The sequence below is a fragment of the Streptomyces sp. NPDC059785 genome, from assembly GCF_042732375.1.
GTDB lineage: Bacteria > Actinomycetota > Actinomycetes > Streptomycetales > Streptomycetaceae > Streptomyces.
The window spans coordinates 1-57,671 of record NZ_JBHWHV010000008.1; the positions used below are offsets into that span (position 1 = coordinate 1).

The 57,671-nt window shown below is 71.2% G+C and carries 43 protein-coding genes and 1 pseudogene (1 of these 44 running past the window's edge); 32 read left to right on the plus strand and 12 right to left on the minus strand.

The annotated features are described in order from the left end of the window. Positions 1-48: 48 nt before the first annotated feature. Positions 49-1,101 carry a septation protein SepH gene (gene sepH, locus ACFV6E_RS08315; RefSeq protein WP_385460035.1) on the minus strand — a complete coding sequence of 351 codons (1,053 nt, stop codon included), beginning with the start codon at positions 1,099-1,101 and terminating at the stop codon, positions 49-51. A gap of 472 nt (positions 1,102-1,573) precedes the next feature. On the opposite strand from sepH, the gene ACFV6E_RS08320 reads away from it, so the two are divergent. Then, complete coding sequence (locus tag ACFV6E_RS08320) at positions 1,574-2,353, plus strand: hypothetical protein (protein ID WP_385460037.1); 780 nt, start codon at positions 1,574-1,576, stop codon at positions 2,351-2,353. Here the strand turns inward: ACFV6E_RS08320 and ACFV6E_RS08325 are convergent. Together ACFV6E_RS08325 and ACFV6E_RS08330 are read right to left on the minus strand one after the other, a co-directional pair. Continuing rightward, the gene (locus tag ACFV6E_RS08325; RefSeq protein ID WP_385159743.1) at positions 2,277-3,596 is read right to left on the minus strand and encodes a D-arabinono-1,4-lactone oxidase; all 1,320 of its coding nucleotides are present in this window, start codon (positions 3,594-3,596) and stop codon (positions 2,277-2,279) included. The two genes, ACFV6E_RS08320 and ACFV6E_RS08325, sit on opposite strands and share 77 nt — an antisense overlap. After that, entirely contained in the window at positions 3,556-4,881 is a 1,326-nt protein-coding gene (locus tag ACFV6E_RS08330; protein WP_385159812.1) for an MFS transporter, read from the minus strand. Before ACFV6E_RS08330 ends, ACFV6E_RS08325 begins: the two co-directional genes overlap by 41 nt. An 80-nt stretch (positions 4,882-4,961) precedes the next feature. On the opposite strand from ACFV6E_RS08330, the gene ACFV6E_RS08335 reads away from it, so the two are divergent. Together ACFV6E_RS08335 and ACFV6E_RS08340 are read left to right on the plus strand one after the other, a co-directional pair. Continuing rightward, on the plus strand, positions 4,962-6,089 hold the full coding sequence (locus ACFV6E_RS08335) for a ferrochelatase (RefSeq protein WP_385460039.1): 1,128 nt from the start codon (positions 4,962-4,964) through the stop codon (positions 6,087-6,089). A gap of 10 nt (positions 6,090-6,099) precedes the next feature. After that, positions 6,100-6,924, plus strand: a complete 825-nt coding sequence (locus tag ACFV6E_RS08340) for an inositol monophosphatase family protein (RefSeq protein WP_385159747.1) — start codon at positions 6,100-6,102, stop codon at positions 6,922-6,924. Between the two features lie 177 nt (positions 6,925-7,101). Here ACFV6E_RS08340 and ACFV6E_RS08345 read toward each other — a convergent pair whose 3' ends face one another. Beyond that, the gene (locus ACFV6E_RS08345) at positions 7,102-7,275 is read right to left on the minus strand and encodes a hypothetical protein (RefSeq protein WP_385159749.1); all 174 of its coding nucleotides are present in this window, start codon (positions 7,273-7,275) and stop codon (positions 7,102-7,104) included. A gap of 442 nt (positions 7,276-7,717) precedes the next feature. Between ACFV6E_RS08345 and ACFV6E_RS08350 the strand changes: the two genes are divergently transcribed. The 4 genes from ACFV6E_RS08350 to ACFV6E_RS08365 all read left to right on the plus strand — a co-directional run bounded on the left by ACFV6E_RS08350 (position 7,718) and on the right by ACFV6E_RS08365 (position 11,446). After that, positions 7,718-8,371, plus strand: coding sequence for a response regulator transcription factor (locus tag ACFV6E_RS08350; protein WP_385159751.1), 654 nt, complete (start codon positions 7,718-7,720; stop codon positions 8,369-8,371). A 5-nt stretch (positions 8,372-8,376) separates the two neighbouring features. Next, complete coding sequence (locus tag ACFV6E_RS08355) at positions 8,377-9,627, plus strand: sensor histidine kinase (RefSeq protein WP_385159753.1); 1,251 nt, start codon at positions 8,377-8,379, stop codon at positions 9,625-9,627. Positions 9,628-10,020: 393 nt separating this feature from the next. Beyond that, the gene (locus ACFV6E_RS08360; protein ID WP_005481602.1) at positions 10,021-10,317 is read left to right on the plus strand and encodes a DUF4193 domain-containing protein; all 297 of its coding nucleotides are present in this window, start codon (positions 10,021-10,023) and stop codon (positions 10,315-10,317) included. 13 nt (positions 10,318-10,330) lie between these two features. Next, on the plus strand, positions 10,331-11,446 hold the full coding sequence (locus ACFV6E_RS08365) for a hypothetical protein (RefSeq protein ID WP_385460041.1): 1,116 nt from the start codon (positions 10,331-10,333) through the stop codon (positions 11,444-11,446). A 125-nt stretch (positions 11,447-11,571) separates the two neighbouring features. Here ACFV6E_RS08365 and ACFV6E_RS08370 read toward each other — a convergent pair whose 3' ends face one another. After that, positions 11,572-12,039 carry a DUF3093 domain-containing protein gene (locus tag ACFV6E_RS08370; protein ID WP_385460043.1) on the minus strand — a complete coding sequence of 156 codons (468 nt, stop codon included), beginning with the start codon at positions 12,037-12,039 and terminating at the stop codon, positions 11,572-11,574. Positions 12,040-12,208: 169 nt separating this feature from the next. Between ACFV6E_RS08370 and ACFV6E_RS08375 the strand changes: the two genes are divergently transcribed. The 8 genes from ACFV6E_RS08375 (at position 12,209) to ACFV6E_RS08410 (ending at position 19,929) form a co-directional block, all read left to right on the plus strand. Then, positions 12,209-12,793 (plus strand): PaaI family thioesterase, encoded by a 585-nt coding sequence (locus ACFV6E_RS08375; protein ID WP_385460045.1) that lies wholly within the window; start codon positions 12,209-12,211, stop codon positions 12,791-12,793. Between the two features lie 143 nt (positions 12,794-12,936). After that, complete coding sequence (gene dut, locus ACFV6E_RS08380; RefSeq protein ID WP_385159763.1) at positions 12,937-13,431, plus strand: dUTP diphosphatase; 495 nt, start codon at positions 12,937-12,939, stop codon at positions 13,429-13,431. Between the two features lies 1 nt (position 13,432). Further along, entirely contained in the window at positions 13,433-14,221 is a 789-nt protein-coding gene (locus ACFV6E_RS08385; protein ID WP_385159765.1) for a DUF3710 domain-containing protein, read from the plus strand. 328 nt (positions 14,222-14,549) lie between these two features. Continuing rightward, a complete protein-coding gene (locus ACFV6E_RS08390) occupies positions 14,550-15,245 on the plus strand; it encodes an ABC transporter ATP-binding protein (protein ID WP_385159767.1) in 696 nt (231 codons plus the stop codon). A 124-nt stretch (positions 15,246-15,369) separates the two neighbouring features. Next, positions 15,370-17,922 carry a DUF4118 domain-containing protein gene (locus tag ACFV6E_RS08395; protein WP_385460047.1) on the plus strand — a complete coding sequence of 851 codons (2,553 nt, stop codon included), beginning with the start codon at positions 15,370-15,372 and terminating at the stop codon, positions 17,920-17,922. Beyond that, a complete protein-coding gene (locus ACFV6E_RS08400) occupies positions 17,910-18,626 on the plus strand; it encodes a response regulator (protein ID WP_385159771.1) in 717 nt (238 codons plus the stop codon). The genes ACFV6E_RS08395 and ACFV6E_RS08400 overlap by 13 nt, the downstream gene beginning before the upstream one ends. Positions 18,627-18,753: 127 nt before the next feature. Further along, positions 18,754-19,152, plus strand: coding sequence for an OB-fold nucleic acid binding domain-containing protein (locus ACFV6E_RS08405; RefSeq protein WP_385159773.1), 399 nt, complete (start codon positions 18,754-18,756; stop codon positions 19,150-19,152). Between the two features lie 3 nt (positions 19,153-19,155). Next, the gene (locus tag ACFV6E_RS08410) at positions 19,156-19,929 is read left to right on the plus strand and encodes a DUF3159 domain-containing protein (RefSeq protein ID WP_385460049.1); all 774 of its coding nucleotides are present in this window, start codon (positions 19,156-19,158) and stop codon (positions 19,927-19,929) included. A gap of 140 nt (positions 19,930-20,069) precedes the next feature. Here the strand turns inward: ACFV6E_RS08410 and ACFV6E_RS08415 are convergent, their stop codons facing one another. Beyond that, positions 20,070-20,747 carry a potassium channel family protein gene (locus ACFV6E_RS08415; protein ID WP_385159777.1) on the minus strand — a complete coding sequence of 226 codons (678 nt, stop codon included), beginning with the start codon at positions 20,745-20,747 and terminating at the stop codon, positions 20,070-20,072. Then, on the minus strand, positions 20,747-21,418 hold the full coding sequence (locus ACFV6E_RS08420) for a potassium channel family protein (protein WP_385159814.1): 672 nt from the start codon (positions 21,416-21,418) through the stop codon (positions 20,747-20,749). The genes ACFV6E_RS08415 and ACFV6E_RS08420 overlap by 1 nt, the downstream gene beginning before the upstream one ends. Positions 21,419-21,826: 408 nt before the next feature. Between ACFV6E_RS08420 and ACFV6E_RS08425 the strand changes: the two genes are divergently transcribed. Then, positions 21,827-23,893, plus strand: a complete 2,067-nt coding sequence (locus tag ACFV6E_RS08425; RefSeq protein WP_385159779.1) for an APC family permease — start codon at positions 21,827-21,829, stop codon at positions 23,891-23,893. Between the two features lie 141 nt (positions 23,894-24,034). Then, complete coding sequence (locus tag ACFV6E_RS08430; protein WP_385159781.1) at positions 24,035-25,387, plus strand: class I SAM-dependent RNA methyltransferase; 1,353 nt, start codon at positions 24,035-24,037, stop codon at positions 25,385-25,387. Positions 25,388-25,723: 336 nt separating this feature from the next. Here ACFV6E_RS08430 and ACFV6E_RS08435 read toward each other — a convergent pair whose 3' ends face one another. Beyond that, positions 25,724-28,906, minus strand: a complete 3,183-nt coding sequence (locus ACFV6E_RS08435) for a type ISP restriction/modification enzyme (RefSeq protein WP_385460051.1) — start codon at positions 28,904-28,906, stop codon at positions 25,724-25,726. A 663-nt stretch (positions 28,907-29,569) separates the two neighbouring features. Between ACFV6E_RS08435 and ACFV6E_RS08440 the strand changes: the two genes are divergently transcribed. The 4 genes from ACFV6E_RS08440 (at position 29,570) to ACFV6E_RS08455 (ending at position 33,332) form a co-directional block, all read left to right on the plus strand. Next, positions 29,570-30,118 (plus strand): Uma2 family endonuclease, encoded by a 549-nt coding sequence (locus tag ACFV6E_RS08440; RefSeq protein ID WP_385159816.1) that lies wholly within the window; start codon positions 29,570-29,572, stop codon positions 30,116-30,118. A 681-nt stretch (positions 30,119-30,799) separates the two neighbouring features. Then, entirely contained in the window at positions 30,800-32,632 is a 1,833-nt protein-coding gene (locus tag ACFV6E_RS08445; protein ID WP_385460053.1) for a DUF262 domain-containing protein, read from the plus strand. A 29-nt stretch (positions 32,633-32,661) separates the two neighbouring features. Then, positions 32,662-32,916, plus strand: coding sequence for a hypothetical protein (locus ACFV6E_RS08450; protein ID WP_385159787.1), 255 nt, complete (start codon positions 32,662-32,664; stop codon positions 32,914-32,916). Further along, the gene (locus tag ACFV6E_RS08455) at positions 32,853-33,332 is read left to right on the plus strand and encodes a protein kinase (RefSeq protein ID WP_385159789.1); all 480 of its coding nucleotides are present in this window, start codon (positions 32,853-32,855) and stop codon (positions 33,330-33,332) included. The genes ACFV6E_RS08450 and ACFV6E_RS08455 overlap by 64 nt, the downstream gene beginning before the upstream one ends. 566 nt (positions 33,333-33,898) lie before the next feature. On the opposite strand, the gene ACFV6E_RS08460 is transcribed toward ACFV6E_RS08455, so the two are convergent. Both ACFV6E_RS08460 and ACFV6E_RS08465 read right to left on the minus strand, forming a co-directional pair. Continuing rightward, entirely contained in the window at positions 33,899-34,102 is a 204-nt protein-coding gene (locus ACFV6E_RS08460) for a DUF397 domain-containing protein (protein ID WP_385159791.1), read from the minus strand. Beyond that, complete coding sequence (locus ACFV6E_RS08465; RefSeq protein WP_385460055.1) at positions 34,099-34,959, minus strand: helix-turn-helix domain-containing protein; 861 nt, start codon at positions 34,957-34,959, stop codon at positions 34,099-34,101. Before ACFV6E_RS08465 ends, ACFV6E_RS08460 begins: the two co-directional genes overlap by 4 nt. 159 nt (positions 34,960-35,118) lie before the next feature. On the opposite strand from ACFV6E_RS08465, the gene ACFV6E_RS08470 reads away from it, so the two are divergent. The 7 genes and pseudogenes from ACFV6E_RS08470 to ACFV6E_RS08500 all read left to right on the plus strand — a co-directional run bounded on the left by ACFV6E_RS08470 (position 35,119) and on the right by ACFV6E_RS08500 (position 45,002). Next, positions 35,119-35,601 carry an ATP-binding protein gene (locus tag ACFV6E_RS08470; protein WP_385460056.1) on the plus strand — a complete coding sequence of 161 codons (483 nt, stop codon included), beginning with the start codon at positions 35,119-35,121 and terminating at the stop codon, positions 35,599-35,601. Positions 35,602-36,026: 425 nt separating this feature from the next. Then, positions 36,027-36,143: pseudogene (locus tag ACFV6E_RS08475) on the plus strand (DUF3696 domain-containing protein); the annotation flags it as partial. A gap of 102 nt (positions 36,144-36,245) precedes the next feature. Next, complete coding sequence (locus tag ACFV6E_RS08480; RefSeq protein WP_385159822.1) at positions 36,246-36,410, plus strand: hypothetical protein; 165 nt, start codon at positions 36,246-36,248, stop codon at positions 36,408-36,410. A gap of 130 nt (positions 36,411-36,540) precedes the next feature. After that, positions 36,541-38,181, plus strand: coding sequence for a TIGR02677 family protein (locus ACFV6E_RS08485; protein ID WP_385460058.1), 1,641 nt, complete (start codon positions 36,541-36,543; stop codon positions 38,179-38,181). Next, positions 38,178-39,437, plus strand: a complete 1,260-nt coding sequence (locus ACFV6E_RS08490; protein WP_385460060.1) for a TIGR02678 family protein — start codon at positions 38,178-38,180, stop codon at positions 39,435-39,437. The genes ACFV6E_RS08485 and ACFV6E_RS08490 overlap by 4 nt, the downstream gene beginning before the upstream one ends. 10 nt (positions 39,438-39,447) lie before the next feature. Further along, the gene (locus ACFV6E_RS08495) at positions 39,448-43,722 is read left to right on the plus strand and encodes a TIGR02680 family protein (protein ID WP_385460061.1); all 4,275 of its coding nucleotides are present in this window, start codon (positions 39,448-39,450) and stop codon (positions 43,720-43,722) included. Then, positions 43,719-45,002 carry a TIGR02679 family protein gene (locus tag ACFV6E_RS08500; RefSeq protein ID WP_385460063.1) on the plus strand — a complete coding sequence of 428 codons (1,284 nt, stop codon included), beginning with the start codon at positions 43,719-43,721 and terminating at the stop codon, positions 45,000-45,002. The genes ACFV6E_RS08495 and ACFV6E_RS08500 overlap by 4 nt, the downstream gene beginning before the upstream one ends. A 328-nt stretch (positions 45,003-45,330) precedes the next feature. Here ACFV6E_RS08500 and ACFV6E_RS08505 read toward each other — a convergent pair whose 3' ends face one another. After that, complete coding sequence (locus tag ACFV6E_RS08505; RefSeq protein WP_385460065.1) at positions 45,331-46,452, minus strand: mannose-binding protein; 1,122 nt, start codon at positions 46,450-46,452, stop codon at positions 45,331-45,333. Positions 46,453-46,723: 271 nt separating this feature from the next. Between ACFV6E_RS08505 and ACFV6E_RS08510 the strand changes: the two genes are divergently transcribed. From ACFV6E_RS08510 to ACFV6E_RS08525, 4 genes are all read left to right on the plus strand, one after another. Continuing rightward, the gene (locus ACFV6E_RS08510) at positions 46,724-47,422 is read left to right on the plus strand and encodes a type VII secretion system-associated protein (protein ID WP_385159818.1); all 699 of its coding nucleotides are present in this window, start codon (positions 46,724-46,726) and stop codon (positions 47,420-47,422) included. Then, the gene (locus tag ACFV6E_RS08515) at positions 47,419-48,645 is read left to right on the plus strand and encodes a ricin-type beta-trefoil lectin domain protein (protein ID WP_385460067.1); all 1,227 of its coding nucleotides are present in this window, start codon (positions 47,419-47,421) and stop codon (positions 48,643-48,645) included. The genes ACFV6E_RS08510 and ACFV6E_RS08515 overlap by 4 nt, the downstream gene beginning before the upstream one ends. A 280-nt stretch (positions 48,646-48,925) precedes the next feature. Further along, complete coding sequence (locus tag ACFV6E_RS08520; RefSeq protein WP_385460069.1) at positions 48,926-52,243, plus strand: right-handed parallel beta-helix repeat-containing protein; 3,318 nt, start codon at positions 48,926-48,928, stop codon at positions 52,241-52,243. A 161-nt stretch (positions 52,244-52,404) separates the two neighbouring features. Further along, on the plus strand, positions 52,405-53,697 hold the full coding sequence (locus ACFV6E_RS08525; RefSeq protein WP_385460171.1) for a S8 family serine peptidase: 1,293 nt from the start codon (positions 52,405-52,407) through the stop codon (positions 53,695-53,697). 213 nt (positions 53,698-53,910) lie between these two features. Here the strand turns inward: ACFV6E_RS08525 and eccCa are convergent, their stop codons facing one another. After that, positions 53,911-57,671, minus strand: the 3' portion of a protein-coding gene (gene eccCa / locus ACFV6E_RS08530; RefSeq protein ID WP_385460071.1) for a type VII secretion protein EccCa. It continues 229 nt past the right edge of the window; only the last 3,761 of its 3,990 coding nucleotides appear in the window; its start codon lies off the right edge, out of view; its stop codon occupies positions 53,911-53,913.

Here is a 57,671-nt window from a genome sequence, read left to right on the forward strand (position 1 = left end):
CACCCGGCCGGGTGCGGACCCCTTTTCCGGAGCCGGTGGGCCGCCGGACTACTCCTGCTTCTTCCTGCGGGTGCCGAAGACGATCTCGTCCCAGCTCGGGACGGCCGCACGGCGGCCGGGGCGCACGCCGTCGGCCTCGGCCTGACGGTCGGTGGCGCCGACGAGCCGGTCCCGGTGCGCGGTGACCGAGCGGGGCATCAGCACGTCCGCGTAGGCGGAGCCGGCCGAGGCGGCGGGGGCCGGGGGCTCCTCCGCCTCGGGCTCGGGTGCGGGCGGCTCCTCCACTGCGGGACGCTCGGTGGCCGAGGGGCGCTCGGGCACGACCATGTCGCCGCGGAAGCTCGGCACCGCTTCCAGCAGGCTGGTGAGCGAGTCGCGCTCGGCCGGGTTCTCCTCGGCCGGGTCCGGAGCGGCGGCCGGCAGGCTCGGCCGCTCGGACTGCCGGTCCAGGGCGCGGTCCAGCGGGCGGTCGCGGGGCAGCCGGGCGATCCGCGGCACGAACGGGAAGCTGGGCTCGGGCGCCGCGAGGTCGTCGGACTCGCCGATCAGCGAGCGCGCCTCGTCGTCCACGGCCTGGACCAGCCGCCGGGGCGGGTCGTAGGTCCAGCTCGCCGAGTGGGGCTCGCCCGCGACCCGGTAGACCAGCAGCACTTCCCAGGTGCCGTCGTCGCGGCGCCAGGAGTCCCACTGGACGGTGTCCTTCTCGGCGCCGCGGATCAGCAGCCGCTCCTGCACGGCCTCGCCGAGCTGCGGTCCGGCGTTCTCGCCGGGCCGGCGGACGGGGGTCTTACGGGCCCGCTCGGCCATGAAGGCGCGCTCCGCGAGCACGGGGCCCTCGAAGCGGCGGACGCGGTCGACGGGGATGCCGGCGAGCTGGGCGACCTCCTCCGCGGAGGCGCCGGCACGTATACGTGCCTGGATGTCTCGGGGGCGGAGATGGCTCTCCACCTCGATCTCGATCTGGCCGAGGCGGGGACGGTCGCCGCGCACGGCGGCGCGGAGCCGTTCGTCGATCGGAAGGGTGTACTCCGTGCTGTCCGCAGCCTTCAGCACCAGCCGTGTGCCGTCATTGGAGACGGCCACGACACGCAGTTCGGGCATGGGGACCTCCCGGGTGGTGCCTGCCGACGTCACGTGCGTCGCTGCTTCCGCTAGTCGAGTGTGGCCTGCCCGGGTGCAGCCTGCCACAACCTTGCCGAGTTGCCCGGCGTGTCGGGCGCGGGCCCAAGATCGCCGTTATGGCACGGTTACCTGTTCGCAACGCTAAGTGACGAAACTCATCACCCTGTGCAACGATCCCCCTCCCGGCGGTCCTGTGCAGGCCCCGGACACCCTGGCGGGAGTCCGGACCCAGGGCTCGCCACAGTACTCCATTCGGGCCACCTACGTGGATCGGCGCGCCGCTCAACTTCTTGCGCCGGGTGGGAGTTGGGCCCTCTCTTGCCGGTCTTCGTGAAGTAAAACGTGGCGCACTTCACGTAATCCCCAGAAACGGAACTAATCGTTTCGCCCGTACGTCCCCTTCTCGTGCAGTAGGTCGAGCAAGTACGGGAAAGGCAGGCAAGGTTCGGGAATGGGCGAGAAGTCGGAAGCCGCGCAGGAGCCGAGGAGGAAACGGGTGGACCTGAGCCTCCCGCAGGTCGCCGGCAGCGCCGTGGCCGCCGTGGTGGCGGCCAAACTGGCCTCCTACTTCGGGGTGTACGGGACGATCCTGGGTGCCGGGGTGGTGAGTGTGATCGCCACCTGCGGGGGCACGGTCTTCCAGCACTTCTTCAAGCGCACCGGTGAGCAGATCCGTGATGCGACGGCCCAGGGCAGGCCGGTCAGGCCCGGCCCGGCGCGGGAGCCGGGCGCCGTCACACCGGCGTACGAGTTCGGCGAAGGCACCGTCTATCGCGCGCGTGCCCGCGGCCGGCGGCGCCCGCTGATCGCCGCGGCCCTGGTCTTCGGCGTCACCATGGCGGGCATCACGACGTACGAGCTGGTGTCCGGCGACAGCTTCAGCGGCGGGGGCGGTACCACGGTCCGTGACGCGCTGACCGGCAACAACACGTCGTCCTCGGCGGACAGTACGCCGTCCCCCGACCCCTCGTCCTCGCCGTCCGCGTCGCAGGAGAGCGGCACCCCGACCGGTGGTGACGACTCGGCTCCGGGCGACGGGAGCACCCAGGAGCAGAGCCCGGCGCAGACCCCCGACGCCACTCCGAGCCAGGACGGCGACGGGGACTCCGGCGAGGACGCGACGAGTCCGGCGCCCACCCCGAGCGGCTCCGCGGCTACGACCCCAGAACCCGGCGCAAGTAGTCGTTCTGGAAGCGACGCTCCGGATCAAGCCGATCCCTCAGAGCGGTGAACTCGCCGAAGCGGGGATAGACCCCGGAGAAGTACTCGGCGTCCCGGGTGTGCACCTTGCCCCAGTGCGGCCGCCCCTCGTGGGCGGTGAAGATCCGCTCGGCGGCTGTGAAGTACGCCTGATAGGGCGTCCCCTTGAACATGTGGACGGCGATGTACGCGCTCTCCCGGCCGGACGCCGTGGAGAGCGCGATGTCGTCCGCGGGCGCCGTGCGGATCTCGACCGGGAAACTGACCCGCAGGCCCGAGCGGTCGACCGTCCGCCTCAGCTCGCGCAGCGCCTCGACGAGCGCCTCGCGCGGCACGGCGTACTCCATCTCCACGAAGCGCACCCGGCGCGGAGAAGTGAAGACCTTGTAGGGAATGTCGGTGTACGTCCGGGCGGACAGGGCGCGGCTGGAGACCGCGGCGATCGAGGGGATGGCCGCGGGGACGGCGCGGCCGAGCAGATTGGCCGCCCGGAAGACGCCGTTGGAGAGGAACTCGTCGTCGATCCAGCCGCTGAACCGGCCGACCGGCCGTTCGGGACCCACGCTGCGGTTGTTGCGCTTGGTGTTGCAGTTGCCGGTGTGCGGGAACCAGTAGAACTCGAAGTGCTCGTTCTCGGTGAAGAGTTCGTCGAACTCCGCGGTGACCCTGTCGAAGGTCATCGGTTCCTCGCGGGCGGTGAGCAGGAAGACGGGCTCCACGGAGAAGGTGATCGCGGTGACGATCCCCAGGGCGCCGAGTCCGACCCGGGCCGCCGCGAAGACGTCGGGGTTCTCCCGCTCGGAGCAGCTGAGCACCGAGCCGTCGGCTGTGACCAGCTCCAGTCCTTTGATCTGCGCGGCGATCGAGGCCGAGTCGCGTCCGGTGCCGTGCGTGCCCGTACTGGTCGCCCCCGAGACCGTCTGCTCCATGATGTCGCCCATGTTCGTCAGCGACAGTCCCTCGCGCGCGAGAGCCAGGTTGAGGCGCTTGAGCGAGGTGCCCGCGCCGACGGTGACGGTGCCGGCCGCCCGGTCGATCTCCCGTATCCCGCTGAGCAGCTGAGGGCGGACCAGCACCCCGTCGGTCGCGGCGGCGGCCGTGAAGGAGTGCCCGGTGCCGACGGCCTTCACCCGCAGACCGTCCTCGGCGGCCGTGCGCACGGCCGCGGCGAGCTCGTCCACGGAGGCGGGCGCGACCTCCCGCGCCGGACGGGCGGTGACAGTGCCCGCCCAGTTACGCCACGTTCCGCTCCGCCCGGTCGCTGTGCTGCTCATGGGTCCCCTCCTGCCGCGGAACCGGCCTGGTCAGCCGGCGGTGGCCGAGCAGACCCACCACGACCGCGACGGCCCCGGAGACCGCCGGAACCCCGTACCCGGCCTTCGCGCCGGCGGTGTCGATCACCCAGCCGGACACGGAGGAGCCGAGCGCGACCCCGACCGCGAGCCCGGTGCTCACCCAGGTCATCCCCTCGGTCAGTTTCGCGCGTGGGACGTGCTGCTCTATGAGGGACATCGTCGTGATCATCGTCGGCGCGATGGACAGCCCCGCAACGAACAGCGCCACGGCCAGCAACGGCAGGTTCCCGACCAGTAGGAGGGGGATCATACTCACGGCCATCGCGCAGATGCCCAGCAGCCACCTGCGTTCCGGCGCCCCCGCGAAGCGCAGCAGCCCGAATACGGCACCCGCGGCACAGGAACCCGCCGCGTACACCGCGAGGACGACGCTCGCGGCGCCCTTGTGCCCGCGCTCCTCGGCGAAGGCCACGGTCACCACGTCGACCGCGCCGAAGATCGCCCCGGTCGCCACGAAGGTCGCCACCAGCACCTGGAGCCCCGCCGAGCGCAGCGCCGAGCCGCCGGTGTGGTGCTCGCGCGGATGCGGCACCGGCTCGGTCGCCTGCTGGGAGGTCAGCCAGAAGACACCGGCCGCGAGGAAGCATGCGGCCAGCAGCGGACCCGCCTCCGGGAACCAGACCGTGGACAGACCGATGGAAATGATCGGCCCGAAGATGAAGCAGACCTCGTCCACCACCGACTCGAAGGAGTACGCGGTGTGCAGCTGCGGGGTGCCCCCGTACAGGGCCGCCCAGCGGGCCCGGATCATCGCGCCGACGCTCGGCACGCAGCCGATGCCGGCCGCGCACACGAACAGCGCCCAGTCCGGCCACCCGAAGTGCGCGGCGAGCAGCAGTCCGGCGGCCGCCGCCAGCGCGAGCAGCGTCGCCGGGCGCAGCACCCGCCGCTGCCCGTACCGGTCCACGAGCCGCGACACCTGCGGGCCGAGCGCCGCCGCGGCCAGCGCGATCGTCGCCGAGAGCCCGCCGGCCAGCCCGTAACGGCCGGTGAGCTGGGAGATCATCGTCACGACGCCGATGCCCATCATGGACAGCGGCATCCGGCCGAGGAATCCCGCGGCGGAGAAGCCCTTGGAGCCGGGGGCGGCGAACAGGGCGCGGTAGGGGCTGGGCACGGGGTGTCCTTGGTCGGGATCCGGTGAGGAGCGGGGTCGGGAGGCTGGGCCGCGGGGCCGGGTAAGGCGTAAAGCCAGCCGACACAGCTTACGGGTACGAAAAGCCCATGTACGCCGCGCCGTGGGCCCCGATCCCGGTTGTCAGTGGCGGGTGGGAGGATCTACGCATGCCAGACGTGCTCGATGCCAGCCCCTACGACGCCCTGCTCCTGCTGTCCTTCGGCGGCCCCGAGGGCCCCGACGACGTGGTCCCGTTCCTGGAGAACGTGACGCGGGGCCGCGGCATCCCCAAGGAACGCCTGAAGGAAGTGGGCCAGCACTACTTCCTGTTCGGCGGGGTCAGCCCGATCAACGCCCAGAACCGCGCCCTCCTGGACGCCCTGCGCAAGGACTTCGCGGCGGCCGGCCTCGACCTCCCGGTCTACTGGGGCAATCGGAACTGGGCGCCGTACCTGATCGACACCCTCCGCGAGATGGTCGCCGACGGCCGCCGCCGCATCCTGGTCCTGGCCACCAGCGCCTACGCCTCGTACTCGGGCTGCCGCCAGTACCGGGAGAACCTGGCGGAGGCCCTGGCCACGCTGGAGACCGAGGGTCTGCCGGTGCCCCACGTGGACAAGCTGCGTCATTACTTCAACCACCCCGGTTTCGTGCGGCCCATGACCGAGGGCGTCCTGAAGTCGCTGGCCGAGCTGCCCGAGGAGGTCCGGGCCGGCGCGCACCTGGCGTTCACCACGCATTCCATCCCCACCTCCGCCGCCGACACCAGCGGCCCGGAGCCGGAGCACGGGGACGGCGGAGCCTACGTCAGGCAGCACCTGGACGTCGCCCGGGTGATCGCCGACGCGGTCCGCGAGGAGACCGGCATCGACCACCCCTGGCAGCTCGTCTACCAGTCGCGCTCCGGCGCCCCGCACATTCCGTGGCTCGAGCCGGACATCTGCGACCACCTGGAGGAGCGGCACGCCGCCGGGGTCCCGGCCGTCGTGATGGCCCCCATCGGCTTCGTCTCCGACCACATGGAAGTGCTGTACGACCTGGACACCGAGGCCACCGCCAAGGCGGCCGAGCTGGGCCTGCCGGTGCGCCGCTCGGCCACCGTGGGCGCCGACCCCCGCTTCGCCGCCGCGATCCGCGACCTCGTCCTGGAGCGCGCCGCCACCGAGAGCGGGCGGGCCGTCGCGCCCTGCGCCCTCGGCGCCCTGGGCGCGAGCCACGACCTGTGCCCCGTGGGCTGCTGCCCCGCCCGCGCCCCCAGGCCCGCCGCCGCGGGCGCCGACAGCCCCTACGCCTGAGGTTCTACGCATGAGGAGCGAAGTGACCGCCACCGCGAACGACCGGCTCAGCGCGGAACTGCTGGACCTGGCGCTGGAGGCCGCCCACCGCGCGGGCACCTTCCTGCGCGACGGCCGCCCCGCAGACCTGGGCGTGGCCGCCACCAAGACCAGCGCCGTCGACGTCGTCACCGAGATGGACATCGCCTCCGAGAAGCTGATCACCGCCATGCTCGCCGACCGCAGACCGGACGACGGCGTGCTCGGCGAGGAGGGCGCCAGCGTGGCGGGCACCAGCGGCGTCGAGTGGGTGATCGACCCGATCGACGGCACGGTGAACTATCTGTACGGGCTGCCGAGCTGGGCCGTGTCCATCGCGGCCCGCAAGGACGGCGAGACCCTCGTCGGCGTGGTGCACGCGCCCGTGCGCGGCGAGACCTTCCGCGCCGTGCTCGGCGGCGGCGCGTTCCTGAACGACCGGCCGGTCCGGGTCCGGCGGGCCCCCGACCTCGCGCTGGCCCTCGTCGGCACGGGCTTCGGCTACCTCGCCGAGCGCCGCGCCCGGCAGGCCGACGTCGTACGGGAGCTGATCCCCGAGGTGCGGGACATCCGCCGCGGCGGCTCGGCCGCGATCGACCTGTGCGACGTGGCGGCGGGCCGCCTCGACGCGTACTACGAGCGCGGGCTGAACCCGTGGGACTACGCGGCGGGCGACCTGATAGCCCGCGAGGCGGGCGCGCTCACCGGTGGACGCCCCTCAGAGCCCCTGTCGACCGAGCTGACCGTGGCGGCCCCGCCCGGCCTCTTCGAGCCGCTCCAGACCCGGCTGGAAGCCCTCGGCGCCTGGCACGACTGACGACCGCCGGCACGCGCCGGCGCCCACGTCCGGCGACCGGTCGTCAGGACATCAGGGCGTACGGACATCAGGCGTACGGACATCAGGCGTACGGACATTGAGGAATCAAGGCTTACGGACATGCGGCGGGGCCCCGGTACTGGATCGATACCGGGGCCCCGCCGACGTACGAATGGATCAGGCGTGCATTGCGCCGACCTTCACACCGTGCTCCGCCGCCAGGCGGTGCAGGTCCTCGAGCTCGCCCTGCTCGACCTCCGCGAGGAAGTCGTCGCCTGTCTCGCGGGCCCGCGTCAGGTCGGACTCGGTCGCCTCTATGCGCTGCAGAAGTCCTGCGGTGAAAGCGTCCATGCTGCGCCCCCTCGTCCTGGGTCGTGGGTCGGTGGCACGGGGGTGTGCCGTTCGGAAGGGGCGATCACGTCTCTCAGGGGTGCCCAGCGCTGCCCGGGCTGGGCGGCGACGGTGCCGGACACCCACGCCCGCTCTGCGGAGAAGCGGGTTGGCGTACCGGGGGACGGCTTGCCACGAGCAGAGCGTGATCGCGGGGTGTAAAGCCGTCCTCCCCCTGTCTCCTCGCGGGGAAACCTCGGCCGCACGAGAAAATCCGGCATTTCTGGGCCGGGCTCCGGACCTCGCGTCCGGCCCGCGTCCGGCTGGTCTCCGCCCGTCTCCGCCCCCGCCTTACAGCCGACTTATGGCCGAAAAGGGCAGGATGGAGGTCTTACCGGAGACAGACAGCGCTCACGCGCGCCCATGCGGCGCCGCGCGGGCGGACAGAGGAAGGACAAGCGACGTGCGCGTACTCGTCGTCGAGGACGAGCAGCTGCTCGCCGATGCGGTGGCCACCGGACTGCGCCGGGAGGCCATGGCCGTCGACGTCGTGTACGACGGTGCGGCCGCCCTGGAGCGCATCGGCGTGAACGACTACGACGTGGTCGTCCTCGACCGCGACCTCCCCCTGGTGCACGGCGACGACGTCTGCCGCAAGATCGTCGAGCTCGGCATGCCCACCCGCGTGCTGATGCTCACGGCCTCCGGCGACGTCAGCGACCGGGTCGAGGGGCTGGAGATCGGCGCCGACGACTATCTGCCCAAGCCCTTCGCGTTCAGCGAGCTCACCGCGCGCGTACGGGCCCTCGGACGCCGTACGAGCGTCCCGCTGCCGCCCGTCCTGGAGCGGGCCGGCATCAAGCTCGACCCGAACCGGCGCGAGGTCTTCCGCGACGGCACCGAGGTCCAGCTCGCGCCGAAGGAGTTCGCCGTCCTGGAGGTGCTGCTGCGCAGCGAGGGCGCCGTGGTCTCGGCCGAGCAGCTCCTGGAGAAGGCCTGGGACGAGAACACGGACCCGTTCACCAACGTGGTGCGGGTGACCGTCATGACCCTGCGCCGCAAGCTCGGCGAGCCGCCGGTGATCGTCACCGTGCCCGGCTCGGGCTACCGGATCTGACCCCCGTGGCCGGCACACCCGCACCCCCGGCGGCACCCCCGAAGCCGACCTGGGACCCGAGGAAACCGCAGACACCGTTCCCCTGGCTGCGGCCGACCATCCGGATACGGCTCACCCTGCTCTACGGCGGCATGTTCCTGATCGCCGGCATCCTGCTGCTGTCGATCATCTATCTGCTCGCCGCGCAGGCCCTGACCGTCGGCAGCGAACTGCCCTTCAAGATCACTTACGGCGGCGTCACCAGCCAGACCTGCAATTTCCCGCAGAAGCTGACGGCCAGCGAGCTCAACGACGCGATGTACGCCTGCGTCAACGAGCAGCGCCAGCACGCGCTCGACGACCTGCTCAGCCGCTCGCTGCTCGCGCTCCTCGGCCTCGCGATCATCGCCTTCGCCTTCGGCTACGCGATGGCGGGCCGGGTGCTCTCGCCGCTCGGCCGGATCACCCGCACCGCGCGCGCGGTGGCGGGCTCGGACCTGTCCCGGCGCATCGAGCTGGACGGCCCGGACGACGAGCTGAAGGAGCTCGCGGACACCTTCGACGACATGCTGGAACGGCTCCAGCGGGCCTTCACCGCCCAGCAGCGGTTCGTCGGGAACGCCTCGCACGAGCTGCGGACGCCGCTGGCGATCAACCGCACGCTCCTGGAGGTGCACCTCTCCGACCCCGGAGCCCCGGTGGAGCTCCAGCAGCTCGGCAAGACGCTGCTCGCGACCAACGAGCGCAGCGAGCAGCTCGTCGAAGGGCTGCTGCTGCTCGCCCGCAGCGACAACCAGATCGTCGAGCGCAAGCCCGTGGACCTCGCCGAGGTGGCCTCGCAGGCGATCGACCAGGCCAGGAGCGAGGCGGACGCCAAGGGCGTGGAGATCCGCGGCGAGCGGGCTCCCGCGGTGGTCCAGGGCAACGGCGTACTGCTGGAGCGGATCGCCCTGAACCTGGTGCAGAACGCTGTGCGGTACAACGTGCCGACCGGTGACGCCGTACCGGAGCGCGGCTGGGTCGAGGTGACCACCGAGGTCCAGCACGGCCAGGCGGTGCTGGTCGTCTCCAACACCGGGCCCGTGGTGCCCGCGTACGAGATCGACAATCTTTTCGAGCCCTTCCGGCGGTTGCGTACCGAGCGCACGGGCAGCGACAAGGGCGTGGGCCTCGGCCTTTCCATCGTCCGCTCGGTCGCCCGCGCGCACGGCGGACACATCCACGCGGAGCCGCGGGAGGGAGGTGGGCTCGTGATGCGGGTCACCCTGCCGGTCTGAGAGCATGTCGCCGACACACGGCGATGTTCGCTTTGCGCGGAATTTTCGGGGCACTCGTCCCGGAGTCCAATGTGTGATCGATCACAGAAGCGATTTTCAGGCCATCTACTCTCTGTGATCATGTGGACCCCCAGAAAGCCCGTAAAATCCGGGTTTTCGGGGGTCTTGATCACGGGAAGTACACGGTGAGACCGCTTTGAAGTGCGACATTCGGACCGTGTACGGTCCCCATCGCCATCCAAGCCGATCACTCATGAGGAGTCCGGTTGGGTGTCGATTGAGTAACAGACCTTGATGTGAGGCAAAATCTCCGCCTCGGGTCGGGCACAAGTCCGGCCTCTCACGCGTTACGTGCGCTGGAGACACCGCAGACACCCAGAGGGGGAGAGCGACATGGCAACGGATTACGACACCCCACGCAAGACCGACGACGACGTCGACTCGGACAGCCTTGAAGAGCTGAAGGCCAGGCGGAACGACAAGTCGACCTCCGCGGTCGACGTCGACGAGTTCGAGGCCGCCGAAGGCCTGGAGCTGCCCGGCGCGGACCTCTCGAACGAGGAGCTGGCCGTCCGGGTGCTGCCCAAGCAGCAGGACGAGTTCACCTGCATGAGCTGCTTCCTGGTGCACCACCGCAGCCAGCTGGCCCGCGAGAAGAACGGTCAGCCGATCTGCCGCGACTGCGACTGAGGCAGGGTCGGCCGTGACTGGCTCGACCCCTCCTTGGAAGCGCCGCTTCCCGCGGGGAGCGGACGTGGAGCCGCAGGACGGCTCTGTGGAGTCGCAGAGCGGCTCCCGCGACGGTGACGACGGCGGTGACGGCCCGGGGCCGTACGACGGCTCCGGCGGCGCGCGTGACGACGAGCGAGGCTCTTCCCCGACGGGAACAGCCTCGCTCGAAGCGCGTGAAGCGGATTCCGAAGCGCGTGAAGCGAATCCGGTCGCCGATGTCACCGAGATCACCGATGCCGGCGATGACGCCGTCGACGCCGCTGCGCCGGGTGCCCGGCGTCGCGCACTGGTCGGGCGGTACGGCTTCGCCGGGCGGCACGATCTCTTCGGTCGGGACGGCTTCGTCGGGCGGTACAACCCGGTCGGGCGGTACGACCTCAGAGAAGGCTTTCGCAAGGGCGGCAGCCGGGCGAGAGCGGGCCTGGCGTACATCGCCGACCGCATCATCGACACCGCTCCGCGCGTCCCCGTACGGGACCTCGCGACCCTCCGCAAGCAGTTCCCGGGCCTCGGCCCCGAACAGCTCGCGGACAGACTCGTCGCCGGCGCAGCCGCCGCGACGTCCACCGTGGGAGCCGGTATCGGCGCGGCCGCGATGCTGCCCGTACCTCCCGCGATGCCCACAGAACTCGCCGCCGAGATCACCGGCGTCGCCGCGATCGAGCTGAAGCTGATCGCCGAACTGCACGAGGTCTACGGCCTGCGGCCCCCCGGCACCCTCACCCAGCGCAGCACCACGTATCTGAACTCGTGGTCCGGCGAGCGCGGGATCGTGGTGACCAGACCGTCCACCTTCAGCACCGCCCTCGGCGGGCCCATGAAGCGTGAGCTGCGGCAGCAGATCATGAAGCGGATGATGAGGGACCTGCCCAACCTGATGCCGTTCATGGTCGGAGCGGCCGTGGGGGCGGTCATGAACAGCCGTGACACCAGACGGCTCGCGGGGCGTATCCGGGCCGATCTGCGCAAGGCGCAGGTGCCGTGGGACGCGTTGCCGGAGCTGCCGCCGCTGGAGCGGCCTGTGCGGCCGCGTCCGCGCGCTCTGGGGGGCGGGGAGTTCCGGCGGGAGTTCGGGGCCGGGGACTGAACGTTCGCCCGCGGGCGGGCCGCGCCTGCGTGGCGGTCCCGGCGCGTAACGCCTGCGTGGTGGTGCTGGCGGGTTACGCCTGTGCGGTGGTGCGGCGGGTTACGCCTGTGCGGTGGTGCGGCGGGTTACGCCTGTGCGGTGGTGCGGGCGGATTTCAGGGCGGCGGCCAGACGCTGCGGTTCCCGGGTCGACAGGTAGAGGTACGGGGTCGGGTCCTGCGGGTCGGTGACACGTACCCGCAGGGCCGTCGGGATGTACGCCCGCAGCAGCATGAAGGCGCGCGGGTCCGCCTTGTACGTGCGCCAGGCCCGTGCCTCCTCCTGGTCCATGATCTCGGCCTCGCCGAGCGCCGTGACCGGGATCTTCGCCTCGCCGGCCACCAGGGAGTCGCCGACCACGCGGATGCGGACCGAGCCGTAGGAGCTGGCCACGATCGCCGCCACCGCCGTACCGCCCACGAGGCCGCCGAGCAGCGGCAGGGTGCCGAACGGGAGCAGGACCAGGGCCATCGCGATGCCCACCAGCAGGCACATCGCCCACCAGCTCCGGGGGGCGGTGAGGCGTTCTTCGTACGGCGGGGCGGAGAGCTGCATGGAGCAAGCTTGGCACGGTTCGCGTGCCGCGCCGGAGCAGGGGGCTCGGTTGTTGTTCTCGCTTTGAGTTGTCTTTGCTTCGGGTCCTGGGGTGGGTTCGGTGGGGAGGAGGGGGCGCTGCGGGTTCGGGGCGCTGTGCTTTCAGGGTGGGCGGGTAAGGTCTGCGGCTGTGAGTGGTACTTCCGCAGCTCTGACGCCCCCCGCCGACGCCGCAGCGCCGGTGCGGCACCCCGACGCGCCCGCCCCGGGCGAGCTCCTCGGCGCCCATTACGGACAGTGTTTCGGCTGTGGCGATGAGCAGGCCCACGGCCTGCACCTCGCCGCCCGGGCGGGCGAGGGGGTGCGGATCACGGCGGAGTTCACCGTGCGGCCCGCCCACCAGGGGGCGCCCGGACTGGCGCACGGCGGCGTGCTCGCGACCGCGCTCGACGAGACGCTCGGCTCGCTGAACTGGCTGCTGCGCACCATCGCGGTCACCGGCCGCCTCGAGACCGACTTCGTGCGGCCCGTGCCGGTGGGCACCGTGCTGTTCCTGGAGGCGGAGGTCACCGCCGTCGCCGGGCGCAAGATCTACTCCACCGCCACCGGGCGTATCGGCGGTCCCGACGGGCCCGTCGCCGTCCGCGCGGACGCGCTCTTCATCGAGGTCAAGGTCGAGCACTTCACCTCGAACGGGCGGCCCGAGGAGATCCGGGCCGCCATGGACGATCCCGACCAGGTCCGGCGGGCCCGGGCCTTCGAGGTGAACCCGTGAGCCGCGAGCACGGTGGACCCCGCGAAAGCCGCGAGCACGGTGGATCCCGCGAAAGCCGCGAGCACGGTGGATCCCGCGAAAGCCGCGAGCACGGTGGATCCCGCGAAGACCGGGGGCTCCGTGGACCCCGTCCGGAACTCGACGTGCTGATCCGGCGCATAGACCCCGACGTGCCCCTGCCGTCGTACGCGCAGCCCGGTGACGCCGGAGCCGATCTGCGGACCACCGAGAGCTGCGAACTCGCGCCCGGTGAGCGGACCGTTCTGCCCACCGGGGTGTCTGTCGCGCTGCCGGAGGGGTACGCGGCCTTCGTGCACCCGCGTTCCGGCCTCGCCGCCCGCTGCGGTGTCGGTCTCGTGAATGCCCCGGGGACGGTTGATGCCGGGTACCGTGGGGAGATCAAGGTGATCGTGGTGAATCTCGACCCGCGCGAGTCCGTGCGGTTCGAGCGCTTCGACCGGATTGCCCAACTGGTCGTCCAGCAGGTCGAGAAGGTCCGCTTCCAGGAGGTCGCGGAGCTTCCCGGCTCGGCGCGGGCCACAGGGGGCTTCGGGTCCACCGGCGGGCATGCCGCCGTGGGCGGCACAGCGGGTGGGAATCGATACGCTTCGGTCGTATCCGACCGGGAAGGACAGTGACGTGTTCGGACGTCGCAAGAAGGGCAGTGCCGCCGAGGACGCGGCGAGCGAGGCCGAGCAGGTCGTCGAGGATGTCGAGGGTGCCGATGGTGTCGGTACCGAGGCGGACGAGACGGACGAGGCGGAGCGGGAGCGGGTGCGGCTCGAGCCGGAGCCGCGGCCCGATGGTCCTTGGGACGACTCCGAGGTGCGCGATCCGGCCGAGGGCCGGGTCGACCTGGGCGGTCTGTTCGTGCCGGGAGTCGACGGCATGGAGCTGCGGGTCGAGGTCGCGGGTGACGCGATCGTCGCGGCCACCGTCGTGCTGAAGGACAGCGCGATCCAACTCCAGGCGTTCGCGGCGCCCAAGCGTGAGGGCATCTGGGGCGAGGTGCGCGAGGAGATCGCCTCCGGCATCACCCGGCAGGGTGGTGTCATCGACGAGGTCGAGGGGCCGCTCGGCTGGGAGCTGCGGGCGCAGGTGCCGGTGCAGCTGCCGGACGGTACGGGTGGTTTCCAGGTCGTACGGTTCGTGGGTGTGGACGGGCCCCGCTGGTTCCTGCGCGGGGTGATCTCCGGGCAGGGGGCGGTGCAGCCGGCCGCCGCGGGGCTGCTCGAGCAGATCTTCCGGGACACCGTGGTGGTCCGGGGCGAGGGGCCGATGGCTCCGCGGGATCCGATCGTGCTGAAGCTGCCGAACGATGCGCAGATGGTGCCCGAGGGTGTCGCGCAGGAGGAGCAGGGCGGGTCCCGGTTCTCCGGTGGCATGGGGCAGCTTGCCCGGGGACCGGAGATCACCGAGGTTCGCTGACGCGTGTGCGTGCGTGGGTCGCATCCCTGACCGGGGGTGCGGCCCTTTTGTGCGTCCTGCGCGCCGTGCCTGCCGGTTGTGAGTCGGGGCCGCGCCGGTACATCCGCCCGTCGCTTGCGAGGTCGCCCGGCCTCGTGAGAAAGGTGCCCTCTCGGTACGACCACACAATCGACGGGCATGTGATGTACCGGCACTGCCCCTTCGGTGCGGATTGCGGCTGCGGGCAGTGCGGAGAAGGGCTTCGAGATCTTGGGTGCGGCCGGTGGCGAGTCGTTGCCCGGTGCCCTGCCCGTTGTTCATACTGGCGCCCGGTCTACGGGGGAGGGGCATGAACAGCCAGGTCATGACGGGCACGATGGTGCGCGTGGAGGATGTGCGGCGGTCCTACGGGAGCGGGGCCGGTGCCGTGCACGCGTTGCGGGGGGTTTCCTTCGAGGTCGCTCGGGGGGAGTTGGTCGCTCTCAAAGGGCGTTCGGGGTCCGGGAAGACCACTCTGCTCAATCTCGTCGGCGGGCTCGACGCTCCCGACGGCGGGCGCGTGCTCGTCGACGGGGTCGATCTCGGCGGGCTCGGGGAGGACGGGCTGCTCGCTCTGCGGCGGGAGAGGGTCGGGTTCGTCTTCCAGTCGTTCGGGCTCATTCCCATTCTCACTGCCGCCGAGAACGTGGGGGTCCCTCTGCGGTTGCGGCGGGCCGCGCCGCGGGAGCGGGAGGAGCGCGTCGAGCTTCTGCTGTCCTTGGTGGGGCTGTCGGACCATGCCGAGCAGCGGCCCGGGGAGCTGTCCGGCGGGCAGCAGCAGCGGGTGGCCATCGCCCGGGCCCTCGCCAACAATCCCTCGCTGCTCATCGCCGACGAACCCACCGGGCAGCTCGACGCCGAGACCGGTATCGCGGTGATGGAGCTGCTGCGTGCCGTCGTACGCAGTGAGCGGGTGACCGCTCTGGTCGCGACGCACGACTCGGCTCTGCTGGGGCTCGCCGACCGGGTGCTGGAGCTGAGCGACGGGGTCGTGGTCGAGAGCTGAGCCGCGGGCGCGTCAGGGTTGTGTCAAGGAGCTGCCGCGCTGCCTTCGGCGGGCCGTTTCTCCGGGAGTGCTGCCCTTATGGTCGTCACGGCGTGTACCGCCGTGACGGGAAGACAATGAGGGCATGGGACGCGGCAAGCTTCGGATATATCTCGGTGCGGCACCGGGCGTCGGCAAGACCTACGCGATGCTGTCCGAGGGCCACCGCCGGGTGGAGCGGGGTACCGACTGTGTCGTCGCCTTCGTCGAGCATCACGGGCGGCCGCGCACCGAGGTGATGCTGCACGGGCTCGAGCAGGTCGGGAGGCGAGAGCTCGAGTACCGGGGCTCCCGCTTCGGTGAGATGGATGTCGATGCCGTGCTGGCGCGGGCGCCGGTGGTGGCCCTCGTGGACGAGCTCGCGCACACGAACGTCCCGGGCTCGCGCAATGCCAAGCGGTGGCAGGACGTCGAGGAGCTGCTCGCCGCCGGTGTCGACGTCGTCTCGACCGTCAATATCCAGCATCTCGAGTCGCTGGGGGACGTCGTCGAGTCCATCACCGGGGTGCGGCAGCGGGAGACCGTGCCGGACGAGGTGGTGCGGCGGGCCGATCAGATCGAGCTTGTCGACATGTCGCCCGAAGCGCTGCGGCGGCGGATGGCGCACGGGAACATCTACCAGCCGGACAACGTCGACGCGGCTCTGTCCAACTACTTCCGGCCCGGCAACCTGACCGCTCTGCGTGAGCTGGCGCTGCTCTGGGTCGCCGACCGGGTCGACGCCTATCTGACCGAGTACCGCAACGAGCACCGGGTGTCCGCGATCTGGGGTTCGCGGGAGCGGATCGTGGTCGGGCTCACCGGGGGGCCGGAAGGGCGCACGCTGATACGGCGGGCCGCGCGGCTGGCCGAGAAGGGCGCGGGCGGTGAAGTACTCGCCGTCTACATCGCCCGCAGTGACGGGCTCACCTCCGCCTCGCCCAAGGAACTCGCCGTGCAGCGCACGCTCGTGGAGGATCTGGGCGGGACCTTCCACCACGTCGTCGGTGACGACATTCCCGCTGCCCTGCTCGACTTCGCCCGGGGGGTCAATGCCACGCAGATCGTGCTGGGCTCCTCGCGCCGCAAGACCTGGCAGTACGTGTTCGGGCCCGGCGTCGGTGCCACGGTCGCCCGGGAGTCGGGGCCCGACCTCGACGTGCACATCGTCACCCACGAGGAGATCGCCAAGGGGCGGGGGCTGCCGGTCGCCCGCGGTGCGCGGCTCGGCCGGTCCCGGATCGTCTCGGGCTGGCTGGCGGGCGTCGCCGGACCGGCTCTGCTGGCGGTCGCGCTGACCCACACCGACGCCGACCTCGGCATCGCCAACGACATGCTGCTGTTCCTGTCGCTGACCGTGGCCGCCGCGCTGCTCGGCGGGCTGCTGCCGGCCCTGGCCTCCGCCGCCTTCGGCTCCCTGCTGCTCAACTACTTCTTCGCCCCGCCGGTGCACCGGTTCACCGTCTCCGATCCCAAGAACATCGTCGCCATCGTGGTGTTCTTCGGTGTCGCCGTGTCGGTCGCGTCGGTGGTCGATCTCGCCGCCCGGCGCACTCATCAGGCGGCCCGGCTGCGCGCGGAGTCGGAGATACTCTCCTTCCTCGCCGGGAGCGTGCTGCGCGGGGAGACCAGTCTCGAAGCGCTGCTGGAGCGGGTGCGGGAGACCTTCGCCATGGACTCCGTGGCGCTGCTCGAACGTACCGGGGACGTCGCGCCCTGGACCTGTGCGGGCAGTGTCGGGCCCCGGCCGCTGGAGCGGCCCGAGGACGCGGACGTGGACGTACCGGTCGGCGCCCACATGGCGCTCGCGCTCTCCGGCCGGGTGCTGCCCGCGGAGGACCGGCGGGTGCTCGCCGCGTTCGCCGCCCAGGCCGCGGTGGTCCTGGACCGGCGGCGCCTCAAGTCCGCCGCCGACGAGGCACGCGCGCTGGCCGAGGGCAACCGCATCCGTACCGCCCTGCTCGCGGCCGTCAGCCACGACCTGCGCACCCCGCTGGCCGGGATCAAGGCGTCGGTCACCTCCCTGCGCTCCGCCGACGTCGAGTGGTCGGAGGACGACCAGGCGGAACTGCTCGCCGGGATCGAGGACGGCGCCGACCGTCTCGACCACCTCGTGGGCAATCTGCTGGACATGTCCCGGCTCCAGACCGGCACCGTCACGCCGCTGATCCGCGCCATCGACCTGGATGAAGTCGTGCCCATGGCGCTCGGCGGGGTGCCCGAGGACAGCGTCGACCTGGACATCCCCGAGAGTCTGCCGATGGTCGCCGTCGACGCGGGGCTGCTGGAACGCTCGGTGGCCAATCTCGTCGAGAACGCCGTCAAGTACAGCCGGGCCGGGGAGCGGGTGCTGGTCGCCGCGAGCGCGCTGGGCGACCGGGTCGAGGTCCGGGTCGTGGACCGCGGGCCCGGCGTCCCCGACGAGGCCAAGGACCGTATCTTCGCGCCCTTCCAGCGCTACGGCGACGCGCCCCGGGGCGCCGGGGTCGGCCTCGGCCTCGCGGTCGCGCGCGGCTTCGCCGAGGCCATGGAAGGCACCCTCGACGCCGAGGACACCCCCGGCGGCGGACTCACCATGGTGCTCAGCCTCCGTGCCGTGCGCGGCCGGGCCGCGGCGGGCGCCACGACAGCGGAAAGGCTGACGCCATGCGGCGACTGACCGGGACCGGTGCCCGGACCCCCACCAGGGTGCTGGTGGTCGACGACGAGCCGCAGCTCACACGCGCGCTCGTGATCAACCTCAAGGCCCGCAAGTACGAGGTCGACGCGGCCCCCGACGGGGCCACCGCCCTGGAGCTCGCCGCCGCCCGCCACCCGGACGTCGTGGTGCTCGACCTCGGCCTGCCCGACATGGACGGCGTCGACGTGATCCGGGGACTGCGCGGCTGGACCCGGGTGCCGATCCTGGTGCTCTCCGCCCGGCATTCCTCCGACGAGAAGGTCGAGGCGCTCGACGCGGGCGCCGACGACTACGTCACCAAGCCGTTCGGCATGGACGAGCTGCTGGCCCGGCTGCGCGCCGCCGTCCGCCGCGCGGAACCCGTCGGGGACGGCACGGACGACGTGACCGTACGGACCGCGGACTTCACCGTCGACCTGGCGGCCAAGAAGGTCAACCGGGGCGGCCGGGACGTACGGCTGACGCCCACGGAGTGGCATCTGCTGGAGGTGCTGGTGCGCAACAGCGGCCGCCTCGTCGGGCAGAAACAGCTCCTCCAGGAGGTCTGGGGCCCGTCGTACGGTACGGAGACGAACTACCTGCGGGTGTACATGGCGCAGCTGCGGCGCAAGCTGGAGGCGGACCCCGCCCACCCGCGGCACTTCATCACCGAGGCGGGCATGGGATACCGGTTCGAACGCTGACCCGGACGGGCGGGGATCCAGGGGACGGGAAGGGCGGGGAGCGGACGAGGTGGTGCGGGCGCCCGGGGTCTCACGGTCCGGCCCGCGCGGGGGCGTCGGTGTCGGCGGGCCCCGGTACGCTTTCTGTATGAGTGCTGCTCCGCGTCCCGAGAAGCCGACGGGCCGGTTCCGGCGCATGCTCGACCGGCTGTCCACGTCCCAGGAGGACCTGGAGTCGGAGGAGCTCCGCGAGGACACCGAGACCACTGGCTGCACGCGCATCGGCGACTGCCACGACCGGCAGGTCGTCACCGTTACTGGTACCTTGCGCACGGTCACCCTGCGCCCGCGGGCGGGTGTCCCGGCCCTGGAGGCCGAGCTGTTCGACGGTTCGGCGGCCCTGGACGTGGTGTGGCTCGGCCGGCGCTCCATCGTCGGCATCGAGCCGGGCCGCAAACTCATCGCTTCGGGCCGGGTCTCGATGAGCCGGGGCCGTAGGGTGCTGTTCAACCCGAAGTACGAACTCAGACCCCTCGGACGGGAGTAGCCGGTGACGTCGCTCGACAAGCCGACCGAAGACGCCCAGCAGGATTCGAGGGCGGTGACCGAGGCCGCGCTCTTCGAGGCGTTCGGCGGGGTCCGGGGCATGGTCGAGACGGTCCTGCCCGGCCTGCTCTTCGTCAGCATCTTCACGGTCAACAAGGACCTGCACCTGTCGGCGATCGCCGCGCTCGCGGTGTCGCTGCTCCTGGTCGTGGTCCGCCTGGCCATGCGGGACACCGTCAAGCACGCCTTCAGCGGTGTCTTCGGCGTCGCCTTCGGTGTCGTCTTCGCGATGATGACCGGCAACGCCAAGGACTTCTACCTGCCGGGCATGCTCTACACGCTCGGTCTCGCGCTCGCCTACATCGTGACGACCCTCGCCGGCGTCCCGCTGATCGGCCTGATCCTCGGCCCGGTCTTCAAGGAGAACCTCTCCTGGCGCACCCGCAACCCGGGCCGCAAGAAGGCGTACGCCAAGGCGAGCTGGGCCTGGGGCCTGATCCTGCTCGCCAAGTGCGCGATCCTCTTCCCGCTCTACTGGTGGGCCGACACCACCCAGCTCGGCTGGGTCCTGGTCGCTCTGAAGATCCCGCCCTTCCTGCTCGCCGTCTGGCTCACCTGGGTCTTCCTGGCCAAGGCGCCCGCCCCGATCGACGTCTTCGCCGAGATGGAGGCCGCGGAGAAGGCCGAGAAGGCGGAGAAGGCGGAGCGTGAGCTCGGCGCTTCGGCCGCCGAGGAGCGCGGCGAGAGCGGGCCCGCCCGGCACCGCCGGGAGGCGTAGGCCGCGTGCCCGGTGCGGGCGCGGCACCGTGCGGCGTAGCGGCCCTCGGCCGTACGACGGCCCTGGCGTGGAGCCCGTACCCGTAAAGACGTGAGGGGCGCCCGGGAGATCCGGGCGCCCCTCAGTCGTATGTCCCGCGGTCAGCCCGTCGCGTCCGCGCGGCGCACCGAGAGCAGGTCCTCCAACTGTTCCTCGCGGGCCTGCGCGGCCACGAAGAGGAGTTCGTCACCGGCCTCCAGGGAGTCCTCCTGGGACGGGGTGAGCACGCGGGTACCGCGGATGATGGTGACCAGGGAGGTGTCCTGGGGCCACTCGACGTCCCCGACCTGGGTGCCGGCCAGGGCCGACTCCGGCGGCAGGGTCAGCTCGACCAGGTTGGCGTCGCCGTGGCTGAAGCGCAGCAGCCGGACCAGGTCGCCGACGCTGACGGCCTCCTCGACCAGGGCCGACATCAGCCGCGGGGTGGAGACGGCGACGTCCACGCCCCAGGACTCGTTGAACAGCCACTCGTTCTTCGGGTTGTTCACCCGGGCGACGACCCGCGGCACCCCGTACTCGGTCTTCGCGAGCAGCGAGACGACCAGGTTGACCTTGTCGTCGCCGGTGGCCGCGATGACCACGTTGCAGCGCTGGAGCGCGGCCTCGTCGAGCGAGGTGATCTCGCAGGCGTCGGCGAGCAGCCACTCCGCCTGCGGCACGCGCTCGACCGAGATCGCGGTCGGCGCCTTGTCGATCAGCAGGACCTCGTGCCCGTTCTCCAGCAGTTCGCCCGCGATCGAGCGGCCCACGGCGCCGGCACCGGCAATGGCGACCCTCATCAGTGACCGGCCTCCTCTTCAGGGCCCTCGGCGAACGCCGCCTCGACCTTCTCGACGTCGTCCGTGCGCATCATCACATGCACCAGGTCGCCCTCCTGGAGCACCGTCTGCGAGGTCGGCAGCATCGCCTCGCCCAGCCGGGTGAGGAACGCCACGCGCACCCCGGTCTCCTCCTGGAGCCGGCTGATCTTGTGGCCGACCCAGGACGGCGAGGCGTGCACCTCGGCGAGCTGGACCCCGCCGGTGGGGTCGCGCCACAGCGGTTCGGCACCCGAGGGCAGTAGCCGGCGGAGCATCTGGTCGGCCGTCCAGCGGACGGTGGCCACGGTCGGGATGCCGAGCCGCTGGTAGACCTCGGCCCGCCGGGGGTCGTAGATGCGCGCCGCGACGTTCTCGATGCCGAACATCTCGCGGGCCACCCGGGCGGCGATGATGTTGGAGTTGTCACCGCTGGAGACGGCGGCGAAGGCGCCCGCCTCCTCGATGCCGGCCTCGCGCAGGGTGTCCTGGTCGAAGCCGACCCCGGTGACACGGCGGCCGCCGAACCCGGAGCCCAGTCGTCGGAAGGCGGTGGGGTCCTGGTCGATCACGGCGACCGTGTGCCCCTGTTGCTCCAGGGTCTGGGCAAGAGCGGAGCCCACTCTTCCGCAGCCCATGATGACGATGTGCACGACCGTCCTTCCGATCTCAATGGTCACAGCTCAGGTGGAACAGGGTCTCAGACCGCGGCCCAAGCTACACACGCGCGGTACGGCGACGGCACCCCCTTGCAGGTAGCCCGCGCGGTCGCCGGTACCCGGACACGGGCTCTCAGCGCCGGCTGATGCTGCGGACGCTGGCAAGAGTCAGGAATCCGAGGCCGGCCAGTCCGGCGAGGGCGCCGACGAGCTCCGCGGTGGTGTGCATGAGGTCTCCAATGGCAGTGGGAGGGGAGGGAGAAGAGCGGGGTTTCGTCATATAGGCATGTCAATCTCTCCGGCCACGGAATCCGCAGCGGGGAGGGTCGGCTAATTCACTCGTAGGGCAGATGCCGGGTGGCGGGTGGGCGGGTGCCCGTTCGAACGCTTACGATCCTCTGCGTGTCCAAACTGACCGACGTGCCCAAACGGATCTTGATCGGGCGCGCCCTGCGCAGTGACCGGCTCGGAGAGACTCTCCTGCCGAAGCGCATCGCCCTCCCCGTCTTCGCCTCCGACCCCCTCTCCTCCGTGGCGTACGCCCCCGGAGAAGTGCTGCTGGTCCTGTCGATCGCGGGCGTGTCGGCCTACCACTTCAGCCCCTGGATCGCGGTCGCGGTCGTGGTGCTGATGTTCACGGTCGTGGCCTCGTACCGGCAGAACGTGCACGCGTACCCGAGCGGCGGCGGCGATTACGAGGTGGCCACCACCAACCTCGGGCCCAAGGCCGGCCTCACGGTCGCCAGCGCGCTGCTCGTCGACTACGTCCTCACCGTCGCCGTGTCCATCGCCTCCGGCATCGAGAACCTCGGCTCCGCCGTGCCCTTCGTGGTCGAACACAAGGTGATCTGCGCGGTCGCCGTCATCGTGCTGCTGACCCTGATGAACCTGCGCGGGGTCAAGGAGTCCGGGAAGCTCTTCGCGATCCCGACGTACGTCTTCGTCGCGGGCGTCTTCATCATGATCGTCTGGGGTGCCTTCCGCGGCCTCGTCCTCGACGACACGATGCGCGCGCCGACCGCCGACTTCCACATCAAGGCCGAGCACCAGGGGCTCGCGGGCTTCGCCCTGGTCTTCCTGCTGCTGCGCGCCTTCTCCTCCGGCTGCGCGGCGCTCACCGGTGTCGAGGCGATCTCCAACGGCGTCCCGGCGTTCCGCAAGCCCAAGTCGAAGAACGCCGCGACGACGCTCGCGATGATGGGCCTGCTCGCCGTCACCATGTTCTGCGGCATCATCGCCCTGGCCATGACGACCAAGGTCCGGATGGCCGAGAACCCCGCGGCCGACCTGATCCACAACGGCAGGCCGGTCGGCTCCGGCTATGTCCAGGACCCGGTGATCTCCCAGGTCGGCGAGGCCGTGTTCGGGCACAACAGCTTCCCGTTCATCGTGCTCGCCGCGGCCACCGCGCTGGTCCTCTTCCTCGCCGCCAACACCGCGTACAACGGCTTCCCGCTGCTCGGCTCGATCCTGGCGCAGGACCGCTACCTGCCGCGCCAGCTGCACACCCGCGGCGACCGGCTCGCCTTCTCCAACGGCATCGTGCTCCTCGCGGGCGCCGCCATGCTGCTGGTGATCATCTACGGGGCCGACTCGACCCGGCTGATCCAGCTCTACATCGTCGGCGTCTTCGTCTCCTTCACGCTCAGCCAGACCGGCATGGTGCGCCACTGGAACCGCCACCTGGCCACCGAGCGCGACCCGGCCAAGCGCCGCCACATGGTCCGCTCCCGGGCCATCAACACCTTCGGCGCCTTCTTCACCGGGCTGGTCCTGGTCGTCGTCCTCTTCACCAAGTTCACCCACGGTGCCTGGGTCGCGCTGCTCGGCATGTGCATCTTCTACGCGACGATGAGCGCGATCCGTAAGCACTACGACCGGGTCGCCACCGAGATCGCCGCGCCCGAGGTCCCCTCCGACGACAGCGTCCGGCCCTCCCGCGTCCACTCCGTCGTCCTCATCTCGCGCATCCACCGTCCGACCCTGCGCGCCCTCGCCTACGCCAAACTGCTGCGCTCCGACACCCTCGAAGCGCTCAGCGTCAACGTCGACCCGGCGGAGACCAAGGCCCTGCGCGCGGAGTGGGAACGGCGCGGCATCGACGTACCCCTGAAGGTCCTCGACTCGCCCTACCGCGAGATCACCCGCCCGATCATCGAGTACGTGAAGGGGCTGCGCCGGGAGTCCCCGCGCGACGCGGTCTCCGTGATCATCCCCGAGTACGTGGTCGGCCACTGGTACGAGCACCTGCTGCACAACCAGAGCGCCCTGCGCCTCAAGGGCCGCCTGCTGTTCACCCCCGGCGTCATGGTGACCTCCGTGCCCTACCAGCTCGAGTCCTCCGAGGCCGCGAAGAAGCGGGCCCGCAGGCGCGCGGACTGGAGTGCGCCCGGAGCGGTGCGGCGGGGGCCGGCGGAGACGCGGCCGAGGGAGTCCTCGGGTACGGGTTCATCCGGTTCAAAGGGCTGACGGCCGGGCTCACGGAAGGGCTGACGGCTCGTGTTCGGCGGCCGGGCGGCGCCCACGTAGACTGGTGGGCTGTTGTCCCGGGCCGTCCGCCCCGGACCGGTGTCCGGCCGTTCCCCCTTTCGCACCTGGAGTCACCCCGCCATGCAGGCAGAAGAGAAGAAGTCGCCGGCGGGGTCGCCGGTGAAGTCGCTGGTGGGGGAGGAGTACGAGGTCGAGGTCGGCCCCGTCGCCCACGGCGGGCACTGCGTCGCCCGTACGGCCGAGGGCCAGGTCCTCTTCGTCCGGCACGCGCTGCCCGGCGAGCGGGTCGTGGCCCGGGTGACGGAGGGCGAGGAGGGCGCGCGTTTCCTGCGCGCGGACGCGGTCACCGTCCTCGACGCCTCGAAGGACCGCATCGAGGCGCCCTGCCCGTACGCGGGCCCCGGCCGCTGCGGCGGCTGCGACTGGCAGCACGCGAAGCCGGGCGCGCAGCGCCGCCTCAAGGGCGAGGTGATCGCCGAGCAGCTCCAGCGGCTCGCGGGCCTCACCCCCGAGGACGTCGGCTGGGACGGCACCGTGATGCCTGCCGAGGGCGACAAGCTGCCGGCCGGCGAGGTGCCCGCGTGGCGCACCCGGGTGCAGTACGCGGTGGACGCGGACGGCAACGCGGGCCTGCGCCGTCACCGCTCCCACGAGGTCGAGCCGATCGAGCACTGCATGATCGCGGCGCCGGGCGTCAGCGAGCTGGGCATCGAGGGGCGGGACTGGTCCGGCATGGAGTCGGTCGAGGCGATCGCGGCGACGGGTTCCCAGGACCGCATGGTCATTCTGGAACCCCGGCCCGGCGCCCGGCTCCCACTCGTGGAACTGGACCGCCCGGTGTCGGTCATGCGGGTCGAGGAGAAGGACGGCGGGGTGCACCGCGTGCACGGCCGCGCGTTCGTGCGCGAGCGCGCGGACGGCCGGACGCACCGGGTCGGCAGCGGCGGCTTCTGGCAGGTCCACCCGAAGGCGGCCGACACCCTGGTCAAGGCCGTCATGCAGGGCCTGCTGCCGCGCAAGGGCGAGATGGCCCTCGACCTGTACTGCGGCGTCGGCCTCTTCGCGGGCGCCCTCGCCGACCGCCTCGGCGAGACGGGCGCGGTCCTCGGCATCGAGTCGGGCAAGCGGGCGGTGGAGGACGCCCGCCACAACCTGGCCTCCTTCGACCGCGTACGGATCGAGCAGGGCAAGGTCGAGTCGGTCCTTCCGCGCACGGGGATCACGGAGGTGGACCTGATCGTCCTGGATCCGCCGCGGGCGGGCGCGGGCAAGAAGACGGTGGAGCATCTTGCGTCGCTGGGGGCGCGGCGGATCGCTTACGTGGCCTGCGATCCGGCGGCGCTGGCCCGGGACTTGGGGTACTTCCGGGATGGGGGGTATCGGGTGCGGGTGCTGCGGGCGTTCGACTTGTTCCCGATGACGCATCATGTGGAGTGCGTGGCGATTTTGGAGCCTGCCGAGAAGAAGCGCTGACCTGCCGATTTGTCGATTTCTCAGGTTTCGAGTGGGTTGCGTCGACACGTTTCCGTGGGCGCACGACGCGAAGTGCGTCGCTTGCGGACAAATGCTCCTGAACTGCGGTTTCGTTCAGCGGCCGAAGGATCGCAGCGATGTACTCCGGCTTCCGTGGAGTCATCGCAGGACAGTCTCGACGCTCGCCTGACGCTCGTTCCGTCGGGTCGTCAGGTGTGTACGGGAGCCACGGTCAGGGGTATGCGGCACATGTGTTCGATGATCAGTGGACCGTTGCCGCTCAGCAGTTGTGTCCAGCGAACTGGGGTACGGGTGCGACCTGTACCTCTGCTTCGTTCACAGGTCGAATAGTGCGTCGCCCGCGTCCGATGTCGCCTTCAGCGCCTTGGTTGCCTCTGTGGGTACGGGGAGGATGCCCGCTGTGGTCAAGTCCGTCAACGTGATCAGTGGGCCCGCGCACACCTCGTTCAAAAGGTCGGCCTGTGCCCGCTCCTCGCGCACGAGCAGGCCGAGGACATTCAGCAGCTCCAGCAGTTCCGTGGTCCATGAGGGAAGCCAGCGCCGAGCGAACTCATGGTCCAGTTCGAGGCGCCGCTTGCCGGCGGGATTCCTCCGGCGGTAGCCGAACCACTTGTCGAGAACGTTCATCCCGGACACTTCGTACTCCCGGACCGCGCGAGGCACCGGACTGATCCGTCCACTGCCGACCCACAGGTCCTGTGTCACGGGGTCGTACGCCAGCTTCTCCGGCATGGCTTCCGCGTCGTCCGGAATCTCCGTAACACATCGGGGGCGGTCGCGCGGAAGCAGTACCCTGCCGTACGGCCTCCCGGCCGTCTCATCGGCGTACCGCTCGCCGTAGGTGTGCAGCCACAGGACTCGCCGGCCGATGGCAACCGCTCGCTCCCACAGGCAGAGGTCATTGGTGAGGGGTATCCGAGTGCCCGGGACTTCGAGGTCTTCCTGGAACCGAGCTGTGTACTCCGGGTGGGATGCGATCGCGGCGATGTAGGCCAGTAGGTCCTCGGCGACGACCGGAATGCCGAGCCGTTCGGCGAGCAGGTTCAGTAGACCGGGTGTGACATTGGGCAGCGTACCGGTGGCGTTGCGATAAAGAGGACGGGCGCAACCGCTGCGATTATTGAAGTAGTGCATGTCGGGAATGAGGGAGCTGAACACCAGTGCCGGTCCGTTGACCACCGGGTGGGCGTTCTGCTCGATGGTGTAGATCTGGCGGTGGCTGCGGACTCGCCAGAGGTCCGCTCTGCCGCGTTCCATCAAACGACTGTCCGGCAGGACATATTGTCGGTCGAACGAACGGAATCCGATGCGCACTGTTTGGACGTTTGCTCTGTGCTCGGTGGTGAGTGTTGTCCGTCCATGAGAATCGACCCCCGGCAGGGGTGGAACATTGTCATCAGGCGTTCGCTCGCCCGAGGATCCGAGCATCTCGGCACGCCGTTCGGTGTCCGCCGCGATAAAGCGCCGCCACCTTTCGTGGAGCGTGTCCTTGTCCGGTGCATAGACCCACATGCGCCCGGGAGTGACGCCACGCGACGACCAAGGCATCACGTCTCTCAACCGCGGGCAGGACTCCCACAAATCGCTGCCAGGTGGCAGGAAGGCATCCGTCTCGCCCGTGGCACACACGCGCCATTCAGGGTCGTTGAGCTTGAGGGTCGTCAGGCGTTCGATTTTCTCGTCTCTGCGACCCCCGACCTTGAGGTGTCTTACCTGTGCGGCCTGCCGGTCTGTCTGCGGCCTCGATCTGTCCCGCCATCGCACAAAGATCGCGATGCACAGCTCCTGGGCGACCTCGGGGAAGATACGGGTCGCGACATCTGCGCGGTGGCCCTCCGGCGACAGGTCGATGATCCAGCCCTCGTCGGCGGTTTCTCGCAGGTAGCGCCGCATTCCGTTGAACGCCCGCCCCTTGAGCCAGGCCTTCGGCGTGATCAGGGCGACGACACCGAAGGGCGCGTCGTCGTGCGCGTCGAAGACCTTCCAGGTGGCCCAGCGCCAGAAATAGACGTACAGGTTGGCGATCTTCGACTCGTACCTGCCATTACCGGGCTGACGGAAGACCCCCAGCGGGGCGGGGATGTCCGCCTCGGGTTCCCCTCGTTCCACCCACTTGCCGGCGCCACGACGCACAGCGTCATGAGGCGGGTTGCCCATGACGACCATGACACGCTCGTCCCGCTTGACCTGGTTAGCCTGGCGGCGGGATTCGGCGAGCGCCCGGTAGGTATGAGGTATCCAATTGAACTCGGCTGTCGGGCTGTCCAGAGCATCAGCCACGAGCAGCCTGAGGCCCTGAGAGGGGGCCGCGGACCCGTACTGCTTGAGCATGGCGTGCATGCGCAGTTCTGCGACGGCGAATGGACCGACCTGCATCTCGAAACCGACCAGCCGACGCCCCACCATCTCTCGCAGGCGTGGACCCACCGCGCCCGGGCCCTCTTCCTCGGCGATAGTCTCGGCGGCGAGCTCCAGTGCCGACAGCAGAAAAGTACCTGTGCCCATGGCCGGATCGACGAGGACCACATCGGGAGAAGCGAAGCCGGACGGAATACGGAATCCCTCCCGTCTCAGGACGTCCTCGACCAACCTGGCCATGGCCGAGACGACACCACGCGGTGTGTAGTACGAACCGGTGCGTATCCGCAGATCCGGATCGTAGATATGAAGGAAGTGCTCGTAGAGCAGGAAATAGGCGTCGCCCGTTCCGTCGTCCAGCACGTCCCATCTGACCGCGCCGATGACGCGGAGCAGTGTGTTGAGTGTTGTGGACAATTCAGCGACCGAGTCTCCGGCAAGGACGTCCAGTGCCTGGCCCATCAGCGAATGTTTCTTGCCCAACTTCGTGGCGATGCCGTGCATGGTCTCGCCCTCGAAGGTGATCTCCTCCACCCGAGCGAGCAAAAGGGCGAACACGACGGCTTGACCGTACTGTTCGACGAACTCGGCGTCGGTCGCCTCCGGGAACAGCAGGTGCCGCCAGTCCTTGGCTACTTTTGTGAAGGCTGGCGGACGGCGTCGGCTCTTTTCCTGTGCTATCGCCTCGCCAACCTCTTCCGACAGAAGCTGGCAAAGATCAGCGACTGCTCGGATGAGCTGACTCGTGGTGCGGGGTGTCTGCGGCGCCCAGGTCAGAAAGTCGTACAGCACCCGCGCAAGCGCCCCGTCGGCGGGAGCGAGCCGCGCGCCAGAGGCGAGGACCGAGCCGCGCATATAGGCTACTTCGCCAACCTGCTGGCCCTGCTGGTGAACAGAGAACTCGTTCCCGTCACAGAGCAGTACATTGTTCAGTAGCCGCAGTTTCGCCCACTGTTCGGCGTTATGGCCTGTGTAGACGGACGGGTCGGCCTTAGTGCCTGGCTTCTTGAGCTCGATATAACCGACGAGAGCGCCGTTGACCTCAACCGCATAGTCAGGGCGGGCTCCCATGTCGACGAGCGGCACCTCGCCGATGAGGGTGACGTCCAGACCGAGGCCACGGCACACGGACCGGATCATGTTCTCCAGCGGTCCCCGGAGCTGGTCCTCCTGCCACCCGCTACCTCTCAGCTTCGGCGTGACCTCCGCTCCGAACGTGGACACAGCGGCTTGCACTGCCTGGTCGAAGCTGCCATAGATGCTGCGTCGGGCCCTCATACCGCCCCACCCCCCCAGGTGGGCAGATCAGGCCGACGCCAGGTCGGTGCGGCGATCTGCCGCACCTTGCTCCTGTCGGAGCCGGACTTCATTCCGGCCCTCGCTGTTCCACATGACCGTAGGAGGGGAGCGTGGGGCGCAAGAAGAGTGCATAACAGGGCGCACAGAGGCGCGTAGGCACGTAAGGCGCGCCATCTGGACGCCACGCCACACCCCTGGTCGGACATGGCTGCCCTGTGACGCGTGCTGTTCGCGGACCAGACGATGGCGGCGCAGGGCTCTTGTGCAGCCTGACCGCACGGCTCATCCGGACGCGTACGTACCAGGCGGCTTTGAGGCAGGGAACGTTCGTGTAGGCCCGTACCACTGAAGAGGTGGACAGTTCAGGTTCTGCTCACCGTGCGGCGGCATCAAATAGGCTGTCGACCGACGCGTGGCCCGTGTCCGCATTCCAGGATCAAAGGCCCCCTGACCATCTACTGAAGGCGTGTGGAGGAAGCCGTGACCGCCGAACTTCCCGACTGGATGATCCCACCCAGGCCGAGTGGCTGGGAGGCGGACGACCTCGACCACCTTCCTCAAGCGCCGCGGCACACCGAACTCATCGACGGAGCCCTAATCTTCATGATGTCGCCGCAGCGGTCGTGGCACTCCCGGCTCGTGGAAAACCTCACCTTCGCCCTGCGGCAGGCAGCTCCCGCGGGCTTCGAGGCTGAGCGTGAGATGACGGTCCGCCTCGACCGGAAGAGCCGGCCCGAGCCCGACATCCTGGTCTCCACCGCCGCATACGATCCTGACCGCACCTGGTACGCGCCCGAGGAGATCGCCCTTGTCGTCGAGGTCGTCTCGGAGGAGTCTGCGGACCGTGACCGGTCCATGAAACCCTTCAAGTACGCCAAGGCCGCGATCACGCACTTCTGGCGCATCGAGGACGAGGCCAGAGCGCCCACCGTTCACACCTACGAACTCGATGCCATGACGAGTTCCTATGTGCCTACCGGCATCCATCGAGGCAGGCTGAAAGTCTCTGTCCCGTTCGCCCTCGACATCGATCTCGATGCCCTCGTGCCGTGAGCTTGGTCTCGGGCCGGGGCCTCCGGGACCCGCGACCAGGATGTTCCGTCGGCGCAGTGCTGTTTGTCGCCCCGAAGTGGTAACGGCGGTCCGAAGCCTGCAAAGAGTGTGCCTGTCTGCCTTGGCAGACGGACCGCACCACCCCGCGCGCTGACGCCACGCGGCATGGCGAAGCCCGGTCGCACGTGAGGCTCGGCGATCCTGTTCTGGCCATGCGCGATCAGTGTGATGCCCATGCGTGCGGCCATCCTGTGCAGCAGCTCCTCCACGGGGGCGGTCAGGCTCTCCTCGTTGCTGCTGGCTCGTCCCCCTGGCGACGGTGGGCCGGCGAGCCGCATCGACGCACAGGGGCAGGCTTTGGCCGCTGCCGATCTCTGCGCCCGCGTCAGCCGCTGCCGCGAGCGCAGGTGCGCTGCCAGACTGTGTCGCCGTCCGCAGCAACCGGGTCAATGGCTGAGCCGGCTTCCTCGCGAGATGAGTTGCGACGGCTGTTCGAAGTGGCCGAAGCGCCTCCTTGCAGTCCCTCTGATGCGTGTCACTGGCAGTCGATATTGTGTCCCGTCAGACGCGTGCTAGGTGGGGGAACATCATGGGGCTGGCGAACGACAAGATCATTTCTCAGGTGGAGAACCTGCTGCCGGCGGGGTCGTCATCCCTTCCATCCAGCGGGACTTCGTGTGGATGCGGCCCGATGTCCGTGACCTCTTCGACTCGCTCTACCGGGGTTATCCGGTCGGTGCCCTGCTGCTGTGGAAGACCAACCTGACCGTTCCCTTCAAGACCGCTGCCGTCGTTCAGACCGCCAAGTCGCAGCACCAGCCCCTCTATTTGCTCGACGGCCAGCAGCGGCTGACGTCCCTCGCGTGGGTGTACAGACCCGAGTCGAAGGCCGACGGTCGTCTCATCGATCTGCGCTTCGACGTGCGTACCGAGGAGTTCGTCAATCCGAGCGCCATTCAGCGCAAGGATCCGCTGCTGTTCCCCGTCTCGGTGCTGTTGCAGGAGAGCGTGCAGTTCTACCAAGTCCTGGTCGACGCCGGAGTGCCGCTCACGGACCCCGACTTCGCCGCGTGGACGCACCGGCTGCAAAAGGTGAACAACATCCGGCATCACCAGATCGCCGTCATCACCTACGAGTCCGATGACTACGAAGAGGTCGCCGAACTCTTCGCCCGGCTGAACAAAGGCGGCCGGCGACTGTCCAAGGGCGATCTCGTGTACAGCGCCATCGCGGCTCGGTGGTCCGACGGTCTGGAGACCATGGACGCGTTCCACCAGGAACTGCAGGACAGCAACTTCCCGCTGAACAGAGAGGCTGTCCTGCGTCTCATGAGCCTGCTCGCGGGTACTGGCGCACACCACATCAAGCTCATCGGCGGGGAGGTGGACGAAGCCGCGCTGAAGGACGCCTGGCAGGCCACCGAGACGGCGTTGCGCCTCGCCATCGACTTCTTGCGGGGAGAGTGCTCGATTCCCCGCTCCGAGATCCTCTCCTCCCCCAACCTCACCATCGTGCCCGCACTCCTGTTGCACGACAGGGCGGGCAAACTACGTCCGGGCGAGGCCCAGTTGCTGCGTCGATGGGTCTATACGGCGATGGCCTTCAGCCACTACTCGTTGCAGGTGGAAGGCAAGCTGGATGCGGAGGCAAGGCTGATCCGAGCGCGTGGCGGTGAGGATCTGTTCGTCGAACTCATCCGCCGCGCCTCCGGCCCCCGCTCCGCGGACAGCCCTCTTCACCCCAGGGACATGGAGCAGAAGTACTCCACGCACCCCTTCTTCAGGCTGCTCTACATCGCCGCTTTGCGGACGCAGGCGCGAGACTGGGCGACCAACATCGCCATCAATGACCAGCCGATGAACACCGGCGCGAAGATTGAATTCCACCATGTGTTCCCGCGCGCCCGGGTCCAGGCGGCCTATGCCAAGGAGGAGTGGAACAGTCTGGCCAACCTGGCTTTCATTACCGGTCAGACGAACAAGATGATCTCGTCCCGGTTGCCCGACGAGTACATGCCGGGCGTCGCTCGCGAGCGTCTGGACGAACAGTGGATCCCCCGCGATCCGGAGTTGCGTTCGGTCGACCGGTTCCCCGACTTCCTGGCCGCGCGCAGAGGCCTGCTGGCCAATGTCCTCAACGAACTGCTGGGCCTTCCCGCATACGCGGGGCAGGCCGCCCACCAGGACACCGATGAGCTGCCTGCCGACGAGGCCGTGATCGCCGAAGACCGGGCCGCACCCACGCTCGTCGGAGCAGAGGTCCAAGATCTCCGCACGGAACAGGGCGTCGAGATCCACGCGACCTACGAGGGCAGACGCACCCACGCCTACTACGATCCCTCGTCCCGCATCGTGACAATCCCCGCCGGCCCAGGCCGGGGCGAGTACGAGTCGCCCAGCGGGGCGGCAGTGGCCGTGGTGCGAGCCCTCAACCCACAAGTGAACCCGAACCGCAACGGCTGGTCGTTCTGGACGGTCACCGCCACGGGGAATCTGTTGCAAAGCATCCGTTAGCGGGGCTGGCGTGCCACAGCCTCAAAACGGTGCACGGGCCGTTCATCGCGTCCTTCGTTGCCGCGGACGCCCACGCGGAGCGTCCCTGGCTGGCCGTCGAGTTCGTCCACGGCCCCGACCTCCAGGCCCATGTTGCCGAGCGCGGCCCGCTGCCGCTCGTCGAGACGGCCAGTCCCGGGGCGCTGCTCGCCGAAGGACTCGGCACCGTACACGAGCGGGATTGCTGCTGCACCGCGATCTCCAGCCGCAGAACATCCTGCTCGCCCCGTCCGGCCCCAAGCTGATCGACTTCGGACTCGCGGTGCTGGCCGAGCACCGCTCGACGCTGACCGCTACCGGTGTGGTGGTGGGCTCCGTGCTGTGTATGCCGCCGGAGCAGACCCAGGGTGGGCAGCACCTCGGGCGGGCGGCCGATGTCTACGCTGTGGGCGCCGTCCTGCTGTACGCGGCCACCGGCCACTATCCGTACACCGGCCCGAGCTGGCAGGCGATCGCCCGCCGGATCGAGGATTCGTCCGTCCCACCGGACCTGAGCGGCCTGCCGCCCCGAGCTGGAATCGCTGCTCTCCGCGATGCTCGCCCTGGATCCCGCCGACCGTCCGGCGCTGCCCCAGGTCACCGAGCGGCTCGTGCGCGTCATTGCGGGGCAGGGGCTGACCGCCGTACGGGCCAAGCGCCGGCTGGCGGCGCTCACTCCTGAGGTCGCCCTGCCCGAGCCGCCGCTGCCGCCCAGGCTTCCGGGGGTTCAGGAGACGCGGCCCGGTTTCATCCCGGCCGTGGTGGATGTCGCCGTGCGTGAGGACGACGAGGTTCCACCGCCGAGGGAGGCACCTCCAGGGGAGCAGCCCGGGGAGCCGGGGCGGGGGACAGGGGCGGGGCCTCGGAGGGTGACGTGCCTTCCGACGGAAGCGAGGCCGCTTCCTCCGTGCCATCCGCTCCGCCCGGCCGGGTGTCCGGCTCTCCGCCCCGCTGCGGATCGCCGAGGCGCTGCGGGCGGCGTACGCGAGCGACGCCCGCTTCTGACACGCAGCGGGTTTCACGAGCGGCGCCACTCGCGAAACCCGCCACCCCGCTTCCCGGACAGCAACGGCGAACACCCCAACCCTCAGCGGGCTACACCGCCCCTTCTACAAAGTGTGAGAAGGAGATGCGGGCCGCGCACGCCGTCTTTGCGGAGCGGTTGAGCAAGGCACAGTAGGAGAAGTGGGTGTAACAGAAGCGCCCCGCCTGGACCCTCCAAGCGGGGCACTCACGGATGCGGCGGCATCAGTCCCGCTGCGCGTACGAGATGAAGTGCCGCCAAGTCGCGGAGGTGACGGCGAGCTGCGGGCTCCGCCGCAGCTTCGAGTCCCGTACGTGGACCGTCTCGGTTGCCTCCGCTGCCGCCCCGGACATCGCCACCTCGACACAACTGTCACCGTCGGAGCCGCTGTAGCTGCTCTTGAACCAGGCCAGTTCGGACGTGCTCATAGCGCTCCTCGCATTCGCTTCAACAGGCCCTTGGAGTCCTCGGGAGTGAGGGCCTGTGAGCGCAGTCTCGCATAGCGCTGGAGCATGATGCTGACCTCTTTGGGGTCCGTGACCAGCAGACCGCCGCGCTGTCCTTCGGCGTACCCGTACCACTTGTTCTCGGGCGTCTCCAGCATCTGCAATGGTCCGTCGAACCCGGCATGATCCGGCTGCACCAGCGGCATCATCTGCAACTCGATGTTGAACTGCCCGGCCCGCTCCAGTAGATGGTCGATCAGCGCTCGTGTCGCCTCAGGGCCACCGGTGCGGCGCTCGATCAGCGCCTGCTCGATGATGAAACTGAAGGTGATCGCCGGCCGTCGCTGGAAGAGCCTCTGGCGTTCCACGCGCGCGACCACCTGCTGGTCGACCTGTTCGTCGTCCTTGACCGGCGGGACGCTGACGGTCACGGCCCGCGCGTACGCCTCCGTCTGCAGTAAGCCCGGAATGACTCGGCACTCGTACGTCCACAGAGTCACCGCCTCAGCCTCGAACCGAGCCCACTGCCGGAACCAACTGGCCAACCCCGGCTGCCGCGACAGATGCCGCGCCGCACCCCGCAGCGTTCCGAACGCGTCCAGTGTTTCCTCCGCCCGCTCCACGAAATCTGGTTGCGGGAAGCGGCGGCCCTGTTCGATCTTGGCTACCGTCTGGACCGAGTACGGGACCAGGTCCGCGAACTCCTCCTGGGTCAGGCCCGCCCGTCTGCGGAAGGCCTTGAAGACCTCGCCGAACGTCCTGAGGCTGTCCGACACCTCCGGCTCACCGCCGCCCGACGACCCGCCCGTGCAGCCCGTAACACCCGTACCGTCCGCCATGCGAGGACACCTCCCGTGCGTCTGCCCCGCCAACCCCGTCCGCCCCGGTCATGGTTACGGTCCGTAGCCGCCCCTGTCCACCTGCCGTACTCGTACTCTCACCCAGAGTGCTAGTCGATGACCTGGCGCGCGGCGCTCGGCGCCGGGGAGTTTGAGATCATGACGCCAAGTCCCGCCCGGCACATGCCGGTCACCGTACGTATGTTCACGCAGCGCTTCAGCTCCACCCCGCGTGGCGCCCACCTGGCCCGCCACCTCGCCGTGCACCGGCTGCACGACTGGGGTGTCCCGTACGGCTGCGACGTCTCGGACGTCGCCGCGCTCATCGTCGCCGAGCTGGCCGCCAACGCCGTCACCCACGGCCGCGTCCCCGGACGTGACTTCGAGATGGGGCTTGGGCTCGACGGCCGCACGCTGCGGATCGACGTGTCGGATTCGCGCGGCGAGTACCGTCCCGCCGGGCCGGGCGACCTCGCCTCCCCGGAGGCCGGGACGGTCGGCGGCCGGGGGCTGCTGCTCGTGGAGGCGCTGGCCGACCGGTGGGCCGTCCTCGACCGGCTGCCCGTCGGCAAGACGGTCCGTGCGGAACTGGACCTGCCGATCTGGATCTGCCGCGCTGACGTGGGTGCCCGCCGTCTATAGGCTGGATGACGGCCTTGGCTGGACCGAGGTCGTCAGCGGCGGGCCGGCGGAGGCGACGGGGAGTCATGGCAGGGCTTGAGGACAGCGGCGGCGGGCGGGCGACCGGGTCGCGCGGGCGGGATGTCGGATTCCGGCGCTACCAGTTCCCGCCGGAGGACGTCGACCTGCTCCATCCCGGACTCTTCCCTCCCTGCACGGTCCCGTGGAAGTCGGTGGCGACGGGCTGCCCACCGGTGTGGAGCTGGAGCAGCCCGCCGACGAGGAAGGCGTGGAGGGCGATAGGGGCGCGAGTGACCCCGACGAGATCTCCGCTCCCTTCCGGCCCGAGAGCATCAAGATCGAGACCCAGGCGACCACGGTCGACCTGCTCCTCTCCCGGCTGCGGGAGAGGATGATCGACCTCGCGCCCAACTTACTTCCGGGGCGGTCCCACGGGCAGCGAGGTGACCAGCCCCCGTATCGACCGCGACGGGCCGCTCGACCAGTGGCCCGAGGGTTTTTTCGACGAAGTCGAGAACACCCTGGACGAGCTGCTGGCCTGAACCGAAGCGCCATCTACCATCAGCACGCGCTCCAGTGAGCCGGCCGGGGGGCCTGTGCCTGAGTGCGGACGACATCACGGAGGGGGAAACGTCGCGGTCTGCGTGCCGACGAACGAGAAGGCCGACGAGGTGGTGGCGCGGCTCGGCAGGCGCGGGATCCGCTCCCTGCTGTTCGTCGCCGCGACCAGAGCACGGGACGCGCTCACGATCTCCTGGTACGGCGATCCCAGCCGGTTCCTGAGGCCGCTGGGAGTGACGAGGCGCTGAACCACGGTTTCCGCGCGTTCGACGCCATGAATCCCCGCCGTGTACGGCGGCGGGGGCCAATGACCTCAATCCTTGAGGATCGGACATCAGGCCCAGACGGTGGGTGCGAGTCCGGAACAATGGAATGACGATGACCTCCTCTTCGACCTCTCACATTTCCCCGACGTCCTCGACCGTCGTCCCAGCCCCGGCCCACTACACCCCCTTCGCCCACCTCACCGCCCCCAATGCCGCCCTCTACCGGCAGGTGATGCGGACGTTCCTCGTCGCCAAGGAGCGGTTCGCCGTGCATCTGCGGCCCGAGGACGTGTACGCGGCCCTGGACGCCACGTCGCGGCCGGCCGATGTCGAGGCGGTCGCGAAGGCGCTGGACAGTCTCGTCGGCTGGGGGAATCTGCGCGCCGACCCCGACCACGCCCGGGTGACCGCCGTCGAGGACTTCTACCGGCGGCGGTTCATCTATCAGCTCACCCGGGCCGGTGAGGCCGCCGAGGTGGCGCTCGGCACGTACGACGAGGTGCTGGGACGGCGCGGGGAGCTCCAGGCCGTCGCGCTGCACGACATCGTCACGCAGTTGAGGGCGCTGCTGGTGATCGCGGCGGAGGACGAGCCCGACCCGGCGAAGGCGTACGTCGCGCTGTCCGTGCTGACCGCGCGCTTCACCGACCTCGCGGACAACGCCCGTGCCTTCATGGGGTCGCTCCAGCGCACCATCGACCTGCACGACATCGAGGTCGAGGTGTTCCTCGCGTACAAGGACCGGCTGATCCAGTACCTGGAGCGGTTCATCCAGGATCTGATCACCCTGGGTGGACGCATCGCGCTGCTGATCGGGGAGCTGGAGGATCAGGGCCGGGTGGGGCCGCTGCTGCGGCTCGCCGCCGGACGGGAGGCCGCCGACGCCGCTCCTGAGGAGGCCGAGCACGCCGAGGCCGCGGCGTACGAGAGGTGGGCCGGACGGTGGTCCGGGCTCGCGCAGTGGTTCGTGTCGGAGGAGGGGCGGGAGTCGCAGGCCCGGCTGCTGCGGGGACGGGCGCTCGGGGCGATTCCGCAGCTTCTCGCCGTCGTGCGGCAGTTGAACGAGCGGCGGGCCGGGCGTTCGGACCGGTCGGCCGACTTCCGTACACTGGCGCGCTGGTTCGCCCAGGCGCCGGACGATGCCGCGCGGCACCGGCTGTGGCGGGTGGCGTTCGGGCTGTACTCGTCCCGGCATCTCACCGTGGATGCCGACACCCTCGCCGAGCGGACGGCCGCGCCGGAGCCCGCCTCGACGCCGTGGGGCGAGGCGCGTCCCCTGCGCATCAGTCCTCAGCTGCGCCGCACCGGAAGCTATGAGCGGCGTGGCAAGCCTCGTCGGGTGGCCGACCGCGGCGAGGCGAAGCGCAGGCTCGCCGAGATCGCCGCCCGGCAGGCGGGGGAGGTCCGGGAGGCGCGGGAACGGCTGGCGACGGGCGGGCCGGTGCGGTTGTCCAGGCTGGGGGATCTCGATCCGGCCGCCTTCCGGTTGTTCCTGGGGCTGCTCGGTGATGCGCTCGCCACCTGGCGGCCGGGGATGACGACCACCGTGGCGACCAGCGGGGACGGCTCGATGGAGATCCGGCTGACCGCTCTCGACGACGGTTCGACCGCCGAGGTGCGTACCCCCGAGGGGGTGTTCAGCGGGCCCGACCATCTGATCGACATCATCGACCTCACGGAGGAGGTCCGGTTCGGTCCGCCCGTCGCTCCCGCGCTCGCCTCGGCCGCGGGCACTGAGGCGGTGGAGCGGTGACCGGGCCCCTCGCCGAGATCCTCGACGGGCAGCGCGAGGCCGAACTCCAGCGGGCCGCGCGGGCCCTGCTCAAGGAGCCGCTGCTCACCGCCGACGGGCCGCACGCCGACGAGTTCCGGCTGGTGCGCAGACACGCCGCCGAACTGCGCGGGTGGTTCGAGCGCAACGTCGGCTGGGCGCTGCGCACCGACGCCGACGCGGCGCGGTTGCGCAAGACACCCGGCACGCTCACCGAGGCCACGCATCCCGCCCGCGAGGCCGCCAGGGCCGCCCTGCCCTTCACCCGCCGCCGCTACGTTCTGCTCTGCCTCACGCTGGCCGCGCTGGAGCGGGGTGAGGCGCAGGTGGCGCTCGGCCGGCTCGCCGAACACGTCGTGCTCGCCGCCGCCGACCCCGAACTCGTCGCCGCCGGAATCACCTTCACCCTGGAGCGGCGCGACGAACGCCTCGACCTGGCGGCCGTCGTACGACTGCTGCTGCGGGTGGGAGTGCTGCGGAGGGTGGCGGGCGAGGAGGAGGCTTACGTCAGCGGATCGGGAGACGTGCTGTACGACGTACGGCGGCGCGTGCTGGCCGGGATGCCGGCCACCCTGCGCGGCCCCTCCCTCGTCGAATCCGAGGACTTCGAGGAACGCCTGGTGGAGATGACGGCGCAGACCGCTCTCGACAGCGACGAGCTGAGGTTCCGCGCGATCCGCTGGAAGCTCACCCGTCGTCTTCTCGACGATCCGGTGCTCTACTACGACGACCTGACCGACGACGAACTGGCCTACCTCACCCGGCAGCGCGGCTTCATCACCGCGCGGATCGGCGAACTGACCGGGCTGGTGGCCGAGGTGCGTGCCGAGGGCATCGCCATGGTCGACCCCTTGGACGACCTCACGGACGTACGGATGCCGGAGCAGGGCACGCACGGACACGTCACCCTGCTGCTCGCCCAGCACCTGGCGCGGGCCGATCGGCCCGTCACGCCGGCGGAGCTGGCCTCGCACGTGCGTGGACTCGCCGTGGAACACGGTGGCTTCTGGTCCAAGTCGGCCAGGGAGCCGGGTGCCGAGCCGGTGCTCGTGGAACAGGCTCTGGTGAAACTGGAGGCGCTGGGGCTCGCCGAGCGCACCGAACGGGGTGTCGTACCGCGACCGGCCCTTTCGCGGTACGCGGTCGGCGATGTCGTCGTCCGTGCACCAAGGGGCGCTGCTCCCGGTACTCCGGGACCGCCCGGCGGAACCCCGCCACGCCATCGGACACGATCCTGAAGGACGAAAGGTGAACCGCATCCCCACCGCCTCGCCCGGCCACGCACTCCCCTTCCCCGCCCCCGGCCGGTGGCGGCCCCTGCGCATCGGGCTCGTCGACCTGTTCCACTACGACGTCGAGGAATTCTGGTTCCGCGACGGCCGGCTGCTGCTGCGCGGGAACAACGGCACGGGCAAGTCGAAGGTGCTCGCCCTCACCCTGCCGTTCCTGCTCGACGGGGATCTCTCCGCGCGCCGGGTCGAGCCCGACGGTGATCCCGGCAAGCGGATGGAGTGGAATCTGCTGCTCGGCGGTGAGCACCCGCACCCGGAACGGCTCGGCTACACGTGGATCGAGTTCGGACGGCTCGACGAGACAACGGGGGAACCCCGTTTCCGCACGCTGCTGTGCGGACTGAAGGCCGTCGCCGGACGCGGCATCGCCCGCCACTGGTTCGCGGTGACCGAGCAGCGGATCGGCGCCGGACTCGACCTGCTCGACGCGACCGGCACCGCCCTGTCGCGCGACCGGCTCGCGGAGGCGGTCGGCAGTCGCGGCATGGTGTACGACACCGCGAAGACGTACCGCCGAGCGGTCGACGAAGCCCTCTTCGGGCTGGGGGAGCGGCGCTACGGCGCTCTCGTCGACCTCCTCATCCAGCTGCGTCAGCCCCAGCTGTCCAAGCGGCCGAACGAAGCCGCCCTGTCCCGGGCGCTGACCGAGGCGCTGCCGCCGATGGACCAGGCGGTCGTCGCCGACGCGGCGGAGGCGTTCAGGTCGCTGGACGAGGAGAAGGAGGAACTGCGGGCCGCGCGCGAGGCCGAACAGGCGTCCTCGGGATTCCTCGGCTACTACCGTCGCTACGCCCTTATCGCCTCCCGGCGCCGGGCCCGTCTGCCCCGCACCGAACACGCCCGCTACGAACACCTCCAGCGGGAGCTGGTGAAGGCGCAGGGCGACCGGGAAGCGGCCGTGGCGGACCGGACCGAGGCCCAGGAGAGGGCAGCGGTGCTCGACGAACGGGCGGCGCGGCTCACCGCGCAGGATGCGGCCCTGCGAGGCGGCCCTGAGATGCGTGACGCCCGTGCGCTCGACCAGGCCTCGGCCGACGCCTCCCGCACGGCGGCGGACCTGGCGCGGTCCGAGGCCGACCGGCTGACGGCGGCTCAGGCTCACACCCGGGCCCTGGGCCGGCTCGCCACCGCGACGAACCGGCTCACCGCCGGGCAGGAGACACTGGACGACATCCTGGGCCGGGTGGCGGAGAGCGCCGGGGCCGCCCGGCTCGATGTTCCGCGCACCGAGGGAGCACCCTTCACGGTCCTGCGCCGCGCGGCGGACGAGGCGACGGCGAGCAGACGGCGCGCCGTCGAACACGTGGAAGCCCTCGCCGTACGGGCAGAGCGGGCCGAGGAGACCCGCAGAGCCGCCCGGCTGCGCGCGGACGAGGCCGACGAGGAGGCCGTGCACAGCGGGGAACTGCTGGCCGAGGCGGAGGAAAGCATCGCGGAAGCGGGGCGCGAGCTTGTCGCGGCCGTACGCGAGCACCTCTCGGGGTGCGCGGAGTTGCGGGTGCCAGGGCTGCCGGGGGTCCTGGACGCGGTGCAGGGCTGGGTGAGCGGCGTTCAGGGCCCTCACCCGGCACGTACGGCCGCTGCCGAGACGCACCGCGCTCTCGCTTCCGGGCTGGCCGACCGGGCCGCCGCCCTGGCCCATCGCGAGGCGGCCGTGACGGAGCGGCAGCGGTCGGTGGCACAGGAACTGACCGCGCTCGAAACGGGTGGGCAGCGCGGTCCGTCGGCGCCGTACACGCGCACCTCCGACGTCCGGGAACGTGGTCTCGGGGCCCCGCTGTGGCGGCTCGTGGACTTCCGCCCGCACGTCACCGAGGCCGAACGGGCCGGACTGGAGGCCGCGCTGGAAGCGTCGGGGCTGCTCGACGCCTGGGTACGGCCGGACGGTTCCGCGGTCGCGGCGGACGACGGGCACGACGTGCTGCTCGAACCTCTGGATCCCCTGGACCCGCCAGGCGGCGGTCTCGACCGTGTGCTGTGTCCCGCGGTCGACCACGCGGACGTGGGAGCCGCCGCCGTGGGGGAACAGACGGTCCTGCGCCTGCTGGCCTCCCTCGGGCTGGCCGGCGGGGAGGGCGGTAACCGCACCTGGGTCGCCACGGACGGGCGCTTCCGCGTCGGCGCGCTGACCGGCAGCTGGGGCAAGGACAGCGCCCAGTACGTGGGGGAAGGAGCGCGGGAACAGGCCCGGCGCACCCGGATCGGCGAACTGCACGCCGAGCGGACGGCGTTGGCGGCCGAGCGTGAGGAGCTGGCCGAGGCGCTGCGCGCGGTGGCCGGGCGCCGTCGCGTGCTCGACGCCGAACTCACCGCCGTACCGGGCGAGGACGACCTGCGCCACGCCCACGCACGGGTCATCGCGGCGGCCGACGCGGTGCGGCGGGCCCGTACCCGGCAGCGGGAGCGGGCCACGGAACTGGCCCGCGCGACAGGCGAGGCCGACCGCGCGGCAGCCGAACTCGGCGAGACGGCGGCCGCTGTGAACCTCCCCGCCGACCGGGAAGGGCTGGGCCGCGTGCGGCAGGCGCTCGCCGATCACATCGCCCACCTCGCGGCGCTGTGGCCCGCCCTGCGTGAGCGCGCGGACGCCGAACAGACGGTCACCGGGGAGCAGGCCGAGACCGATCGGGCCGAACTGCTCGTTGCTGAACTCGCCGAACGCACCACGGAAGCGACCGGTCTCGCCGCCGCGGCGGACGAACGCCTGCGGACGCTCCGCTCCACCGTCGGAGCGGCCGTCGCCGAACTCCAGCGGCGGCTGGAGGAGACCGCGGCGGCCGTACGCGTCTGCGAGACCGAACGGCAGCGTGCTCAGTCGGACATCCGCGAGGCCGACCGCCGAGCCGGTCATGCCGAGGGGCGCATCGAGCGGCTCGCCGAGGACGTCACGGACGCCACGGCCGCGCGTGAGCGCGCCGTCGCGGCGCTCCAGCGGTTCGTCTCGACGGGGCTGCTCGCCGTCGCCCTCCCCGACCTCGCCGTACCGGACGACGACGGCGGAACGTGGGCGGCGACCCCAGCCGTGAGCCTCGCCCGTGCCGTCGAGTCCCGGCTCTCGGCCACCGACGACTCGGACGCGGCCTGGGAACGCGTACAGAAGCGGCTGAGCGAGGAGTTCGGCCGGCTCCAGGACGCGTTGTCCCGGCACGGTCACACCGCGACCGCCCGTCCGAGCGAGGACGGCATGCGGGTCGACATCGTCTACCAGGGACGGCAGCGCGCCGTGCCCGAACTCGCCGAAGCCCTGGCCACGGAGGTCGCCGAACTGACCCGCATCCTGTCGGCGCACGAACGGGAGATCCTGGAGACGCATCTGATCACCGAGGTCGCCGGGACGCTCCAGGAGCTGATCGGAGCCGCCGAACGTCAGGTACGCGCGATGAACCGGGAACTCGAGGAGCGGCCGACCTCGACCGGGATGAAGCTGCGCCTGGTGTGGCGGGCCTCCCGCCGGGCCCCGCAGGGGCTGGCCCAGGCCCGGGAGCGGCTGCGCCAGTCCGCCGACGCCTGGTCGCCGCAGGACCGGACCGCGGTCGGCGCGTTCCTCCAGGAACAGATCGCGCGCCGCCAGGCCGACGACAGCTCCGGCAGCTGGCAGGAGGATCTGACCGCCGCCCTCGACTACCGGGCCTGGCACGAGTTCGGTGTCGAGCGCCACCAGCACGGCAAGTGGGTACCGGCCACCGGACCCGCCTCCGGCGGCGAACGCGTCCTCGCGGCGTCCGTGCCCCTCTTCGCCGCGGCGTCCTCCCACTACGCGAGCGCGGGCGGCGCGCACGCACTGCGTCTGGTCACCCTGGACGAGGCGTTCGCCGGAGTGGACGACGACTCGCGCGCCAAGTGCCTGGGCCTGCTGCGCGCGTTCGACCTCGACGTCGTCATGACCAGCGAACGGGAGTGGGCCTGCTACCCGCAGGTCCCCGGCATCGCCATCGCACAGCTCTCCCGCGTCGACGACATCGACGCCGTCCTGGTGACCCGCTGGGAATGGGACGGCAGCGACCGGCGGCGCGGCCCCGAGCCCGGCGCGACCACGCGCGCGGCGGCGATCCCCAGCCAGGCGGACGGCCACGTACGGGTACGGGAGGGCGGCGACGGCGGCGACGGCGGCGACGCGGTGGGACCGGCCACCGTGGAGACACGTACCGGTGGCGCGGCAGGAACGGCCACCGGCGGGACATGTACCGGTGGCGCGGACGGCACCAGCGAACAGGGGTCCCTGTGGACGTGAATCCTCCGGTTCCGCGGTCCTCGGCCGATCCGCAGCCCACGACCGGCGGACAGGTCGACGCCGCGCGCCTCGGACGGCTGCTCGGGGACGCCGGCCTCGCCTGGTTCCTGGAACGCGTCCGTCAGCGGATGGCCTCCGGCAGACCGCTCACCGGCACGGTCACCCTGGCGCACCCGGACGAACTCCAGCGCCGGGCCGCCGAGCGTCTTCTGGGACGCACCCCGGGCGCGGGCCGGTCCCTCACCGTACGCCTGGACGCGGTGGACGCGATCCTGCGCGACTCCGGTGTCAGTCCTGGCGGGCTGGAGGCCGCGGTGGTGGCACTGACCGGACCCGTCGCCGTGCACGCGGAGGTACGCGGCAGGCGGGAACGAGCCTGGCAGGAGGCGTACGGCCCGCTCGACGCCCTGGACGCCGGGCTGGCCGAGTGGGCGGACCGGATACGCGAGGACGGTTACGTACGACGGCTCGCGCGTACACCGGAAGCCGCTGGTCCGCTGGTCACCGCCGCCGTCCGGGCGCTGCGCGCGCTGCCCGCGGTTCCCCCGACGTCGCGTGCGACGTTCGCGGCACGCCATCTCTCCGGCGCCCATGCCCTGGACGAGGGGACACCGCTCGCCGCTCTCGTCCTGTCAGGGCTCCGGTGCCTCACGGGGTTTCCCGACGGTTCCGGTGCCGAGTGGCGAAGGGAAGCCTGGGCCTCGGCAGGCTTGCTCAAGGACGACGTGTCGTCCACGGTTCTGACCCTCAACCTCAGGGGCACACCGGCCCTCGACTGGACGGCCGACGCGGGAGAGCCCGCGGTCCTGACGCTGCGGTCCCTCACCCGCCACGCTCAAGGCGTTGTCCTCTCGGGAACAGGTGTCGTGCACGTGTGTGAGAACCCGGCCGTCCTGTCAGCCGCGGCCGACGCCCTCGGCCCCGCGTGCCCACCCCTGGCGTGCCTTCAGGGGCAGCCCTCGGCCGCCGCGCTGACACTGCTGCGTGCCTTGTCCGCGCAGGGGGCCGAAATCCTCTACCACGGTGACTTCGACTGGGGCGGGATGCGCATCGCCACGGCCCTGGGGCGAGGTGTCGCGTGGCGGCCGTGGCGGTACGGAGCGGCCGACTACCGAGCGGCCGTGTGCAAGGTGGCCGAGCCGCAGGAGCTGGCAGGAGCGTCCGCGGCGACTCCATGGGATCCGGCCCTGGCCGTCGCCCTCACGGAACACGGAGTCCGGGTCGAGGAGGAGACGGTGCTCGACGATCTGCTGGCGGACCTGGAGAAGCGGGCGCGCTGATGTCGGCGCCCTTGAGCCTGATCTCCCCCGGTCCGGGCCGTCGTGCCGTCTGGCAGTACACCTTCGACGTCTCCTCCGATACTTACGTGACGGAGCTTCTGTGCCAGGCACTCACTTCGTAGGCCGAGCACACCGGACGCCGAGCACACCGGGCGGCGGTCCTGACTGCGGGGGGACGGACATGGTGCACCTGCGGGACGGCCGGATCGACCAGGTGATCGTCTTGACCGGCGACCTCAAAGCCTGTCCAGCCACTCACGACGCTGTGCGGTGAGTCAGCCGGCGGCCGGACGCGGGCAGTTGGGCGTCCGACCGGGCAACGGGGCGGTCAGGTCGACCAGAGAACCCCGCCGTTCTGCACGATGACCACCTTCGCGTCGGCTCTCAGGATCAGTTGGGCGCCCTCGTGGCCGTCTGTCCGGGAGGCCCAGACCGGGCGGTTGTCCGGGGTGTAGACCACGAGGTTGCCGTCGTTCTGGAAGGTCGCGTGGTAGTTGTCGCCGAAGGTCATCGTCGCCCAGATCGGCTTGCCCTTCTCGTTGTAGACGACCAGGTTGCCGTCCGTCTGCATCACCAGGCGGATGCGGTTCGTGGTCCACGCCTGGTTGACCTCGAGCGTGCTGGGCGCGGACACCGTCTCGGTGGTCCAGTTCGGCTTCTCGGCCTTCTTCGGCGCGGACTTGCTCTTCTTCGCCTCGGGCGTCTTGCTCGGCGTGGGCTCCGGTGCGGGCGCGGCGGGGGCGGAGGTGCTGGGAGCCGCGCTCTTCTTCGCCTTCTTCTTCTCCGGCGACGGGCTCGACTTCCCCGCCACGTAGTCCTCGAGGTCGGCGGGGGCGGTGTTCGGGTTCAGGACCGTGTCCGCGCTCACGCCCTTGGCGGTGTCGTGGCGGTCCTCGTCGTGCCCGCTTCCGGCCAGCAGCAGCGGTATGGCGATCAGGGCGGCGCCGGCTATCGCCGCTCCCGCCAGGACCGGTTTGCGGGGGCGTCCGCCGTCGACGCCGGTGCCGGACTTGGTGTCCGGCGGCGGCGTCGCGGCGGCCACCGCGACCGCGACGGCCTTCTGATCGGACGCCTCGGCGGTGTCGGCGACGGGTGCCGCGGGTGCCGCGGGTGCGGTGGCTGCGGCGGGTTCTTCCGCTGAGGTTGTGCTCGTCTCCGACTCGGCAGGCGGCTGCGGTTGTGGTGACGACTTCGGTGCCTTGCCGGCCTTCTCGGCCTCCTCGGTTCCCTCGGCCTTCTCGGCCTTTTCGTCCGGTGCGCTGGGCGCGGACGGCTCGGGCGACTCGGACGGCTCGGACGACCGTCCGGTCTTCTCCGCGGGAGCGGCGGCAGCCTTCGCGTTCACGCCGCCGCCGGAAGCACCGGAAGCGCCGGGAGCGCCGGCCGCTTCGGTCGCGCCTTCCGCTTCGGCCGCGCCTTCCGCGCCCGGAGTCTCGTTGTGGGGGGACATCGGGTACTCCTCCTCGGGGGTGCCCAACTTAGCCCGTCGCTTGAGCAACGGTCGCCCTCTCGTCCCAACCGTCACGGCGCTTTGTCCGGCCACGCCTGACTGTTTCCCAAAAGTTCTCCGGTCGGGCAGGAAACGGGCAGGCCGGAGGGCGATACGGGCCTTCCCCGGGCCGCTGCCGACAGGGGCCGTATGGCATGCTGTTGACTTCTTGATCCGAATCGTGCTTGCGTGCGCGCATGCCGCCCGTACCGCCCCAAGAGTTCAGGTGAAGATGCCCTCCGCCGCCGATGCCGCCGAGGCCACCGATCCGCCCGAGATACCCCAGGCCGTCAAGGACGCCGCCCGCCGTGCGCCCGGGCACTGGATCGGTGTCGTGGATCCCGAGTGGACCGAGGAGCGGACGCCGCCCGAGTGGGCGGTGCTGGGGGAGTGGCAGTCGGACGACAGCGGGGGCGTGAGCGAGTACCGCGCCAACCCCGCGTACCGGCCCTCGGCGCGGATGCTCGGCTGGCCCGAGCCCACCGATCCGGTCGACGCGGCGGCACAGCGGGCCGCCACCGGTTACGGCTCCGTGGACGACGCCCTCGCCGTACTCGCGGAGGCGGACGTCACCATGGTGCGCGGGCCGGACGGCCTGCCGCTCATGGCCGCCGGGCGGGACGGGGCGCCGGTGGTGCTCGTCTTCACCTCGGCGGAGCACGAGTTCATGTCCGAGGCACTTCACCATGACCGGACATCGGTACGGGAACTGAGCCGTTCGCTGAGCGGTTCCGGCACGCGGCTGATGGTCAACGCCGGGGCCGCGGCCCCCCTTCTCGTACCGGCGGACAGTCTTCCCGACTCCTCCCAGAACTCTCCCGGCTCGCCGGATCACACCGTTCCTCCGGCCGCGGCCCCCACGACCTCCTCCGCGGACCGGACCGACAACTCCCCTGAACCCTGGCCCCACATCACAGGGAGGAACCCGTGACGCGTTCGGCCCACCAGCCCCCCACTTCCCCCTCATCCGCCGCTGCACAGGCCGAGACCTCTTCCGACGGCGAGGAGAAGGCCGCCCCGGTCCCGGCCGGCCCGGCAGCCGCGGCTGCCGCCGAGCCCGAACCCGTAGCGGCGAAGGCCGAGAAGACCGAGAAGGCCGAGAAGACCGAGAAGACCGAGAAGGCCGAGAAGACCGAGAAGGCCGAGAAGGCCGAGCCCGAGGCCGCTGCTGACACCGGTGCCGGGACCGAGGTTCAGACCGGCACCGCGGCCCACGCCGAAACCGCCTCCGCCCCGGAAACCGCCGACCCCGCTCCTGACGCGGACGCCGAATCCGCCGCCGAGTCCAAGAGCCGGCTGCCCGCCTTCGTGCGGACCATGACCGCCACCGCCATCGACCGGCCCCAGGCGGAGGCCGGTCCCGTGGGGCGGCCGAACCGGGCCGTGCTCGCCGGGGCCACCGTCGCGGGCGCGCTGCTCGTGTCGGTGCCGTTCCTGGTGCTCGGCGGAGACCACGACGACGACGGCCGCAAGGTGCCGACCGCGGCCGAGACCGTGCTCGGCGGCGGTGGGCAGGACTCGCCGGGAGACTTCGCCGCGAGTACGCCCGACAGCAGCCCCTCGGACGGCGGTGTCTCGGAGAGTCCGAAGAAGTCCGCCGACGCCGGCAAGTCCGGTGCGTCCGCGGAGAAGTCGACGCCGAGCGCCTCGGCGGAGGGCAAGGACGACGGCGGCAGCGCGGCCAAGAAGGACACCGGTGAGAAGAAGTCGTCCAAGAAGACGTCGGGCAGCGGGAGCAACCAGGCGTCCAAGGCCGGTGCCGTGACCTTCAGCGCGCCCATGGCCCTGCGCAGCCATCTCAACGGGCGCTGCCTCGACGTACCCGGCGGCGACTTCAGCGACGGCAAAGCGCTCCAGATGTGGGACTGCAACAACGCCGTCGCGCAGAAGTGGCAGTTCGCCTCCGACGGCACGATCCGCATCCAGGGCAAGTGCCTCGACGTGGCCAACGCGAACTTCAGCAACACCACACCCATCCAGATCGCCTGGTGCAACGGCAACGACGCGCAGCAGTTCGTGCTGAACGAGGCCCACGACCTGGTCAACACCGTCGTCGGCATGTGCGTCGACATCAAGGACGGCAACCGGGACAACCGGGCGGCGCTGCAACTGTTCCGCTGCACCGGCGCCGACAACCAGAAGTGGAGCGTCTGACCGCCGGACGCTCCGGAACGGGAGCGCCGGACGTTCCAGGACGGGAGCGCCGGACGTTCCAGGACGGGAGCGCCGGACGTTCCAGGACGGGAGCGCCGATCGCTCCCGACCGCTCCCGCTCGACAACGGGGGGCACCCCGTCCGTTCAGACCGGGAGCACCGCTCCCGAAACCCGCCCGCCACGAGGGCAAGGCATGATGGCACCGTCGGCTCGCCGGCCCGCGCCCCCGGCGAGGTGGGGCGCCGGCTTCGGACGCCGCCTGAGCAAGGAGGTTGGTGCGTGTCGCGCCAGGTACTGACGGTCGGTCCCGGGGACCAGGACCGTTACCGGACGATCGGTGAGGCGCTCTCGGCTGCCCGTACCGGCGCGCTGATCAGCGTCCGGCCCGGGACGTACGCGGAGAACCTGGTGATCCACACCCGGGTCACCCTCACCGCCGCCGAGGGCCGGGGAACGGTCGAGATCCGGCCGCGTACGGGCAGCGTGCTCTCGCTGCGCGCCGACGCCGTGATGCTCGCCGAACTCACCCTGCGCGGCGGCGACGCCGAGCAGCCGGCCGTGGACGTGCGGCGCGGGCAGGCCGCGCTCGACGGCTGCGAGATCATCGGCGCCGCCTGGACCGCCGTACTGGCCGGGGGCACGGGCTCCCTCGCGCTGCGCGAGTGCCGGGTCAGCAACTCGCAGGGCGCGGGCATCGTGGTCACCTCGACCACGCCCACCACCGTGGAGTCCTGCACCCTGGAGCACCTGGGCACCAGCGGTCTGGTCGTCGCCGAGCAGGGCGAGGCCCGGATGCGCGGCTGCACCGTGCGCGACGCCCGCGGCAACGGCGTACTGGCCAACGGCGAGGCCCGCGGCACCGTCGAGGACTGCGACATCTCCTCCACCGACAAGCCCTCCATCGCCCTGGAGCAGAACTGCACCCTCACGGTGACCCGCACCGTGGTGCACGACACCAGCACGGGCGTGCACCTGAGCAGCGCGGGCCGTACGACCCTGGAGGACGTCCGGGTCACCGGCGCCTCCGGGAACGGCATCGCGCTGGCCCAGGGCACCGACCCGGTGCTGCGCCGCTGCCGGGTCTCGCGCACCAGGGGCCACGGCGTGCTGGTCACCGACCGGGCGCGCGGCACCTTCGAGGACTGCTGGGTGGACGGCGCGCAGGGCGTGGCGCTGCGGGTCGCCGGAGCCGCCTCGCCCGCGCTGACCGGTCTGACGGTCCGTGACTGCGAGCAGACCGGGCTGCTGCTGGAGGAGGACTCCGCGGCCGAACTGGACCGGCTCGAGGTCATCGGCGGTGCGCCCGCCGTCTCCGTGCGCGGCGGCGCCAATCCGCTGCTGCGCCGGGCGAGACTCGTCGAGCCCTCCGGTGACGGCATCGCCGCGAGCAAGGACGCCCGTGGCCGCGCCGAGGACTGCGAGATCGTACGGCCCAAGGGCGCCGGCGTGCGGGTGGCCTCCGGCAGCACGCTCTACCTGGCCGGCGGCGGGGTCTCCGACACCGCCACCAGCGGCCTGGTCGTGGAGGACGGCGGCAACGTCACCGTCCGCGACTTCCGGATCGAGATATCCGGGGAGGAGGGGGTGGTGGTCGCGGGCGGCGGTGAGCTGACCGCCAACCGGACCACGGTGCACGCCGCGCAGGGGCACGGCTTCCTGCTCCACGAGGGCGCGCTCGCCTCGCTCAGCGGCTGCGAGGTCAGCGGCGGCGCCCAGGACGGCTTCCGGGTGGAGTCCACCGCGCCGGTCTCGATCGTGAACTGCATCGCCCGGGAGAACGAGGGCGGCGGCCTGGTGCAGACGGCGCCCGGCGAACGGCTCGCCGTGGAGGGGCTGACCAGCAACGACAACGGCAAGCGTGACGCCTGGGGCAGCGGCAGCGCGGAGAACACCGACCCGGCCGGGTCCGGTGCCGCGGACGCGCCTCCGCCGGACCGCGCGGACGGCCCGCTCGGCGCCCTCAACTCGCTGATCGGCCTGGAGAACGTCAAGCAACAGGTGCGTACGCTGGTCAATCTGACCCAGCTCGCGCAACGGCGTGAACAACTGGGCATGTCCGCCCCGCCGATGAGCCGGCATCTGATCTTCGCCGGTCCGCCCGGTACCGGTAAGACGACCGTGGCCCGCCTCTACGGGGCGATCCTCGCCGAACTCGGTTCGCTGCGCAGCGGGCACCTCGTGGAGGTCTCCCGCGCCGACCTGGTCGCGCAGGTCGTCGGCGGTACGGCGATCAAGACCACCGACACCTTCCAGCGGGCGCTCGGCGGGGTGCTGTTCATCGACGAGGCGTACACGCTGACCTCCGACAGTGGCAACGGCGGCGCCGACTTCGGCCGCGAGGCGGTGGACACGCTGCTGAAGCTGATGGAGGACCACCGGGACGAGACGGTCGTGATCGTCGCCGGGTACACCGGCGAGATGGAGAAGTTCCTCGCCTCCAACCCGGGTCTCGCCTCCCGCTTCTCGCGGAGCGTCGAGTTCGAGAACTACTCGGTGCCCGAGCTGGTCGCGATCATGGAGAGCATGTGCGCCCAGCACCAGTACGAGCTGGGCGAGGGCACCGCCGAGGCGCTGGCCGCGCACTTCGAGGCGATGCCGCGGGACGCGGGCTTCGGCAACGGCCGTGCCGCGCGCGGCGTGTTCGAGGAGATGGTGGACCGGCAGGCGGTCCGGCTCGCCACCCTCCAGACGGTCGGCGAGCGTGATCTGCGGCTGCTGCTGCCGGAGGACGTCTCCGCCACCGCCGCCGCGCAGGCCACCGACACCGCGGTCCCGGCCGACGACCCGCTGACCCGCCTCGGCGACATGATCGGTCTGGCCGAGGTGAAGCGCGACGTCGCCGACCTGGTCAACCTCATCACCACCGCCCGGCACCGGGCCGCCGCCGGTCTTCCGGTGCCGTCGCTCAGCCACCACCTGGTCTTCACCGGCCCGCCCGGCACCGGCAAGACCACCGTCGCCCGCCTCTACGGGGAGATCCTGACCCAGCTCGGTATCCTGGAGCGGGGTCAGCTCATCGAGGCGGCCCGCGCCGACCTGGTCGGCCGGTACATCGGCCACACCGCGCAGCTCACCCGCGAGGTCTTCGAACGGGCCCGGGGCGGTGTGCTGTTCATCGACGAGGCGTACACCCTCACCCCGCGCGGCGGCGGCAACGACTTCGGCCAGGAGGCGGTGGACACGCTGCTGAAGCTGATGGAGGACCACCGGGACGAGGTGGTCGTGATCGTCGCGGGCTACACCGACGAGATGGAGCGCTTCCTCGCCTCCAACCCGGGTCTGGCCTCCCGCTTCCCGCGCCGGGTCGCCTTCGCGGACTACTCCTCCGAGGAACTGGTCACCATCGTGCGTTCCCAGGCCGCGAGCATGGGCTACGAGTGCGGGCCCGGCACCGGGCCCGTGCTCAAGGAGTACTTCGAGGCGCTGCCACGGGACCGGTCCTTCGGCAACGCGCGCTCGGCGCGCCAGGTGGTCGAGTCGATGATCACCCGGCAGGCGGGGCGGCTCAGTTCGCTGGCCGCGCCGACCCTGGACGACCTGCGCATCCTCCTGCCCGAGGACGTCGTCGCCGTGGCTCCGAAGGCGGTCCAGCAGTGAGGCGGCCCGCTCGCGGGGCCGCCCGCGCGACCGCCCATGGCGCCGCTTCCGGCGCCGCCCACGGAGCCGCTTCCGGGGCTGCCCATGGCGCTGCTTCCGGGGCTGCCCGCCGACCGGCCGCGGCCGTCGCCCCCGCCCGTTCGCTGCCCGCGGCCCGTCCGCTGCCTGCCGCCCGTCTGCTGACCGGCGCCGGGCTCGCCGCCGCGCTGCTGCTGTCCACGGGAGCCACGGCTGCTACGGCCACCACGGCTGCTACGGGCGCCACGGCCGCCGCGGCCCAAGCTGCGCCGCCCGTCTCCGCCCCGGTCGCCGGCCTGCCCGCGGCTCTCCCGGCGGCCGACGGGGGCAAGGCGCAGGAACTGCCCGCCATGCCACCCGCGTTCGACCCGGACGCCGACGACGTGACGTGCACCGCCGCGTCCAAGGAGCAGGCCAAGAAGCAGGACTGGTCGCGCCAGCGCCTCGACCTGGACCGGCTGCACCAGTACAGCACCGGTACGGGCGTCACGGTCGCGCTGATCGACACCGGGGTGGCGACCGGCGCCGCCGGGCTCGACGGCCGGGTCACGGCCGAGGGCACCGCCGGGGACGACTGCGTCGGGCACGGCACCTTCCTGGCCGGGCTGATCGCCGGGGACGGCGGGGACAGCCCGCGCCTCGCCGGGGTCGCCCCGGGCGCGAAGATCCTCGCCCTGCGCGGCACCGACGAGCGCGGGCAGGCGAGCGCCGACCTGGTCGTACAGGCCGTGCGGCAGGCGATCGAGGCCAAGGCCGACGTGATCGCGGTCGGGGTGGCCCTGACGAAGCGTGACTCGGCGCTGACCCAGGCCGTCGCCGACGCCCGGAAGGCGGGTGCGGTGGTGGTCGCCGCCGCCGCTCCGGACCCGACCACCAACAACAGTTCCGACGAGACCCCGTCCCGTACGTACTGGCCGGCCGGTGAAGCCGGGGTCCTCTCGGTCGCCGACATGCTGCCCGCGGGCACCCGCCCGGACACCGCGCTGCCCACCACCGGCATCGACCTGGCCGCACCCGGCGCCGGGGTGGTCTCCGGCGGTCCGCGCGGCGACGGCCACTACCTGGGCGGCGGCGCCTCGGTGGCCGCCGCCTACGCCGCCGGGGCCGCCGCGGTGGTCCGCGCCACCCACCCCGACGACTCGGCGGACGCCGTCGCCCGGCGGCTGACCGCGACCGCGTACCCGGCCGACATCCCGCAGCTCGACCCGTACGCCGCCGTCACCACGGTCCTCGGCGACGCGGGCTCCGGTGCCCCGGCCAAGGCCGAGCAGGCCGCGGAGCCGGTCACCGTCCGGGACACGTCGTCCGCCGACCGCGCCATGGGCCGCGCGACCCTGTTCGTCATCCTCGGCACGGCCGGTGTGCTCGCGGTGCTGTGGGGTGCGTTCGTCCTGCCGCGGGCTCGGGCGCGGGGCTGGCGTCCGGCCGGGAAGTAGCGGGTGGGGCTCGGGCGCGGGGGTGGCGTCCGGCCGGGAAGTAGCGGGTGGGGCTCGGGCGCGGGGGTGGCGTCCGGCCGGGAAACAGCGGGCGGCACACGGTAACGGTGGGCGGCACCCGGTAACGGCGGGCGGAGACCGGAAACGGCGGTGGGGGCCACCTTTCTTCAGGTGGCCCCCACCGCCGTTTCCGGTCCGTACGGTCGGCTCCGCTCAGCCCTCCTCCACCAGCGCCGTCTGCATCAGGCGGGCCCGGCGGCGGGCGATGTGCAGGGCCCGGCCCGGCGGCAGGTTGAGGGGCTTGGCGTCGCCGAAGAGGCGGCCCTCGGTGGGCGGGCAGGAGAGCACGACGGCCGGGTTGTTGGCCTCGTCGAGACGGCGGACGAGGCCGTCACTGAGACCGCGGCCCGCGCCCATGGCGCTGCGCGCCACGATCAGGTGCAGACCCGTCTCGTAGCCGAGCGTCAGGTGCTCGAAGAGCGGCTCGAAGGGGTTCTGGAAGGTGCTGCTGCCGACGACCATGTCGTAGTCGTCGACAAGGATGAACAGGCGCGGGCCGGTCCACCAGTCGCACTGGCGCATCCGGGCCGGTGCGATGTCCGCGCCGGGGACCCGGGTCTTGATCGCGCGGGCCGCGCCGTCGATCGTCTCCTTGAGGTTGTCCAGGGAGATCACGTGCCCGATGCGGTACTCCTCGGGGATGGAGTCCACCAGCGTACGCCGGTAGTCCACCACGATGATCTTCGCCTCGCTGGGGGCGTAGCGGGCGGTGATGCCCTGGGTGACACGGCGCAGCAGGTTGGTCTTGCCGCTCTCGGTGTCGCCGACCACGATCAGGTGCGGGGTGCGGCTGAAGTCGTGCCAGACCGGTTCCAGGGCGTCCTGGTCGATGCCGAGCGGGAGGCGCATGCCGCCGCCCTCGGTGGCCTCGGGCGCGGGGAGTTCGGCGAGCGGCAGCCGGTGCGGCAGCATCCGCACCTGCGGGGCGGGGGCGCCCTTCCAGTGCCGGGAGACCTCGGAGACCAGGTGCTTGACGCCGTCGCCGAGGTCTTCGAGGGAGCCGCTGCCGTCAAGGCGGGGCAGGCCCGCCAGGAAGTGCATCTTGCTGTCGGCGGTGATGCCGCGACCGCCGCTGCGCGGCACCGAACGGGCCTTGCGGGTGTCGATCTCGGAGTCCATCGGGTCACCCATCCGCAGTTCGAGCCGGGTCGCCGACTGGTCGCGGACCTGCGCGGACAGCTCCACCCAGCGGGTGGTGGTGACCAGCAGGTGGATGCCGTAGTTGAGGCCGCGGGCGGCGATCTCGTTGAACCTCGGTATCAGGTCGTCGTAGTCCTGGCGGACCGTGGACCAGCCGTCGACCACCATGAACACGTCGCCGAACGGCTCGTCGGGGAACTCCCCGGCGGCCCGGCGGCGGCGGTAGGACTGCATCGAGTCCAGGGCGTGGTCCACGAAGAACTGCTCGCGGCGGGCCAGCAGCGTCATCACCTCGAAGACGGCCCGGTGCACCCGCTCGGGGTTGAGGCGGGCCGCGACGCCGCCGACGTGCGGGAGCCCGGCGAGCTGCGAGAGACCGCCGCCGCCGAAGTCGAGGCAGTAGAACTGGACCTCGGCCGGGGTGTGGGTGAGGGCGAGCGCGGTGATCAGGGTGCGGGCGAGGGTGGACTTGCCGCTCTGCGAGCCGCCCGCGATCGCGACGTGGCCGCCGGCCCCGGACAGGTCCACGACCAGCGGGTCGCGGCGCTGCTCGAAGGGCTTGTCCACCAGGCCGACCGGGACCCGCAGCTTGCCGGTACCGGACCAGCCGGCCGCGGTGAGACCGCGCTCGGGGTCGGGCGCGAGACCGGGCAGCAGGACGTCCAGCGAGGCCGGTTCGCCGAGCGGCGGCAGCCACACCTGGTGGGCGGCGGGCCCGGAGTCGCGCAGCCGGTCGAGGGCGACGGCGAGCAGGGTCTCCTCGTCGCCGGTCTCGGTGACCTCCGGCTCCGGCTCGGGCGCCGCCTCGATGGTGCGCGGCACCACCCAGCCGCTGGTGTACGGCACCACCTGGCTGGCCACCCGGGCCTGCACGACCGCGCCGGTGCGGCGCCGGTACGTACCGGAGGAGTAGGCGGCGCGGAACCGGGTCAGGGACTCCATGCCGGACTTGAGGTAGCCGCTGCCGGGCTGGGCGGGCAGCTCGTAGGCGTCCGGCACGCCGAGCACGCCCCGGCTCTCCATGGCGGAGAACGTGCGCAGACCGATGCGGTACGACAGGTGGCTCTCCAGCTGGTGCATGCGGCCCTCGTCCAGGCGCTGCGAGGCCAGCAGCAGGTGCACGCCGAGGGAGCGGCCGAGCCGGCCGATCATCACGAACAGGTCCATGAACTCCCGGTGCGTGGACAGCAGCTCGCTGAACTCGTCGACCACCACGAACAGGCTGGGCAGCGGGGCGAGGTCCGCACCGGCGGCGCGGGCCCGCTCGTACTCCAGGGCCGAGGTGTAGTTGCCCGCGGCGCGCAGCAGTTCCTGGCGGCGGATGAGCTCGCCGTGCAGGGCGTCCTGCATGCGCTCCACCAGGGCGACCTCGTCGGCGAGGTTGGTGATGACGGCGGAGGTGTGCGGCAGCTCCTCCAGGCCGAGGAAGGTGGCGCCGCCCTTGAAGTCGACCAGGACGAAGTTCAGCGTCTCGGAGGAGTTGGTCAGGGCGAGGCCGAGGACGAGGGTGCGCAGCAGCTCGCTCTTGCCGGAGCCGGTGGCGCCGATCAGCATGCCGTGCGGGCCCGCACCTCCTTGCGCGGACTCCTTGATGTCGAGCTCCACCGGGCGGCCGTCCACGCCGACCGCGATCGGCACCCGCAGCCGGGACGAGCCGGTGTGCCGCTCGAAGAGGGTGCGCGGGTCGTGCCGGTGCAGGTCCGGGATGCCGAGCAGGGTGGTCAGCTCGACGTCGCTGTCCAGCGGCTGCGCGATGTCGGTGCCCAGGCTCATCCGGCGCGGGGTGAGCAGCCGGGCCAGGGACTCCGCGCCGAGCGGACCGAGCCGGTCGGGGCGGCCGAGCGGTACGGAACGCTCCTTGCGGCTGCGGTCGGTGCGCGCCAGGCTCACCCGGTCGGGCCCGACGCTCAGCCGCAGCGTGTTGCGCCCCGGCTTCCAGGGCAGCGCCCCGGAGATGTCGAGGATCAGGGCGTTGCGGTAGCCGTGCCCGGCCCAGCGGTGGCCCTCGGGGACGGTGACGCCGTCCAGGACGACGACCGTGTACGGCTCGTCGCGGCCGGGGCGGGCGTCCGGGTCGAAGCCGGGGCGCTCGGCGAACTCGGCGCCGAGCAGGTCGTCCAGCTCGGTGAGGTCGGCGGTGATCCGGCGGACCTGCCCCGAGCCGTCCTCCTCGTGCGGGTGCAGCGTGTGCGGCAGCCACTTGGCCCACTCCCAGTCGGGCCGCCGCTCGTCGCTGACGCAGAAGACGAGCCACAGCTCCTCGGGCGCGTGGAAGACCGCGAGCTGGCCGATCATGGCGCGCACCAGGGCGCGTACCGCCTCCGGGCCCGGGTCCGCGGCGCCGCTCTCGGCGGGGGCTTCGGCCGGTGTCTCGCCGGAGGCTTCCTCGGGGCGCAGCAGGACCCGTGCCGAGGAGCGCAGGTAGAGGCCGAGGGGCTGCTCGGGGATGGTGGAGTAGGCGCGGATGAAGCGGCGCAGGGCGTGTGCGCAGAGCGGTTCGAGGTCCTCCACCGGGCGGGTGGAGACCGGGTTCAGGGCGAGCGCGAGCTGCTGCTCACCGACCGCGAGCCGCACCTCGCCGAAGTCCTCGTCGGCCGGACGCCGCTCCCACAGCCGTGTGGTGCGGGCCAGCGCACGGAGCGAGGAGGGCTCCGGGTGGCGCCAGGCGAGCGCCCGCTGCTGCTCCGTGATGGTGGCCCTGACCCGCTTGCGGGTCTGCGCCAGATAGCGGAGGTAGTCGCGGCGTTCGCCCTTCAGGCGCTGCTTGCGCTCGC

Bases quoted from the DNA above. Each gene is read 5' to 3' on its own strand.
- ACFV6E_RS08435 (WP_385460051.1), bottom strand. From the start codon at position 28,906: ATGATCCGGTCCGTGTGCCGTGGCCTCGGTCTGGACGTCACCCTCATC.
- ACFV6E_RS08505 (WP_385460065.1), bottom strand. From the start codon at position 46,452: ATGTCCCCCCACAACGAGACTCCGGGCGCGGAAGGCGCGGCCGAAGCG.
- ACFV6E_RS08335 (WP_385460039.1), top strand. From the start codon at position 4,962: ATGCCAGACGTGCTCGATGCCAGCCCCTACGACGCCCTGCTCCTGCTG.
- ACFV6E_RS08390 (WP_385159767.1), top strand. From the start codon at position 14,550: ATGAACAGCCAGGTCATGACGGGCACGATGGTGCGCGTGGAGGATGTG.
- sepH (WP_385460035.1), bottom strand. From the start codon at position 1,101: ATGCCCGAACTGCGTGTCGTGGCCGTCTCCAATGACGGCACACGGCTG.
- ACFV6E_RS08430 (WP_385159781.1), top strand. From the start codon at position 24,035: ATGCAGGCAGAAGAGAAGAAGTCGCCGGCGGGGTCGCCGGTGAAGTCG.
- ACFV6E_RS08470 (WP_385460056.1), top strand. From the start codon at position 35,119: ATGACGCCAAGTCCCGCCCGGCACATGCCGGTCACCGTACGTATGTTC.
- ACFV6E_RS08345 (WP_385159749.1), bottom strand. From the start codon at position 7,275: ATGGACGCTTTCACCGCAGGACTTCTGCAGCGCATAGAGGCGACCGAG.
- ACFV6E_RS08510 (WP_385159818.1), top strand. From the start codon at position 46,724: ATGCCCTCCGCCGCCGATGCCGCCGAGGCCACCGATCCGCCCGAGATA.
- ACFV6E_RS08405 (WP_385159773.1), top strand. From the start codon at position 18,754: ATGAGTGCTGCTCCGCGTCCCGAGAAGCCGACGGGCCGGTTCCGGCGC.
- ACFV6E_RS08320 (WP_385460037.1), top strand. From the start codon at position 1,574: ATGGGCGAGAAGTCGGAAGCCGCGCAGGAGCCGAGGAGGAAACGGGTG.
- ACFV6E_RS08325 (WP_385159743.1), bottom strand. From the start codon at position 3,596: ATGAGCAGCACAGCGACCGGGCGGAGCGGAACGTGGCGTAACTGGGCG.
- ACFV6E_RS08340 (WP_385159747.1), top strand. From the start codon at position 6,100: ATGAGGAGCGAAGTGACCGCCACCGCGAACGACCGGCTCAGCGCGGAA.
- ACFV6E_RS08400 (WP_385159771.1), top strand. From the start codon at position 17,910: ATGCGGCGACTGACCGGGACCGGTGCCCGGACCCCCACCAGGGTGCTG.
- ACFV6E_RS08360 (WP_005481602.1), top strand. From the start codon at position 10,021: ATGGCAACGGATTACGACACCCCACGCAAGACCGACGACGACGTCGAC.
- ACFV6E_RS08445 (WP_385460053.1), top strand. From the start codon at position 30,800: ATGCGGCCCGATGTCCGTGACCTCTTCGACTCGCTCTACCGGGGTTAT.
- ACFV6E_RS08465 (WP_385460055.1), bottom strand. From the start codon at position 34,959: ATGGCGGACGGTACGGGTGTTACGGGCTGCACGGGCGGGTCGTCGGGC.
- ACFV6E_RS08485 (WP_385460058.1), top strand. From the start codon at position 36,541: ATGACCTCCTCTTCGACCTCTCACATTTCCCCGACGTCCTCGACCGTC.
- ACFV6E_RS08440 (WP_385159816.1), top strand. From the start codon at position 29,570: ATGATCCCACCCAGGCCGAGTGGCTGGGAGGCGGACGACCTCGACCAC.
- ACFV6E_RS08460 (WP_385159791.1), bottom strand. From the start codon at position 34,102: ATGAGCACGTCCGAACTGGCCTGGTTCAAGAGCAGCTACAGCGGCTCC.
- ACFV6E_RS08395 (WP_385460047.1), top strand. From the start codon at position 15,370: ATGGGACGCGGCAAGCTTCGGATATATCTCGGTGCGGCACCGGGCGTC.
- ACFV6E_RS08370 (WP_385460043.1), bottom strand. From the start codon at position 12,039: ATGCAGCTCTCCGCCCCGCCGTACGAAGAACGCCTCACCGCCCCCCGG.
- ACFV6E_RS08415 (WP_385159777.1), bottom strand. From the start codon at position 20,747: ATGAGGGTCGCCATTGCCGGTGCCGGCGCCGTGGGCCGCTCGATCGCG.